Below are 57,671 nucleotides of genomic sequence, written 5' to 3' on the forward strand. Positions count from 1 at the left end.
AAATAATACTGACAGATACAGCTATTGAGAATAGAATATTCAGCTTTTTAAGATGGATAAAAATGCAAATGTCTCATTATCAAAAAAATATATCTACTTAAAAAAAGCTGGGTAGAGTATTCAAAGTCAACAAACCTTTACTACTATTATATGAAAAAAACATTACTCTCGTTGATTTTTATCCTATTAGGGACGATGCTCTCGCAGGCGCAAAAAACCTGTTTTTATAATGGCAAAGTATATACAGTTGATGCCAAAAGCTCAGTTGCAGAAGCGGTAGTGGTCGAAAATGGTAAAATACTATTTGTAGGCTCAACCCCCGAGGCTCGTGCTGTATGGTCAGATAGTCGAACCAAGATGGTGGACTTGAAAGGAAAACTAATGCTTCCTGGGCTTATCGACAATCACACGCATTTTGCTGATGGAGGAATGTATCTGTTGGGAGTAGACTTGAGAGGTGCAAAAACGATAGCGGAATTTAAAGGTATTTTAAAAAAGTATGTGGATAACCACCGTGGAGAGTGGATAACTTCTGGAAATTGGGATCATGAATCTTGGGAAGTGAAAGAATTGCCCACCAAGGAAATGATTGATGATTTTTCGCAAGATACCCCCATTTTTGTTGACCGTTTTGATGGGCACATGGGATTAGCCAATTCAAAGGCCTTAGCGTTGGCTGGGATTACCAAAGATACTCCTTCGCCAGATGGTGGTGAAATTGTCAAAGACCCCAAGACTGGCGAACCCACAGGTGTTTTGAAAGACGCCGCAATGCCTTTGATTTATAAAATTATTCCAGCGGCCAATGCAGCGCAAAAAATCAAATTTGTAGAAAGAGCACTTCAAGAAGCACGAGAAAACGGTATTACTTCGGTTCATGATATTACGTTTCAACCAGATTTGATTGCTTATCAAGACTTGGAAAAGGCGGGTAAACTTACGTGTCGTTTTTATACAAGACTTCCCATTAGTACTTATCAAAACTTGGTAAATACGGGTATTCAAGTAGGATTTGGCTCTGATAAAATCAAATTGGGTTCGTTGAAGGCTTATGCTGATGGCTCTTTAGGGTCGAGTACGGCATTGATGTTTAAGCCTTACACACAAAACCCCAATACCAAGGGTTTGGCTTCGGATATTATTATTAATGGAAGCTTGACCAAATGGGCAGTAGATGCTGACAAAAACCATTTACAGCTTTCTATTCATGCTATTGGGGATTCGGCCAATTATTTGATGTTAAAACTTTTTGAAAAAATCACACAGGAAAATCCCAAATGGGATCGTCGTTTCCGTATCGAGCACGCACAGCATGTGAGATTTGAAGATATTCAAGCTTTTGCCAAATTGGGTGTTATTGCTTCTGTTCAACCTTATCACTGTATCGATGATGGCGTTTGGGCTGCTAAGCGTATCGGAGATCGAGTAAATTATACTCACCCTTACAAATCGTTTTTGGAAGCTGGTGTAAAACTCTGTATGGGCTCGGATTGGTCGGTGGCGCCGCTTAATGCTATTTTGGGGATATATGCTGCTGTAACTCGTCAAACAGTGGATGGCGCTAACCCGATGGGTTGGATACCGAAACAGAAAATATCTGTGCAAGATGCCATCAAAGCTTATACTATCAATAATGCGTATGCGGCTTTTGAGGAAAATGTAAAGGGAAGTATCGAAGTTGGTAAACTGGCTGATATGGTGGTACTTTCAGAGGATATTTTAACAATTCAACCTGAAAAAATAAAAAATGTACAGGTATTAATGACTATTTTTGATGGGAAAATTGTTTTTGAAAGAAAGTAAACCTCGAACATAAAAACTAGAGCATGGATTGAAAATTTCCTAATGAAGTTTTAATCCATACACAACGAAAAATTGTAAAAATAAGTCTAATTTGTCGGGGCTATCGGAATAAATGATCGATAGCAGAAACTGGATTTTAAGTGTTGTGTTGGCTTGTTGTAAAAATTATCCATGGATATAACTCAAATAATAAAATATCTCTCTGATTCAAAAGAGATAATTAATGCAGGTTTGTTTGCCATCACCTTTGTGGTATATGCTGAAAATGGGCTTTTCTTTGCTTTCTTTCTACCGGGCGACTACCTTCTATTTTTGACTGGAATTTTTGTAGGTAGTAAACTATTACTTTACCCTATTACTACTGTGATATTATATTTGTTTTTGGCGGCAGTAATAGGATCTTTAACAGGGTTTTTATTTGGGCGATACTTTGGTACAACTCTTGAAAACAGACCTGATACTTGGTATTTTAAAAGAAAACACCTAGACGCTACGCAGGATTTTTTCGAAAAATATGGAAGCCAAGCGCTAATTATCAGTCGTTTCTTGCCATATATCCGTACCTTTGCACCGATTTTGGCGGGTATAAGTAAAATGAATTATCCTAAATATCTTTTCCTCAATATTGTTGGTGGAGCCGTTTGGGTAGTCTCGTTAGTAGGAGGTGGTTATTGGTTTGGTATCAAGTTTCCTTGGATTATCAACTATGTTCATTATGTAATCCTTTTCTTCTTGGTCATTACGACTTTTACTGTGGTCAAAGGTTATTTTAATATTAGGAATAAGTCGTAAAAGAGTCGTGAGCTTTCTGCTTTCAGGTGTCATTTTTTACTCCTAATATCTTTCAGTTGCTTTTCTAATTTGTTATACGATGCTAAGTGAATTTGGGTATATATTATTGTTTATTATCACTGCGATTGTCTTTACGGCGGTAATTCTTTTTGTTGCCAAACTATTGAGACCCAATCGCCCGAATGTTGAGAAGTTGACCACTTACGAGTCAGGAGAAGAACCCGATGGTAATGCCAACGTCCGTTTTAACATTCGCTTTTATGTAATTGCATTGTTGTTTGTACTATTTGATTTAGAATTAGTTTTCTTGTTTCCATGGGCCACAGTTTTTGGAAATGAAACACTAAACAATTCTACAGACGGCCTTTGGGGATGGTTTTCAATGGCCGAAATGTTTATTTTTGTAGGTATTTTAATTCTCGGATTAGCCTATGCGTGGATAAAGGGACATTTGGATTGGGTGCGCCCAGAGGTGCAAGAACCACAGTTTAAATCGCCAGTACCAGTAAGCAAGTATGAGGCTATCAATAAAAAATATTCTTAGGTCTTAGAGGCAAGTATTTGGTGTAAATTCTTCTATTGGTTTGATTAATGGCTTTACCCAAAATACATATAGGTTTTCATTTGCGACAAGGTTATATATTGTTAACAGTGCCATATCTGCAGGTAGCAGGTATGGCACTGTTTCCTTTTATATTAGTTCAAAAAAGCAATCCCTCGAAAATATTAGTCAATCATGAAAGGATTCACTTACGCCAGCAAATCGAATTGGGAATTGTCTTTTTTTATCTGTGGTATCTGATTAATTATGGTATAAATCGTTTGAAAGGAATGCCTCATAATAAGGCATATCATCAAATCATATTTGAAAGAGAGGCTTACCAAGAAGATGAAAATTTACAATATTTGACAAAAAGAAAATGGCTTGCCTTTTTACGATATTAAGCAAGCCATTTTATTACCACAAATTTTGTGGACAGAGGATTTTATGTCTATTGTTTAGCATAACTCCGATCACAATCTCATGAGAGCCCCTAGAGCGTTGATTGATGTCAGACAACGTGAAGTCATAAGAATAGCCAATATTGAGAAGAGAGCTAATATTAAAACCTACCAAACCTACAAAAGCGTCTTTGTTTCGATAAGAGGCACCAATCCAAAAACGATTGTCATACATAGCTTTTAGATTCACATCATACGTCACAGGTGCCAAATTTACTTTTTTGACTAATACCGAAGGCATTACCGTCCAGTAATCAGTAGCGTCAAATCTATAACCAGCCGAAAGGAAATAGTGAGGATAAACACTACCAACCCACGAATAAGTAGATGAGTTATCGCCTGTGGGTTTGAGGTTATAGTTTTCAAAAAGAAGTTGATTGGCAGATACCCCAATATAATAGTTCATCGAGTAATACCATGCCCCTACATTGATGGTAGGCTGAATTGCTGTAATTTTACCACCTCCCATAATCGCAGGATCTGGATTTACTTTTACCTGCAAATTCGAAAAGTCTAGCGTATATTGCGTCACACCACCCGATGCTCCAATGGCTAATTTTGAATGTCCTGTAACAGGAATATGATAAGCGTAACTTCCCAAAAGGCTTACTTGTGAACTAGGTCCCATGTTATCAGATATGAGCGAAATGCCTACACCCTGATGCCCTGGTACTCGTGGCTTACCACTGTACTGACGCGAAGGGGTAATAGGGCGACGAATCGTTTTGCTAATATAAGGCGTTGGACCCGTACTGGTACGGTCGGGCTTATCTAAGGCAAAGTGTGCCGTTAGGTAGTATGTTGTGGGTGCTCCTTCAAAATTTGTCCACTGATTGCGATAGCCGACTTTTATATCGGTATAATCTTCAATACCTACCACTGCGGGGTTGATTAGATAGGTATTCATCATATATTGACTGTATTGAGGGTTTTGTTGGGCACTTAGGCGATAGCAAAATAAACTTGCTACTAAAAAAAGTATAAATTTTTGCATGACGAGGATTGCGTATGTATTAGCGTAAGGAAAAAACAAGCAAATTTTGTGCCTATTCCTCTTTTGAGGATATCTATTATGCTGTGAGCAGTCGGCTTGAAGAGGGCGGTTTTTCAACAAGTTCTATACAAATATACTTAATATTTGGAGATGAATCAGGACTGAAATAATTCATTTCAAGGTTTTTAGGATGTTATTGGTCGATAATTTGGTGGTGTTCAGAAAAACATCAAACTTTAAAAGAACGAACTCCACTAACCTTGCGTTAGTATGAAGTTAGGTTTTGTTTTCTATCCAAGACAATACTCCATTCAATCAACCATTAGAAGATATTTATAGAAAAGCCCGACGGGGCATCGCTCATTATGCAAGTACATAGACTACCTTTAAGACAAACCAACCAATTTTCAGCGCTCTTTCTTGATTATATGGACCAAGCTTCGGCTTTGACCGAGTATTCTGGTAACTTCCCTAATTTGGAGGGTTTTGCCAAGCAGATAGAACAAAAATCATTTTCTGACGAAAACAGAAAGGTACTTGTAGAGGTACTAAAGCGACAATACCAAAACCTAACAATTCAGCCAGATCTTGATATTCTTGCTCAACCCAATACCTTTACCGTTACCACAGGGCACCAGTTGAATATTTTTACTGGACCATTATATGTGGTTTATAAGATGATTACGGTGATCAATTTGGCTAAATCATTGAGAAAAGCATATCCTGACTACAACTTTGTACCTGTATATTGGATGGCTACCGAGGATCATGATTTTGCAGAAATCAATCATTTTTCTTTGTTTGGTAAAAAATACGAATGGAATACCGAACAAAAGGGAGCCGTAGGAAGAATGAATCCTAAAGAGCTTGAAACGTTAATCAGTGAGTTTGCGGATTGCCCAGAGGTATTTAAAAATGCATATCTCGAAAAAGAAACCTTGAGCGATGCCGTGCGATGTTATATTCATGAGTTATTTGGAGCAGAAGGATTGATTTGTATTGATGCAGATGACCGCCAGTTAAAAACTTTGTTCTTGCCAATTATCAAAGATGATTTATTAAATCATTCGGCTTTTGCCAAAGTACAGGCTACCTCTAGTGCCCTCGAAAATTTGGGATATAAAACCCAAATTGCCCCTCGCGAAATCAACTTCTTCTATTTGTCCAACGGTGTTCGTGAGCGTATCGTAAAAGAAGAAGGTGTCTATAAAGTATTGAATACTGAGCTTCAGTTTTCTGAAGAAGAGATACTTGCCTTACTCGAATCGCAACCAGAACATTTTAGTCCTAACGTGGTATTGCGTCCTGTATATGAAGAGGTTATTTTACCAAATCTAGCCTATATCGGCGGTCCATCTGAAGTGCCATATTGGTTACAACTGAAAGGTGCTTTTGATCATTATGGCGTCACATTTCCAATCTTAATGCCACGCAATTTTGCTTTGGTTGTCAATAAGGCCTCTGCTAAAAAGATGGAAAAACTAGATTTGTCTATCGAAGAGTTATACCATGATGAAGTAACGCTACGTAAAAACTTTGTCGAGAAGCATTCAGAAAACTCTTTGAGTTTGGCAGAAGAAGGAAAAACCTTTTCAGCCATTTTTGAAGAAATACTTGCCAAGGCTATCAAAATCGATAAAACTTTGGAGGGAGCCGTAAAAGGAGAGCAACAGAAACTATTGAATAGTCTTGACCATTTGGAAAAACGCTTGAAAAAAGCGGAGGAGCGCAATCAAGAAACAGAAGTAAATCAATTGTTGGGACTTAAGCACAAACTTTTCCCGAATGGTGGATCACAAGAACGTGTGGAAAACCTAATGAATTTCTCGCTCAACAATACTGAATTTATCTCAACATTGCTCAACACTTTCGATGCCCTCGATTTTAGCTATTATACCATAGTTGAGTAAGTATAAGTGCTGAGTTGTGAGTGATGAGTTTTGAGTGTTAATTTGTCCTTGCGTAAGCAGGCAAAATTAAATCAAGTTTACCTACAATAAGCTGTAATTAAAAACAATGGTAGTGTTTCTTACAGAATTATTATTACATTTTTGCTTAACATCTAAAGCGTATAGTAACAAAAAGCGCGAGCCTTTCTCGAAGGGCTCGCGCTTTTACATGATTGTTATGATGAAGTTTTTCAAGGGATTGGTAATACCTTACTTTCTTTGAAAGTAGAAAGAATAACCATCGTTTGTGTGCCAGCAACTTCTTCAATCTCGTTGATTTTTTCAAGCATCAACTTTTGGTATGAAGAGATATCTTTAGCAATAATTTTCAATAAAAAGTCACCAGAACCTGTAACGTGATGACATTCGATAACCTCTGGAATATCATTGATTTGGTGTACGAATGATTCAGTAACTTGCTTTTTGTGACCAGTCAATGAAACTGTAACAAAAGTTGTAACTCCCAAACCTACTTTATCTCTATTCAATTGAGCATGGTAGCTCTGAATGATACCAGAAGTTTCTAATTTTTTTACACGTTCGAGGGTAGGCGCTGGCGAAAGGCCAATTTCTTTTGAAAGCTGGGCGTTTGTAATCTTTGCGTTCTGTTGAAGAATTTCCAGAACCTTATGGTCTATCTGGTCTAGCTTAATTGCACTCATCTTATTAGGAGTTTAGTATGGATAGATTTTGAATTTTTACTAGATTGTTTGACGACACAATCTAAGTCGTTCAAAATCTTTTACTTCTGACTTGAGTCTGTTTCTTAGTAAGGTTAAGAAATAGAAAGCAAAGTTACAGACTTTCTAGTAAATTTCTAAGAAATTTTACAGAAAAGGAATTTTGTAAAATAAAATTTTTATTAAACGGTATTATCTTATCGAAAAACCTATAATATTTTGCTCAAACGAAATGAGTGTATTTGATATAGAGTCAGTTAAACGCAATCTAGCTCATAAAATTACTTTCTTTTAGAAATTTTGTTCATTGAGATACTTCTTTGTAAATCGCATTTAAAGCGTCCTTTTAAAATTGTACTTTTGATACGATGTTTGGTAGCTCGACCTTGTACTCGCTCTCTCCACATTTTCCAAGAAGAACGTTTCATCTCTTTTCGCATCAATTCTATTACTTCTTGTTCCTTTAGTCCAAATTGTTCCAAAATGGCATCAAAAGGCGTGCGGTCCTCCCATGCCATCTCAATAATACGGTCTATCTCTTGTTCGCTTAATATGACTTTTTTCATGAAATTGATAATGTTAAAAAACGCATAAATGACTTGCCGAAACGCATTGGCGTTTGAGCATATCATTCATAACTTCTTACAGGCAGAATTGTTGGAAGGAATTCATCACTCGACAGGATTATTCGAGGAATGTGATTTTTGTTTCTCCCATTTCATAAAAATGTGTAAATTCGTATTTAATACAAATCTATTCAATGAGATATTTATTCCTTTCAGAATGATTTGTCACTGATTTCAAAAACGGATTCGGTGCGAAAATGTACGTAAACAAAAAACTTACAAAGACAGAGATTGGTAGGTTGTGGATTATTCCCAAATTGTATATTTCCAATCTTACCTATCGCTTGATGCTAGCACGTATAACCATCAACTAAAATTACACGGTATTCTTACTAAAAATAGGTAGTTCTCTGGAGCTATCAACGTTTTGATTATTTGGTATTATGACAGAAGAAAAAGAAAAATCACAAGAGCGAATTCCCGCTAATTTTCTCGAACAAATCGTTGAGGAAGATATTACATCAGGAAAAAATGGTGGTCGTGTACACACTCGTTTCCCTCCCGAGCCTAACGGTTATTTGCACATTGGTCATGCCAAATCTATTTGCTTGAACTTTGGGTTAGCTGACAAATTTGGTGGAAAAACAAACCTTCGCTTTGATGATACCAACCCTGTAACAGAAGATACAGAGTACGTAGAATCTATCAAAGCTGATGTGCGTTGGTTAGGTTTTGATTGGGAAAATGAGCTATATGCTTCTGACTACTTCGACCAGTTATATGAACTTGCAGTACAGCTAATCAAAAAGGGATTGGCGTATGTAGATGACCAAACATCGGAACAAATTGCTACTCAAAAAGGAAACCCTAATATTCCTGGTGAGGAAAGCCCATATCGTTATCGCTCAGTTGAGGAAAATCTCGACTTGTTTGAACGTATGAAAAACGGTGAATTTGAGGATGGTGCAAAAGTGCTTCGTGCCAAGGTAGATATGGCGCATCCTAACATGCACATGCGTGACCCTTTGATGTACCGTATCAAAAAGGCAAAACACCACCGCACTGGCGATAAATGGTGTATATATCCAATGTATGACTTTGCTCATGGGCAGTCGGATTCGATTGAGAAAATTACTCACTCGATTTGTACGTTGGAGTTTGACGTACACCGTCCGTTGTATGATTGGTTTATCGAAAAATTAGATACTTTCCCATCGCATCAATACGAATTTGCTCGTTTGAACCTTACACATACGGTAATGAGTAAAAGACGTTTGTTGCAGTTGGTAAAAGAAAATATTGTATCAGGATGGGATGACCCTCGTATGCCGACTATCTCAGGCTTGCGTCGTCGTGGATTTACACCTGCTTCAATTCGTAACTTCTGTGATAAAATTGGGGTGGCAAAACGCGATAACCTTATCGATGTAGGGGTATTGGAATTCTGTGTGCGCGAGGATTTGAATAAAATTGCGACACGTGTAATGGCAGTACTTGATCCAGTGAAATTAGTGATTACTAATTATCCTGAAGGACAAGTAGAAACTTTAAAAGTAGAAAATAACCCAGAAGATATCAACAGTGGTCATCGTGATGTACCATTTAGTCGTGAGGTATATATCGAGCGTGAAGACTTTATGGAAGTTCCTCCGAAGAAATTCTTCCGTTTGGGACCTGGTTTGATGGTTCGTTTGAAAGGAGCTTACATTGTAAAATGTGAAGATTTTGTTAAAGACGAATTCGGAAACATTACCGAAATCCATTGTACCTATATTCCTGAAAGTCGCTCGGGGTCGGATACCTCTGGTATTCATGTAAAAGGAACCATTCACTGGGTATCTGCACAACATGCAGTACCAGCAGAAGTGCGAGTTTACGACCGTTTGTTGATTTTGGAAGACGCTTCTCAAGTAGGAGACGACTTCAAGAAATTTATCAATCCAGATTCATTAACGATCTTGGATCATGTATTAGTGGAGCCAAGCCTAAAAGAAGCTGTGTTAGGAAAGAACTATCAATTTATCCGTAAAGGGTATTATTGTTTAGACAAAGATTCTACTGGAGATAAATTAGTTTTCAATAGAACTGTTGGTTTGAAAGATGCTTGGGCAAAAGAAAAAAATAAATAATTTTAATTTTGCCAAAGAATAATTTGATAATTATTCACAAAAAAGTGTGGATAAGTGGTGTTAATAACTCACTTATCCACACTTTTTTGTTGTTATTAATAGGCTGCCTGATAGTTAACCACAAAGTTGATTGGCTCGTTTTTTTCTTTTTTTACCTCAAAAGGAAATATGTTTTCCTCTCCATCAAAGATATTTGCCCACAAACCTTTACCCTCTTCACGTACCATTATAGAATACTTTCCTTCGGGTAATGCTAAGCAAAAATTCCCGTTTTTATCTGATAAAATGCTGGTAATCAGCTTGCTTTGGATATTTGAGTAAAAGCCATTTGCCTGTGTTACTTGTTTGAGATTGGTAAGTTCGTAGATTAGTACTTCTCTTTGAATCCCTTTTGGAACACGAGGCGGTCGGTCAGGCGATGGCATCTGATTGCCAGCTACCCAAGTGACTTTTCCACACACCCTGTTCTGATTGTGGATAACTTTTGAAGATGATGTGGATTTATGCGTACAAGCCATTGTTGATAATATGGCAAATAGTCCAAAGAAAAAGGTTTTTATCATAGCTATACAAAGAAAACATCCTAAACAATGACCGTGCATTATTTAGGATGTAAACGTATCGATAATAAAGATATTTTATGCTTTACGCTTGAAAAGTGAGTTCACAAATTCCTTTTTGTTGAAGACTTGTAAGTCTTCAATTTTCTCTCCTACGCCAATATACTTCACTGGAATTTTGAACTGATCTGAGATACCAATTACTACACCACCTTTGGCCGTACCATCCAACTTTGTGATAGCCAAAGCTGTTACATCGGTAGCCTTCGTAAACTCTTGCGCTTGGATAAAGGCATTTTGTCCAGTCGAACCATCCAATACCAAAAGCACTTCATGAGGAGCCTCTGGCAAGAACTTCTGAACAACACGCTTGATTTTAGCCAATTCATTCATCAAGTTTACTTTGTTGTGTAATCGACCTGCTGTATCGATAATTACCACATCGGCTTGCTGTTCAACGGCTTGTTTTACAGCATCAAATGCTACTGAAGCAGGGTCGGTATTCATGCCGTGATCGATTACTGGAATACCTACGCGCTGTCCCCAAAGTTTGAGCTGATCAACCGCAGCAGCACGGAAAGTATCACCTGCACCTAATATAACCTTATTGCCAGCTTTGTGGAATTGAGAAGCAAGTTTACCAATAGTCGTTGTTTTACCTACGCCATTGACACCCACTACCATGATTACATAAGGCTTGATATCAGATTTTTTGAAGGCATCAGTAATATCTTCAGATTTGTTTTGAGCCAATAGCTCTGCGATTTCCTCACGAAGAATTTCGTCAAGTTCGCTTGTGCTTACGAATTTATCACGAGCAACACGCTCTTCGATACGACGAATGATTTTAACAGTAGTTTCGACGCCGACATCCGAAGAGATTAAGATTTCTTCTAATTCATCTAATACCTCATCATCGACTTTTGATTTGCCGACGATAGCACGACTAAGTTTCGAAAAAAGTCCTTCTTTGGTTTTTTCGAGTCCTTTGTCGAGTGATTCTTTCTCTTCAGTATTGAGTGTTTCTTTCTTTTTAAAAAAATCGAATAAACCCATTTGTTGTTATTTTTTTGGTTACTCGTTAAAAGTCTGAAAGTTATCTACAAAAAGACATTCAGAAGACTTTTGAAAACGTAAGGCAAAAGTAAAACAAAAAAAGTCCCGATAAAGGGACTTTTCCTAAAAATCTTAATAAAGGGGCTGAATATTAAGCTTTAAGAGCAGCTTGAACATCTTCTTGAAGAACGATTTCTTCTTTGAAAGAGTAAGCACCAGTAGCTGTTTTAACAGCTTTGATAACTTTAGCGTATTTTACACCACCTTCTTTTTTAAGGGTTGCAACTACCTTCTTTGCCATGTTATTATGATGAGTTAACAGTTATCTGTTACGATAACCGAGTGAATTACTTGATTTCTTTGTGAACAGTTACTTTTTTCAAGAAAGAGTTGTATTTCTTCAACTCAATACGAGCAGTAGTGTTTTTACGGTTTTTTGTAGTGATGTAACGAGACATCCCTGGAACGCCTGAAGCTTTTTGCTCAGTACATTCTAAAATCACTTGGATTCTATTGCCTTTCTTAGCCATTGTGTTATGCTTTATGAATTTTCTGTATCTTACAAATATTTTTTATTCGTTTGATTATCAGAAAATTACAACTTGCTGATAAGTCCGAACGAATATATATTTCCCAAATAGGACTGCAAAGGTAGTAAATGTTTGAGTTTTAGACAAATATGTTTTTGAAAAAACTTATGCTTTCAAGGCGTTTTTTCAGAAAATAAGAGAAAATTTGACGTTTGGGGACTAAATTTGCTTCTCCGCTGTTCTTTATCTAAGATAAAATTTACGAATTTTACGGCATGAAGCAAATCCAATACCAATACGACCCTGAGCATTTTAAGCGTTCAGACCCCAATAAGTATAATTCCTCGAAACTCAAGTCGGAAGAAATGATTTTGTCGCTTGGGCCTCAACACCCTTCGACTCACGGTGTTTTGCGTTTAGAGGTAATCTCTGATGGTGAGCTGATTGTGGATGTAGTTCCTCACTTGGGTTATCTGCACAGATGCTTTGAGAAACATGCTGAATCTTTAGCTTTTGGACAGACTATTCCCTATATCGACCGTTTGGATTATCTGGCAGCGATGAATTCTGAGCATGCCTATGTGATGGGAGTAGAGAAAATGCTTGATTTGGAGGGTAAACTTCCCAAACGTATTGAATATATCCGTGTACTGGTAGCCGAACTCAATCGTTTGGCATCGCATTTTGTTGCCATAGGCACGTATGGCTTAGATATTGGGGCATATACTTCGTTTTTGTGGCTCATGCGCGACCGCGAGCATATTCAGCGTTTACTCGAATGGCTATGTGGTGCTCGTATGCTTTACAACTACATTTGGATTGGAGGTTTGTTTTATGATTTACCTGTTGGTTTTGAAGAGCGTTGTTTGGAGTTTATCAATTACCTCAAGCCCAAAATGGTTGAGATTCGTGAGTTGATTATTGAAAACAAAATCTTTGTGCAACGTACGGCTAATATTGGTATTTTACCTCTGGACTTGGCTATTAACTACGGTTGTACAGGGCCTGTGCTTCGTGGTTCGGGCTTAAAATTTGACCTCCGTCGTGTCGATGGTTATTCTGTTTATCCTGAACTCGATTTTGACATACCAGTAGGGAAGGGGGAAATGGGTACTGTGGGAGACTGCTGGGATAGAAATTTTGTGAGAGTATTAGAATGTGATGAATCAATCAAGATTATCGAGCAATGCCTTGTACAGTTGATGGGCGATCACAAACGTACTCGTGATTTTAATCCACAAGCGATGCTTCCTAAAAAAGTACGCCCTCAAGCAATGGATTTATATTTTAGAGCCGAAAATCCAAAAGGTGAATTAGGCTTTTTCTTCAGAACAGACGGTCGTTCGGATGTGCCATTGCGAGTAAAAGCAAGAGCGTGTTCGTTTCATAATTTATCGGTAGTACCCGAAATTAGTCGTGGCGCTATGCTAGCAGACTTAGTGGCTATTGTTGGTTCTGTAGATTTGGTGATGGGTGAAGTCGACCGATAGTTTTGATAATTTCTCAACAAATATTTAATATTTCTGCCAAGGCAGAGAACAAACATCAATGTTTAAATTAGATCCTAATAAAGAATATCCTAAAAAGTTGCATTCGAAATCACTTATCCGTTTTCAAGATTGTGATCCATTGAAGCATCTTAACAATGCTAAATATTTCGATTATTTCTTCAACGCTCGTGAGGACCATGTCGCTGAGGTGTATAATTTTGATTACAATGACTATTTCGAAAATAATCATACTTCTTGGGTCGTTTACAATCACCAAATAGGCTATGTTTCGTCGGCTAGAGTGAGTGAATGGGTAACGATTATTTCATCGACTATCTATTTCAATGAAGATACTTTAGTGACAGAATATGTCATGACAGATGAACACTTGCAAGTATTGAAGGCTGTTTTGTGGACAACTTCAAAATATATTGATGTACGTACTGGCAAGAAAACGCCTCATCCACCAGAGGTGATGGAGTTTTTTGATAAAGTATGTCTTGATGGAATAGATTTTGAACACACGTCATTCAATGCACGCATTAAGGTGATTAAACAAGAGCTGAAGGAAGGGAAGTTTGTGTAGTTAAAGCATGATTTGTGCATTAAACTTTTACAGAAAATTCAAAAGTGTTGTTGCCTTTCTAGATTGCTGAAATAATACCAATTAAAATAATTCCTTTTGCTAAAAAACGCTTAATTGAATTATGAAAAAAATCGCTTTCTTATTTATTGCATTGTTGACTTTTGTGGTGAAAGGTATCGCCCAAGACCGCTTGAAATCGCTCACTGAAGAGCGACAGGTTTTGTATAGTAAATTCAAGGAGTCAGAAAGTCAATCTTCAGGGATTTTTGGGAATCGTACCAAAGATGATATGCAAAGCTCAATCGAGGCTTTGAAGGAGATTATGGCGAAGGACAATGAGATTTTAGACGAGCTGAATAATCTTAGCGAAAAATCAAAATCAGATTTTACAGAACAATATAATGATTTGATTCAGCAGAATAATGAGCTTCGTGAAAAAAATCGGGAGCTCAGCGAACTGTCTGAACGTCACAAAGGATGGTCAAAAGAAAACCATACTATTTTGGAATCAGTAGAAGAGGAAAAGACTTTTACCCTGTCGATATCGGTAGTTGTAGCTTTTTTGTTGATTGTTTATGTGATTAAATTTTACACACTAAAGTCGAAATACAACGAATTGAAGAAACAACAGCGTTTAGAATAGTTTTTTCCAACCATAGCGAATTGCCAATAGCAGTACAATAAATCCGACTATGATATACTGAAATGGAACGTAGGTAATGGCATAAATTCGTAGTCGGTCTACAAACCATAATATTCCTATCATAGCGGTGAGTATAGTCATAAAGCCTGATAATCTACCAAGCTCAGGAACCGCCTCAAAAGGAATTTTCCACTTGATGAGCATCAGCGTGATAGCCATAGAAACAATGGGTAAAATCTGAATAATGAGGTTCATTTGCCAAATGCTTTGACGTTCGAACAAAAAGAGATAAACATCTAAAGTCAAGGCAAATATCCCTGGGATACCAATCATATAAGCCAATACCATATAGCTATATCGAACCAGAACCGAAGATTCGTTGACTGGATTCGTTTGCCACAATCCTATCAAAAAAGTGACAGCAGGAACAAGTAGTAAATAATACAAAAGCGAATAAGGATTTTGACTAATACTGTCAAATAGTTGTTGTAAGGTCATGGGTTTATTGGTAAAGGGAAAAGAAAAACTATACTGATAAATTTCCTTCTGAATCTACTCTAATTTGCTGATTTTCTATCATTTCTCGTACAATTGCTTTAAAAAAATCAGCATTGTTGGGCTGCATGATTTTGAGCAACAACTCAGGCGACATGCTGCCATTGCTCAACAAGGCTTTCACCTTTTCCTGTGTTTGAAACTTGTATTGAAGCTCTTGCTGATAAGTCCCTTCTTCTCGTTTTTTCTTAATACAAAAATCACAAACACCGCAAGTTTCATTGGTATGCTCGTCGAAATATTCCAAAAGCAGTTGCGTTCTACAGCGTTTTGGGTGCTCGATATAATGTTTTACAGCTAGGGCTTTTTGCACATCATACACACGTCGTTGTTCAATATCCTGAACTTGCAAAGGCAATTGTTGTGCATCATATCGACCTGTCAAAAATGTGAGTTGAGGTTTATCCTTATGTTTGTCGTACTGAATAATTTCAAACTTTTCAAGATTAGATAAAAGTAATTCTACCTCAGCTTGAGGAGCCGAAAACACTTTTGAAATGGTTGCCTCCGATATATTAAGATAACCTGTAAAAAGCTCTCCTCCGTACATTCGTAAGAGTAATTTTACAAAAGTATCATATTTCGGATTCCGTAATTGAAAATCATATAATTGACGATTATCTACCGAAAAAGTAATACGAGAAGGATGGGGAACCGCTTCAGAGAGCGTAATAAATCCTTGGTTTTCTAAAATTTTTAGGGCAAAATAAGTGTCAGGTGAAGGCAAATCAAATCGTTGTTGGAAGGTCGATAAGTCCAAATCGTAGCAAGCAAATTCGCCAGCGCCTACTGCCAATTGAAAGTAATTACCCAAACATTGATATACCCTTCTTATCAACGGGATAGGAGGATATTTCTGCGCAGTATTTACTTCTAAATTTTGAATATCTACTTGATCATACAACACCGTCGCAAAGGCTTTTTGACCATCTCGTCCCGCACGACCAGCTTCCTGATAATAGGCTTCGAGTGTTTCGGGTAAGTCTAAATGAACTACCAATCGTACATCTGGTTTGTCAATTCCCATGCCGAAGGCATTGGTCGCCACCATCACACGAACCTGATTTTTAATCCATTGTTCTTGCCTTTGACTACGTTCTTGCGCATTGATTCCTGCATGATAAAAGGTTGCAGATATATCAGATTTTTGAAGAAATTGAGCTACCTCTTGCGTTTTCCGACGATTACGGACATATACGATGGCCGTTCCTGCCACTTTTTGGAGCATAGCTACCAGACGTGCTATTTTGTTTTCTTCATAAAGCGTAGAATAGGACAAATTAGCTCTGGCAAAACTCTGCTGAAACACCTGAGGGTTTTGCATGGCGAGTTTCGCCAAAATATCGGTTTTGACTTCTTTTGTTGCCGTGGCAGTCAAGGCAATCGTACGAAGTGTAGGGAATAACTGTCGAAATTCCGCTATTTTCATATAAGGAGGTCTAAAATCATAGCCCCATTGCGAAATACAGTGCGCTTCGTCAATAGCTAATAAGCATAACTTCATGGCTTTTACTCTTTCGAGAAAAAGCGAAGTCTGAAGCCTTTCAGGGGAAATATACAAAAACTTTACATCGCCATAAATACAGTTATCCAGAGCAATATCTATTTGATTTCGGTGCATCCCAGCATATATCGCCACCGCCGAAATACCTCTTCGGCGCAATTGCGCTACTTGGTCTTGCATCAAAGCAATCAATGGCGTTATGACCAAACATACGCCTTCCATCGCCATGGCAGGAACCTGAAAGCAAATAGATTTTCCGCCTCCTGTAGGCAACAATGCCAAGGTATCACTACCGTTCAAGACTGACTGAATAATGTCTTCTTGTAAAGGACGAAAAGAGCTATAGCCCCAATATTGTTGTAATATTTGATGTATCGGATATTGCATTCGTAAAAGCAGGTGTCAGATGTTGATAGTGGATAACTTCAGCAAAAGTATAGTTACCGTAGCCAAATGTCAAGTTTCGGTCGTATATCCAAGACTGTGGCAAAGACAGAAAGAAGTATCTGTTTTTTTCTTATATTTAAACTTTCTAAAAAGTGTTATTAACCAATCGTATTTCTGATATCGGAGGATATTAAATTCGAAAATTTTTGTCTCCATTTTATTTTAACAACAAACAATGAAAAAACGCTCAATAGTAGGATTTGTGATAGGATGTGTCGTTAGCTTGACAGCATGTCAGACTAGCAAGTTGAGTAGCAAAAAGTTAGGAAAGTTATTATCCGAGTCTAGTACATTTTCACAAAATCATACAGGTTTTGTTTTATATGATTTGTCTGAGCAAAAAGAGGTTTTTAATTATCAAGGAAACCGTTATTTTCAACCTGCTTCTAATACCAAAATCTTAACCTATTATGTAAGTCAGCGCACTTTGGGCGATTCGTTACCTGCTTTAAAATACGTTACCAATGCCGATTCTTTGATTATTTGGGGCATGGGAGATCCTAGCTTTTTGAGTCCAAGTATGCCAACTTCTAAAGTTTTAGATTTCTTGAAAAGTAGTCCGCAAAAAATCTATTTTTCAGCCAATAACTTTACAGGGAAACACTATGGTCCGGGTTGGGCATGGGATGACTATAATGATGATTATGCTTCTGAAATTACGCCATTACCAATTCATGGCAATGTAGTGGGCTTTAAGGCAAATGGGAATAGTTTGATAGCAAATCCTGCCTATTTTCAGGATAAAATTGTAAGCGTCAAAAGTCCTAATAATTTTAGTGTAACTCGTGTAGAATCGAATAACACTTTTGAAATACCTCAAGGAAAAGCTCCCAAGGCTAATTTTGAACAGGAAGTACCCTTCAAAACATCGAATAAACTAACGACAGAACTATTAGCCAGTGTTGTAGGAAAACCCGTAACACTGATTGATGCCCCGCTACGTTCCAGTGCCAAAACGCTTATGAGCTTGCCTGTAGATACGGTTTTTGCCAGAATGCTTCATGTAAGTGATAATATGATGGCAGAGCATTTGATGCTGATGTGTGGACAAATTTTGGCAGGAGAATTAAATGTGAAAAAAGGGATAGAAAAAGCTAAAACTAATTATTTGAATACACTGCCCGATGCCATTACATGGGTAGATGGCTCAGGACTTTCGAGATATAATATGATTACGCCAAGAGATTTGGTGATGGTTTTGCGCCAGATATATCAGGAAGTGCCGCAGGAAAAATTGTTTAAAGTTCTTCCAGCCGTAGGACAATCTGGCACGCTTAAATCGCTGATGCCTAAAACAGATAAACCTTTTATTTTCGCCAAATCGGGCTCTTTTAGCAATAATTATAACCTGAGCGGATATTTGGTTACCAAGCAAGGAAAGGTATTATGCTTTTCTTTGATGAATAACAATTTTGTAAAACCAATGTCGGAGATTCGTAAAGAAGTGGTGAAAATTTTAACAGAAATTTACCAATATTAAAGCTATTCATGACTCGTATATTTACCTTACTTAAAATGAAGAACTTGTTTAAACTTTCTCGTCATGGTTGAATAAATTCACCCGCTAAGTGGAATCGTTGGATAAGAACTGGTCATATTTGAGGTAAGACTTGCATAGGTATTCAAAATAAGTTTTTTTCTCAAAATCATAAAGTTTAAATAGTTGTAATCTAAGCCAATAACGGGTACACTGTTAACAAATAACTTCTTTTACCTACTGCTCTAATAACTGATATACTATTTATAGGAAACTTTCTAAAGACTAACTACTATGAAAAAATGGTTTATTGTTTTTCTTGTTATAGGTTTGAGCCAAAAGCTGTTCGCTCAGGAGACGCTTTATTTCAATCCGATTTATGTACCTTACGCCGATACAACCTTAGTGTTTACGCCAAAGGAATATACTCGAAATGCCACAAAGCGTTTTCCTATGGTATATCTTTTACATGAGCAAGGAGGGAACTTTAAACAATGGAGTAATTTTCTGAATGTACAAAAATATGCCGACGCCTATGGGTTTGTCATTGTTTGTCCCGACGGCTTGAATGATTCGTGGTATATCAATAGCCCTCGGAAAGCGACTAGTAAGTTTGAAGATTTTTTCTTCAAAGACTTACATACAACCATGATGGAAAAATACCGAATAGATACTGATCAAGTGTTTATCACTGGCGTAGGTATGGGTGGTTTTGGCGCAATGTATTTATTTTTGAAAAAACCAGATATATTCCGTTCTGTAGGGAGTTGTGCAGGTATTTTGGATATGCAAAATGAGGTAGACAATGCTCGTTTGAGAACGTTATTGGGCAATACGGATTTTGAAACCTTACGTAACCTATCGATTATGAGCAATATTGGTAAGTTTGTAAGTACTCAAAAAGAAATCATTTTTGACTGTGGAATAGACGATCCTCAGTATGAAAATACCAATTTTTTCAAAAAACGTTGCGATGAATTACGTATCCGAGCAACCTATGTATCTCAACCCGGCAAACACGATAGAAGCTATTTCCAAAAAGCCATCCGTTGGCATTTTGATTTCTTCAAAAGACTCGCAAAAGACAACTAGTTGAGTGATGAGTTTTGAGTTTTGAGTGAGGAGTTAGGAGTTAGGGAGGATTGGGGGTTTCGGATGTTGGATTGCGGAAGTGTAATCTACTTTCTTCTAGATATTTTGCAATATTTCCGAAAGCAGCAATCCCAAATCCGAAATTGTTTGACAATCAAGTACTTTTTTGTCTAAAACTCAGGGCAACCTATTTTAGGCAAGGACAACTCCGCACTCAAAACTCAAAACTCATCACTCCTAAGAGGCTTGTCCTCCGTTTACGCCTAATACTTGACCATTTACGAAGCTGGCTTCTTCTGAAGCTAAATATAGATAGGCATAAGCAATATCCTTTGGATCGCCCATACGTTTGAGTGGGATTTGACTAATCATGGCTTTTTGAACTTCTTCGGGCATAGCTTCTGTCATTTCTGTTCTGATAAAACCTGGCGCTACGGCATTGGAGGTGATACCATGCTTCGCCAATTCTTTTGCCCACGTTTTTACCATACCTATCAACCCCGCTTTGGCTGCAACATAATTGGTTTGACCAAAATTGCCATGTACTCCCACGATTGAGGAGGTACAAATAATTCTTCCATATTGTTTTTCGACCATGTAAGGCGCTACGGCTTTGGTACAATTAAAAACTCCTGTAAGATTCACATCAATGACCTGTTGCCATTCATCGTGTGACATTTTTAGCAGTGTTTTGTCGCGTGTAATACCAGCATTATTGATGAGAATATCAATTTTTCCAAAACGTTCAAAAACCTCCTTTGTTGCGGATTCAATACCACTAACATCCGTTGTGCTTACTTTCATAAACTCACAATCATAACCTTGAGCACGTAGATTTGAAGCAGTTTCCTCCCCTAAGTCTAATAAGTCCCAAATAATTACGGTGGCACCTTCTCGACAGAATACCTCTGCTGCGGCTTTTCCGATACCTCTAGCGGCACCCGTTATAATAGCAACACGATTTTGTAATCTCATAGTAAAATAGTTTTAAGTACCTTCTTAAATTCATAGTTGATAGACAAAGTAGTTAATTTTTTTTACGAAAAAAAGCCCCTTGTTTTACAAAACAAGAGGCCTAGCCAAATATAAAGAGAATTGCGGATTGAGAAATTTAAAGAGGTTTGAAAGAGAAGTTTGAAAGAGTTTTTATCAAAGTATGGATTATAATTCAGAAAGCTAGGTATTTAGTTTTTGCCAAAGCTAAAGCTAACATATACTTGAGCAGAGGTGTTTTTGATGGTGAGATAGTCAGATAAATTATTGTTACTATCTATTTGGAAATCTTTGTTAACATTGGTCAAGCCCAATACATAACGTCCTCCTAAAGCAACTTTATCAGAAACTTTGTATTCCAAGCCACCAGCAAGTCCTAAGTCAATGTCTTTGAAAAGACCGTTGTAGTTGACTGAGAAAAAACCGTTTCCAATACCAATTTTGGTATTAGTTAAATAGCTTATTTGTGGACCAGCCAACAAAGAAAGTTCTTCGGTAACAGGGAATTTCAATAAAATAGGCAAAGAAAGATAGTGCATACCAATCGAGCCTACACTACCAATCTTGAAGCCTTGTTGTAAATAAATAAGTTCGGGTTGAATTCCTATTTTGTCAGAAAGCATTAAATCTTGCAATACAATACCTGCATGAAAACCCGCTTTACCATCGATTATATCAACAGGTTCTGGTGACATGATAGCATCAGAATAAGTGAACCCGCCTTTGAAGGCAATTTTTTGAGCATTAGCAAACGATACTACACTTAATACGATAGCTAGGGAAGCAAGTAATTTTTTCATATTAGAAAAGTTAAATTTCTTGAAAGATGCGTTTTATAAATATGTACTTATAACGGCAAAGTGTTCCGAAGGTCTCATAACAAAATGTTAATACTTGTTAAGGTTTTGTTAATGCTCCGAAAAGAGCAACAAAAAAGGTCTTAGCAAGTAATGCTAAGACCTTCATAATCATTTTGATACCGTTTAGAGGCCTAAAATTTTATTTTTTTCAAAAAAAAATAAAAAAAATCTGTCCGTATGTCGTTTATTCTTCTTTACGTCCTTGTTTTTCATTAATCTTCATTTGGAGAAAATATGATAACAAAAGTCCAATTCCACCAAATACAAAAATCATAGAGAAATACGCTACCTCGTCGTCGAAGCCCAAATTTGCTTCAAGGAAATGTCCAATTAATAAGCCTAGACCAACACCAATAGCCACTAAACCCCAACGTAGAGAATTGGCAGGATTAATATTGATAGACTTGCTTGGAGGCATCATTCCTTTGGCAATCATTGCCATTTTTTCGTCGTTGTCGAATTTTCTTAAAAATACAATCATCGTAAATAAGCCTACTGTACTCACGATTGGGATTAAGAGCGCAACCAATCCTTCTGAAACCATGTCTTTATAAATGTTTAAGTTGTTAAAATCTGTTTACATTTCAGTCACCTTCATTGCTAGCGTCTATGTCGGTGTTTGCTGAATATTTGACTATAGGATGAAGGTTTCAGAAGAAAGGTTACAGGGGGGAGGAATTTTTTTTGAATTTTAAAGAGCAAATAGGGGAGTTTTGAGTGCGGAGTTCGGGAAGATTTGGGATTGGGGATGTTGGATTTCGGAATTACAAACTCCTTTCTTGTTTCATATTGGACAATATTTCCGAAATCAGAAATCCCAAATCCGAAATTGTTTGACACTATCAAGAACTTTTTTGTCTAAAACTAAGGACAACTCATCACTCTCCCCTCTTCCCTTGTGCCTGATCCCTTTTAAAATAAAATTTAATCTACAAATAATATTGTTTTTTCTGAGAAAATTCTAAATTTGAGGTATATGAAAAAATGGTACTATATATGCATTTGGTTGGGACTTTGCTCGCTTTGTAGTTGCGAGATAAACGACTATGTAGAACCACAAGCATTGCCAGACGCGACACACGAGGGTTTACAAACTTTTGGCACTAAAATTAATGGAAGTTTGTGGGTACCTTTTCAAAAATATCGTTCTAATCCCAATATCAAGCCAGCTCCTGTGGTTTGGGGAAAATTACAACAACAGACTTTACGCATTGCCGTTACCAATCAGCAAACACTGGAGTCTATTAGCTTGATGATTAATGGGGTCAATGGAGTTGGTACATATCGCTTTATGAGTTTTTTCCCGAAAAATGCTTTGGAGTTTACTCCCTATGCTAGTTTGTATCAGCGTTGCGCCAACGGCGATTGTGCACAATATGTAGTTTGTAATACCTGCGAAAACAAAGTGAATATTACTTATTACGACACTACAAGAAAGATTTTTTCAGGAACATTTGAGGTAACATTCCAAAAAAAGGATAGCCCTTCAGAGAGAGTTACCCTTTCTGATGGTCGTTTTGATATAAGAGATTAAGCTATTTTTTTCATCTTTCTAAATCCCCAGTATCCTAACCCTCCTAAAATCAAAAGCATCCAGAATCTGGTAAAGAATAGGATTAGGTCTTGAAATAAATACCAGCCTTGATTTATGCTTTCGATTAAACTAACTCCAAAATTTGGTCTTTTAAAAGCTTCACTTTCAAGATTAGCAATCACTTCCCTATGTACTTGTGCAGGCTGATAGATGTGTACATTGATGGTGCTGTAGGCAACTTGATCTTTTAAGGCAAGTGTTTCAATCTGACGTGTATCCGCTTGCGATTGTATATGATAGAGGCTTTCTGTCGCATGAGCCGTATCTTTTAGGTTTGTTCCCTTCTTGATTTCTTGGTTATATTTCTTTTCAAAACTGCTAAATCGACTTTTCCTTACTTGACTCGCCAGTAATTCAAGACTAACATCATTAGCACCGATAGATTGACTTTCCATGAACAATACATAAGGTTGTAATGCTATCAAAGCATCATCAAAATATACTGTAGGTATGCGTAAGGTAATTTGATTAGAAAGTTCGAAGGTCTCATTTCTCATCAAGGAATCTTGACTGATTGCTACATCTTGACTACTAATCACATTTGAACTCATAGTAGAGTTTGTCATAAAACCACCCCATTTTTTGGTCAGTTCTGTAATATCGTTGGTTGTTTTTTGAACATCTTTTACTCTAAAATTAAGCTGGGCAGTTCTGACAAATTGGCGTTTGGTAGGCAAAGAAATGTCCCCTTCCATAGTAACCGAGGCAGAGTCTAAAGCCGCCGTTTCATACGATTCTGCTCCCGATTCTGATTTGTGCTCGGCACATGAAACTAAGCCTAGAGCAAGGCTTATAGCGCTAATAATGATGTACTTTTTCATAGTTGTGGAAATGGTTGTTTGGAAAAGGTGAACTGGTAGAAATATGTTAGAAACTTGATTTATTCACTTAACGTGGAGTGAGATTCTATTATTTTGAATAATTAAAAAACAATTAAAAAAATATAAATTTCTTTTTAATTATTGAGTTGATTAGATTTAAGTTTTGTGTTTTAGGCACAAGGCAACAGGCACTAGGCAAAGAGTTGTACTTGCCTAATGCCTACAGCCTAAAGCACAAAATTATTTTCAATATTCCAAGACTTCCAGATTTTATCAAAGCCGAAATAGGAGAGTATTAGAGATATACCTTAACTTGCGGATGAAAGTGTGAGAGGGAGAGGTGAATTTCATTCAAAACTATTTTTACATAACAAAACAAAAATGGCACTTATTAAACCAGTAAAAGGTGTTTCGCCAGTATGGGGCGAAAATTGTTGGATTGCAGAAAATGCAACGGTTGTAGGAGATGTAAAAATGGGCGACAACTGTACGATTTGGTTCAATGCGGTAGTGAGAGGCGATGTCAATGCGATTGAAATTGGTCATAATACCAATATTCAGGATGGGGCAGTAATACATTGTACTTACCAAAAAACTAGGACAATTATTGGCAATTATGTTTCGATAGCACATAATGCTGTAGTCCATGGTTGTGTAATTGAAGACCAAGTATTAATTGGGATGGGAGCAATTGTCATGGATGGTGCCGTCATAGAATCGGGTTCGATTATTGCTGCGGGTGCAATCGTTACACAAAATACTCGCGTACCAGCAGGGTCGATTTATGCAGGAAATCCTGCTAAACTATTAAAAGAAGTATCACCTGCAGCGGCGGAGGTATTTATGCGCACGGCAAATAATTACTTGATGTATGCCAAATGGTTTAAAGAGTAAAAAAGTTTACTCATCCTGATATATAGAGGATAGGTAGATTGAAAACAGATAAGAAGTCGTGTAAAATTAGATTTGAGTTTTTTGTTTTAGGTACAAGGCAAAGAGTGTTAAATGTTTTTTTAGTAACGATAGCTATGTTTTTGCCGAATGCCCAAAGCTGAAAGCCGTAAGCTCAAAAAATAAATTTCATTTTGCGTGCTAACTTATTATTCCCTGATTCCTAATAACCAAGAACAATTATAGAAATGGCAACTATTTTCACAAAGATTATTAATGGCGAGATTCCTTGCCACAAAATTGCAGAGGACGAAAACTATCTAGCATTTTTGGACATTATGCCTTTGGCAGAAGGACATACTTTGGTAATTCCGAAAAGAGAAATTGATTATATTTTCGATATTGAAGACGAACTACTATCAGGCTTGATGCTATTTGCCAAAAAAATTGCACCTGCTTTATCTCAAGCGTGTCCAAGTAGACGTATTGGCGTGTCGGTAATTGGTTTGGAAGTACCTCATGCACACGTGCATTTGATTCCTTTGAATACCATGAATGATATTAACTTCACTCGTGAAAAGCTTAAGCCAACACAAGAAGAATTAACAGCTACGGCAGAAAGAATAAAATCATTTTTGAAATAGCACTTTGCTTTCTTGCCTTTGTTGGAATTATTTCCAACAACTTGGCGTCAGCAACATTCCAGCTTAATACTGTCCTGTAAACTTGGCTAGTTGCTGAGGCTTGTCTAGTTGGATAAAACTCCAACTAGTGTAAAAAAAGCGGTCGGAAAACATTTTCCGACCGCTTTTTTTGATGCTAGATACAACTCAGTTTTAGACGTAAAGTATTACGTCTCTACATCAAGAATATAAATCTTTAAAAAAAAACAATCAACCACTCAATCACAAATCACTCAATTTAAGAATCTACTTCAAGAATGTTCTCAAAGTCATAATCTCGTTGGCAGGGATAGCTTTTTCGTATAAAATATTGTAAACGGCATCGATGATAGGCATCGACACATCGTATTGTTTGTTGACTTGATGAATACTTTTTACTGCATAATAGCCTTCAGCTACCATGTTCATTTCAATTTGCGCTGATTTGACAGAATAGCCACGTCCAATCATATTACCGAAAGTACGGTTACGTGAAAATTGCGAGTAGGCAGTTACTAGCAAGTCACCCAAATACCCAGAGCTATGAAGGTCACGATACGGGTCAGGGTAAACGATGTCTAGGAAACGTTTGATTTCTTGCATCGCATTAGATACCATTACTGCTTGGAAGTTATCGCCGTAGCCTAGTCCGTGGGTAATACCACAAGCCATGGCAATAATATTTTTGATAACAGCACAGTATTCTACACCATACAAATCACCAATAGGATTGGCCTGAATGTAGCGACAACTCATAAGGTTGGCATAATCTTGAGCCACATGAAGGTTAGGAGATGCAATCGTCAAATAAGATTGTTTTTCGAGGGCAACTTCTTCGGCGTGACAAGGACCTGCAATCGCAGCAAGCATATTTTGAGGAACCCCAAATACCTTTTCCATCCAGTCTGTAACTAACATATTTTCCTCAGGAATCATCCCTTTGATGGCAGAAACAATCTTTTTCCCAGCAAAGTGATTACGGTTAAGGTTTTTGAGTGCATCAGGAATAAATGCCGCAGGTACAGCCAAAATAACGTATTCTACGCCATTAAGGGCATCATGCATCTTGTGATATGCACGCACCTTACGAGGATTCAACGGAGCATCGGTTAGGTAACTAGGATTATGATTGTATTTTTTGATAAAATCCACATCCGATTTGCGACGCAACCACCACTTGATTTTTACGTTGTTTTCCGACAAAATCTTAATAATTGCTGTAGCCCAACTGCCACCACCCAATACTGCGATTTGAGTAGGCAAATTTTTCTTAAAAGCTGGAATTTCTGTCATGGGAGTAAAGTTACATACTTCTGGGAATTTTGGAGTTATGTGATTCCGAGGTTTTTTTGCTAATTTGTTATGCGTATTGGCAAATGTACCTGCCACACCACATTTATCTCAACAATAAACGCTTCATCTTACATGAAAAAAATCTATTTCTTCATTTTTGCTTACCTCTGTTGTTCGATGACTTTTGCCCAAAAACTAAGCATCGAAAGTATCATGCAAGACCCCAAGAATAGTATCGGAAGTTTACCTTCTAATATTTTCTGGTCGGAAGATAACAAAACTATTTATTTTAACTGGAATCCTGATAAAAATAAGGCCGACTCTCTTTATGGTTTATTAGTTTCTGACAAAAAAATCTTCAAAGTATCGCCTAGCGTGCGCCGTGGGTTGCCTTCTGCTTTTGGCGTATATAGCAAAGACCGTTCTAAGAAAGTATTTACTCGTAACGGAGATATTTTTTTGATGGATACCCAAACACAAGCAGTACGACAGATTACCAATACTTTGGAATATGAATCTGATGCGGAGTTTTCGGGAAAAGAAGATAAAATCATTTTTACAAAAGCCAATAACCTGTTTAGCTTCAATCTTTCCAATGGCGAATTGGTTCAGCTAAGTAATTTTATTGCAGGCGCAAAAAGACCAGAAGCTAAACAAAGTGAACAAGATAAATGGTTGAAACAAGATCAATTATCGATGTTTGAAATTTTGAAAGAACGTGCGGATAAAAAGAAAGAAGGCGAAAAAATTAGTAAAGCCGATTCTCCAAAACGTCCCAAAGAATTTTACCTAGACGAAAAGCGTGTCGACAACCTCGTGTTGAGCCCAGATGGCAACTATATTACTTTTCGCTTAGTAAAAGCTGCTACAGGAAGCAAGTCTACGATTGTGCCAAATTATGTTACAGAGTCAGGCTTTACGGAAGATATCCCTGCTCGTACCAAAGTGGGTGCACCAGCAGCGAGCTATGAGTATTTTGTGTATCAAATTGCAAAGGACACAATTGTCTCTATCCCAACCAAAGGTATCGAAGGAATTTATGACCAACCTGCCTATTTGAAAGACTATGCAGTAAAAAAAGACACCACTAAAGCTAAAAAGCCCGAAGCAAGAATGGTGCTCATGAGCGGTCCAGTATGGTCTGAAGATAGTAAATATGCAGTTATGGTAGCTCGTAGTACTGATAACAAAGACCGTTGGATTTTGAAGTTTGACCCTATTACCCTCAAACTCGAAACTATCGATCGCCAACATGACGAAGCATGGATTGGTGGACCCAATATCGGTTTTGGTACAGGAAGCTTAGGGTTTTTAGCTGATCAAAAAACCTTGTATTTTCAGTCGGAAGCTGATGGTTACTCGCATATTTACACTGTGGATTTGTCAAATAATCAAAAGAAACAATTGACTAAAGGAAAGTTTGAAGTCCAAAGTTTACAACTCTCAAAAGACAAAAACTTCTTTTATATCACTACGAACGAAGTACACCCAGGCGAACAGCATTTTTACAAAATGTCAGTTACTGGAGGCGAGCGTACTCGCTTGACCAAACTAGCAGGTTCTAATCAAGTAGTATTATCGCCAGATGAAACCAAGTTAGCTTATTTGCACTCAGAGAGTACAAAACCTTGGGAATTGTATTTGCAAGACAATTCACCGACAGCCCCTGCAACGCAATTGACTCAATCAACCAGCGAACATTTTAAGGCATACAAATGGCGTGATCCACAAGTATTGACCATCAAAGCCAGAGACGGTGAGGATATTTATGCTCGTTATTATGAAGGAAAAGGCGCAAAGGGTAAAAAGCCAGCAGTAATTTTTGTACATGGGGCAGGATATTTACAAAATGCACATAAATGGTGGAGTCAGTATTTTAGAGAGTATATGTTTCATAATTTCTTGGTGGATAATGGCTATGATGTATTGGATATTGACTATCGTGGTTCGGCAGGTTATGGTCGTGATTGGCGTACAGGAATTTACCGTTTTATGGGAGGAAAAGACCTTACCGACCACGTAGATGCTGCTAAATGGTTGGTAGAAAAACATGGAGTAGATGCCAAGAAAATCGGTATTTATGGCGGTTCTTATGGTGGATTTATGACCTTGATGGCTTTATTTACTTCTCCAGATACTTTCAAGGCAGGTGCTGCATTGCGCCCTGTGACTGATTGGGCTGCTTATAACCATCCTTACACAGCTAATATTTTGAATGAACCACAAAAAGATTCAATTGCTTACCGCCGTAGCTCGCCAATTTATCATGCAGCAGGTTTGAAAAATCGCTTATTGATTTGCCATGGTATGGTCGATGTAAACGTTCACTTCCAAGATGTTGTTCGTCTTTCACAAAGACTAATTGAGTTGAAAAAAGAAAATTGGGAGTTAGCAGCCTATCCAATGGAAGATCACGGTTTTGTAGAACCAACTTCATGGATGGACGAATACAAGCGCATTTTTAAACTATTTGAAGAAGAATTGAAAAAGTAATATATATAAAAGGGAACAGGCAACAGGCACAAGGCAAAGAGTGTTAAAATGTTTTTATTAACCACAGCCATGCTTTTTTACAAAGCCCACCGCCGAAAGCTGATACCTGAATGCCTTGGGCACAAAAATTAAATTCTATTTTGCCCACTAACTTATCCTTGACACAATCTTAATTTAATCATGTTGGTACTTGAGAAATTAGCTGCTTTACAAAACCCTGAAAGGGCAAAATTGATGGCTCGTTATTTTAAAACGGGTAAAGGTCAATATGCCGAAGGGGACACTTTCTGGGGATTATCGAATCCTCAGGTTAGGAATGTAGTAAAGGAGTTTTACAAACAAGTATCTATTGAGGAGGTTACGACGCTGGTTGAGCATTCGACACACGAAGTCCGTGCCTGTGGCTTACTGATGTGGGTAGAACAATTCAAGAAAGGTTCAACGATACAGCGTTCTCGTATCGTTGAACTTTATCTGAGTCATTTGGACTATATCAACAATTGGGATTTGGTTGACCTTACGGCACATTTTATTCTAGGCCCTTGGTTGCTAGACAAAGACCGTGATATTTTGTACGAATTAGCCCAGCGCAATCATTTGTGGTCACAGCGAGTGGCTATTATCACTTGCTTTGCTTTTATTCGAAAAGGGCAATTTGCCGATGCTCTTAGCCTGTGTGAAGGTTTTCTGACACATCGTCATGACCTTATTCACAAAGCAACAGGATGGATGCTTCGAGAAATAGGCAAGCGAGATGAGTTGGTCTTAAAAGAATTTTTGGATGAACACGTTTTAACTATGCCTCGCACCATGTTGCGCTATGCCATCGAAAAGCTTCCTCCAGCCGAGCGAAAAGCTTATCTTCTTGCCAAATAATGGCGGAGTTAGATACATTCATGGTAGTATTAAAAACATAAGTCATCCCGAATTTTAACATTTGGGTTATTGTCCAAAGTCTATCAAAAAAGGCGGTCGAAATTAGTTTTTCGACCGCCTTTTTGCATACTACTTTTCAATATAATATGACACCTCTTAAGACGCAATGCATTGCGTCTATACAGATGGAATACAAATTTTAGAATAATCACTCATGCACTCAATCATCACTCACTAAATCCCCGACTGCTAGAAATTAAATTGTGCTTGTAATCTCAACAAATTACCGATTTGATGATTGTCAGGAAGGTTAGCGTCTTCGTAAGTTCTGTTTGAAATAGTATAAGTAGCTGTAAATTCAAAATAGTTTTTTAATTGCCATTCGGCACCAATTTCCAAGTCTTTTACCAAGTAGCTACGAGCATCAATTTCATGTTTTTTACCTCCATTGTAGTACTGATATTTGATAAAAGGCGTAACAAAATTATCGTTCACCTTTTGTCGCCACATCACCTGCGCATAGCCCCCATGTAGATTTCTTACTTCAGTCGTCATCGTTTCTGGGTTGAATTGCGGTCCTTGCCCAACATTATATTCAGCTTGAAAACCTAAAGGTTGTGGGTACACTACCACCGTTGCGCCAACACGGCGATCTATAAAGTCTGAGACCGTAGCCTTATTTTTTGTGTTTTTTTCAATCACATATTTCCCTGTATATGCTTGCAAACTTGTTTCTATAATTTGTCCGTTCTTCAACTGAAAAGGATAGGTTACTCTCGAAACTACGTGTGGCTCGTTATTAGCTTCGGTTCTGTTGGAGTTTTGACCATTATAAAAACCCAAAGCAAATACCCCATAATCGCCACTACCTTTAAGTCCTGAAGAAACCAAATAAGCAAAACGCTCACGGATCTTGGCTGGTGCCCAATAGAAAAATACACCCAAATCTCGCTCGTTAGAGACAGGGCTGTTGGTCGGGTCAGCACGGTCGAGTGAAAGACGGTTTTGTGAAGATTGCATATTTTCGAAACCGTAAGGTACTTTGCTTTGTCCAAAGCGCAAGCGATATTCTTTTTTAGCATCGAGAGCCAAATCAAAATACGCATCACGGATTTGTAAGGCATGTTGAAAACTTCCACTGACATTAGAAGCAAAATCAGGCTGTACATAGATATACAATCTTTCGGATACGTCGCCCGAAATAATCACACGTCCACGGCGAATAAAGAAACCTCCATTTTCTCCCCAAGATCTATCACATTGCTCGCATTTGAGCTTTTCATTGGTTTCTAATAAACGATTGTAACGTACTTGTGCATAACCTCTAATCGAGATTTTTTCATACCATTTCTTTGGTGCTACTGTTTTCTCTGTGCTCTGAGCTAAAGAGAAATATACAGGACATAAAATAATAAGGTAAACAAGGGCTTTTAACGTTTTCATAAAACTTGAAGATTCAACCTGTAACGACATAGTAATATCATAGAATTGAACGCCAGTTTTCAATAAAAACAGGGGTTAATTCGCAAAGATTACTGATTCGATATAAGATTACTCATCATAAAGACAATAAGAAATCATACACGAAAATAGATTTCGATACGGGAAGAGAATAAAATTAATTGTATGTGATTTGTGGTAAAGGAGTTATAGGTTTAGGTAACAGGCTGATAACTAAACGATATTATCTCTATTGCCGTACCTATAGCTTATATAATTCAATTGCTTACTTTTTACTAAATAATTGCTCAAAATTGCTAATAGCTAAATTGAGTTGAAGAATATTATTAATCTCAACATTGTCTTTGTTCGCATTATTGAAACGGAAAATAGTTTGTTGCATATAACCTGCTTCAAGTGCTAAAAACTTGTTGAATTTGTATCCTAGTCCAACTAATAAACGGTTCTGGTCCAGTAGATTAGTGTTTGAAACTTTCTCTCCCATATTCACAAATAATTCATCATAAGTCTGCGCATAAAGGGTATTATCATCCATCTTAGCATGGTTGATAGGAAGTGTCATTTTTACTTGGTAACGGAAACGTTCTCTGAAGGTTGCATTAGAGAAGTCTCCTCCATATAGGAAGCTCTTATCGTCGATGCTTTGGTTTTGTCCTAACCAACGGAATTCATAGCGAAAACGGTTGTCGATACGTAAACGGCCGATGTTTTGAGTCAAGATAACCTGTGGTGATATACGATATTCTGAAAAGAAAGCGGAAGGAGCGCCATTGCTGAAGCGATTGGAACCAATCCAGCCAAATGGCATCAATGAAAATCTTACGTTAGGATTAAGCTGAAAATGCACCCAAGGACGAAAAACGTGCTGATTAAGATTGTGGTAAGGGTTTCCAGTAGTAGTACTTTCGTTGTAATCCCCTTGCATGTCTTGGCGACGTTGCTGGTTTTCTAGTTGCCAAGTGAATTTTCCTGCAATTTTTCCCGAAATGTTTAAGTCTGTCCAACCATTTGAGATATGATAATAGTTTCGTGGACTTTGGGAAAAAGACAAAGCAGTAGCCAATAACGGCAAAATTGCCGTCATGATAAACTTTTTCATAAATTTGGATTTTCTATATTGGTAGTATATGTTGAAATTCAATCTTGTACTAAAAGAGTCTCATGGTTTTCAACGACCATGAGACTCTTTTTAAAATGATGGATTAACCAATAATCCAACGGAAGAAAACAAACAATGTAGCAGATAAAAGAATCGTAACTGGAAGTGTCAATACCCAAGCCATTACGATGTTTTTCACTGTACCACCTTGTAAGTTTTTGATACCTTTTGAAGCTACCATCGAACCAGCGATACCCGATGAAAGAACGTGAGTGGTAGATACTGGCCATTTGTAAGCCGTTGCCAAACCGATTGTGATAGAAGCAACCAACTCAGCCGAAGCACCTTGAGCGTAAGAAAGGTGTTGCTTACCGATTTTCTCACCGATTGTTACTACAATTCTTTTCCAACCAATCATAGTACCTAAACCTAATGATAAAGCAATCATCCACATTACCCAAGCTGGAGCGAAGTCTGTTAATGACGAAAGACCTTTGTTTGAGTTACCGAATGAGAAGAAAGGAGCTTTTTCGCCAGCAGTAGCTTTTTTCAATTCGTTTTTGTCGTCAGCGCTTAAGCTTACTGCATCGCTTTCAGACAATTTTTTTGTATGCTTATTAATAGCTAAAACATCTTTACGAATCTCTAGTTTTTTCTCAGTAGACAAATGATTAATTAATGATTTGTCTGTCAAAATTGTATTCAAAGCTACAGTAGCTTTCATTACTTTCGTATAACTTTCTTTTTCAGTAGAAGAAAGTTTGTTTGTATCGATTTTAGCAATGATTGTCTGAACTTTTACTACTGCACCTTGCAATTTGAATGGATCAACATCGGTATTGATCGCAAAATAACTTGGTAAGAAAGCAATCAAAATCATCATTACAAGACCGATACCTTTTTGACCGTCGTTACGTCCGTGGAAGAAACTTACCAATGTACAAGTCAAAAACAAAATACCACGAATCCACATTGGAGGAGGAGTATCTTTTTTCGGCTCTTTAAAAATTTCTTTATTAGGAACAGATTTTTTCAAAATGTACATAAATACAATTGCCACAGCAAAACCAAACAATGGAGACAACAAAAGTGCCTGACCAATTTCGGTAGCTTTATCCCAGTTTACTGTTGATAAACCAGCTTTATTTTCTGGCAAAAGAGCGTATCCAACACCGATACCAATGATTGAACCAATCAATGTGTGAGAAGAAGACGCTGGAATACCAAAATACCATGTTCCTAAGTTCCAAATAATAGCGGCACCTAACATGGATAAAGCCGTGGCCATGGAGTGATAGACGTTGGGGTCTATGAGTAGCTCCGTGGGTAATAATCCAATGATTGACATCGTTACACCAACACCACCAGTCAACAAACCAATAAAGTTCATAAAACCAGACCATACAACGGCTTGAGTAGGCTTCAATGAGTTTGTGTAGATAACAGTCGCTACCGCGTTAGCTGTATCGTGGAAACCATTAACAAATTCGAAAGCACAGGCTAAGAATAAGCAAAGGAAAAGTAAAATGAACAAGGACGTATCTAATCCGAACATAGTTTTTGTGAATTAATTATATGATATAAGAACGAACGCGTAAAAAGGAATTTTTGAATTAGTGAATCAGGTATTTTATCGTTTTTCTTATATCTCAAGTATTATTAAGACTTTTCATATTGGTATTTATCGCACAAAAGTAAAAATACTTATTTACGTCAATGTTAAGGAATTGTTAAATTTGGTAACATTGGGATAATTGCTTGATATTTAAGAATTTGTTATAATTTTTCCGAGTTAAGATATTACTTTGCTGATAAATACAAACTAAATACCTGTATCACCACCACAAACCCACATGAACAAACCAGTTGGATTGCTATGTCTTCTTTTGTATGTATTACTGTTGTTTGACACCTCAGTATTTGGGCAAAATGCCTCAAAAATTACGATCAGTGGCTACATCAAAGAAGCTGGAAGCGCCGAGCTGCTGCCAGGGGTACATGTTATGCTGAAGGGTACCCGCATTGGGACTCAAAGCAATAATTACGGTTTTTATTCCTTGAGTGTTCTGGCTCAGGATAGTATTGAGGTGGTTTATAGTTTTGTAGGCTATCAAGTCTTTTCTCAAAAAATAGACGCAAAATCAAAATCGCTTACTATCAATGTTGATTTAAAACCTAGTAATCAAGATCTGGAGGAGGTGAAAGTTATAGCCAATAGCGTTGAGCAACAAAAACTTTCGGAGCAAGTGCAAATGTCGCAGATTTCCATTCCGATTCAACAAATCAAAGAGATTCCAGCCTTCATGGGTGAAAAAGATGTATTGAAAGTCCTCCAACTAATGCCTGGCGTGCAAAAAGGAGCAGAAGGGAATGCTGGAATTTATGTGCGTGGTGGTGGCCCCGACCAAAATCTCCTGATTCTGGACGATGCCCCAGTATATAATGCCTATCACTTGTTTGGATTTTTCTCGGTATTTAATGGCGACGCACTCAAAAGCGTTGAACTAACCAAGGGCGGATTTCCTGCCCGTTTTGGTGGTCGACTTTCATCGGTAATAGAAATGCAAATGAAAGAAGGCAATAAAGAAGATTACCATGTAGAAGGAGGAATTGGTCTGATTGGGGCAAGAGTAGTAGCCGAAGGGCCTATTGATAAGCAAAAACGTTCATCATTTTTAGTATCTGCCAGACGCACTTATTTGGATATTTTGACCCAACCTCTTATTCCCAAAGAACAAAAAGGAAGTCGCTACTATTTTTATGATTTCAATGCCAAATTGAATTACGATTTTGGACAAAAAAATCGACTATTCCTAAGTGGATATTTCGGGCAAGATCGACTCTATGTAAGAGATATGCAGTTGCAATCTAAATTGGAATCGTCGATTGAATGGGGAAACCAAACCGCTACCATACGCTGGAATCACCTTTATAGCGATAATCTTTTCAGTAATCTGTCTTTGATTTATAGTAAATACGATTTTATGACATCAAGTTTACAGTCTAATCTTGATGCAGTAGGTATCAATAATTTTAGTTTGTATTATTCTTCTGGTATCAGAGACCTTGGTGCCAAGTTTGATATTGATTTTTTACCTAATCCCATTCATACTCTCAAAGCAGGAGCGCTAGCCACCATGCACCGTTTTACGCCATCTGCCATTGAGTTACAGGACGATGTGGCGTCTCGCTACAAAGATGCGGTCGAAAATATCGATGCGCTTGAATTAGGTATTTATCTGGAAGATAATTACAAGCCTCTCCCCAATTTACGATTCAACATAGGTTTACGCTATTCTAGTTTTAGTACTTCCGAAAAAGGATATCATAACTGGGAACCTCGCGGGGCTATGGCATGGACCTTACCCAAAGACTGGGCTTTGAAAGCATCGTATGCCGTAATGAATCAATATATTCATTTGGTGTCAAACTCAGGAGCAAGTTTGCCTACGGATTTATGGGTACCTTCTACTGACTTAATAAAACCGCAGCGCTCGCAGCAAGTAGCTTTGGGTTTTGCCAAAGATTTCCCCGAGCGACAGTTTAGTATTACGTTAGAAGGCTTCTATAAAACTATGAATCAAATCGTGGCGTTGAAGGAGGGAAGCTCTTTTATCTTAAACGGTAGCCTTCAGCGATTTACACAAGCCAAATCTCAAGAATCTCCATGGGAAAGTAACATGACTGCGGGCAAAGGGCGTTCGTATGGAGCTGAGTTTTTGTTACAGAAAAAAACAGGTAAGTTTTCGGGCTGGATAGGCTATACTTTATCTTGGATTTTCCACCAGTTTGATGAATTGAATTTTGGGAACGAGTTTTATCCCAAATACGACCGTCGTCATGATTTGTCCTTGGTAGGTATTTACCATTTAAAACCAAATGTTACGTTATCAGCTACGTGGGTATATGGAACTGGTAATGTGTTTACGATTCCCATTTCGACTTATGAAGTCTACAGTCATATTCCTGGCTTGAATCAAACTGGTGTGAATCAATACTACAACAGTGCCCGTGAAATACCTGATTATCGAGAAAGGAATAATTTTCGTGCTCCGCCTTACCATCGCTTAGATGTGGGAGTGCAGTTCCATAAAAAAATGAAGAAAGGACATACTCGTACTTGGGAGTTTGGGGTTTATAATCTTTACAACCGTAAGAATGCTTACTTCTATTCCTTTAAAAGCGTATATAATACCACAACCGACCAGACTACTAAATCCTTGGCACAGTATGCCTTGTTTGGGATTATTCCTTCAGCAACTTATAGTTTTAAATTTTAATCTAGCAGACCATGAAATCATTTCAATTTTGGCAAAAAATAGCAGTGGTAATAATGGCTCTGTTATCACTGAGTTCTTGTGAAACATTGGTCAATAATATTGCCCTTCCGTATGAAGAAAAACTGGTATTGCAGAGTTTTATTTGTCCGCAGGATACCATGATAGAAATCTCTTTAACCACCAACCAACCTGTGATTGGTGTTATCAACGAAGGTGAAGACCGATATCCAGTATTAAAAGATGCCGTAATTACGCTTTCGGATGGCACAAGAACTGTTACAGCCAAATACCAACAAATTACCTATCTTGATTATATCGAAGTAGACAGTACGGGACATTACAAAGAAAATTTTTTGACGAAAGATCGATATGTCATTTCGACCAAAGATATTCCTATTGTAGCAGGTGCAACGTACACCATGATCGCTAAAGCCAGAGGGAAAGAAGTAAAAGCAAAATGTACCGTACCAACCCAGCGAGTACAGCGAACAGCGATAAATCCATCATTGACAACAGGTTATGACCGAAATAATAAAGCTTACCCAGCTCTTATCGTACGGGTATTAGATTTTGCCAGTACAGTCAATTACTATGCTGTGGGGGCATTTTATTATGAAAACATGAGGGTACTAGATGCTCAAAATCGCTTTGTGGTGGTTCGCCGTTTTGTCAATAGTCGCCAAGAATATATGACCGATGCTGGACAAGATGGAATGACCTTGGCGACTCAGCCTATGCTACTTAACGCTACGAACGATTTGAATGTAGTTAGTCGAAATGCTGAAATTTATGTTGCTGTAACAGATTATCCATATTATCAGTTTAATATCTCGGTCGACAAAGTTCGTCGCAGTGGTCGAAATCCATTTTCTGAACCTGTACTTACCTATACCAATGTGGAAAATGGTTTGGGCGTTTTTGCTTCTTACCAACAAATTAGAACCGCAGTCACAGTGATAAAATAAAAGAGAGAATGGTGTTTGAATGATTAATTGAAATGTAGTTGTGAGGCATAGAACTCAAATACTACATTTTATCCAAAGAAATTTTAAAAAACACATAATCTCTTAGGTACAAATCACTCATTCCTTACCTTTGTGGCACTAAAACTTATGAATGTAGGTTTTTTCAATAAACGCTAGTACAAAAAACGCTGGCTTGATATTATGCTAAGAAGACCAAGAAGAAATCGTCAGTCTTCGGCTATCCGTGCAATGGTCGAAGAAACAACCGTATCTGTCAATGATTTGATTTATCCTATGTTTGTGATGGAAGGTCAAAATCTGATAACAGAAGTAAAATCTATGCCGGGTATTTTCCGCTACTCACTAGATAAATTACTTGATGAATTAGCGGTTATTCAAGATTTAGGTATCCGTTCTATTGCCTTATTCCCTCAGATTCCCGAAGCAAAAAAAGATAAATATGCTACCGAAAGCCACCGCCAAGGTAATATTTATCTCGAATCAATCAACGCCATCAAAAATGCTTTTCCAGAAATCTGCATCATGTCAGACGTAGCCATGGATCCGTACAGTGCGGATGGTCATGATGGTATCGTCGAAAACGGACAGATTCTCAACGATGAGTCATTGGAAGTATTGGCAAAAATGGCCGTAGCACAAGCCGAAGCTGGAGCCGATATTGTTGGTCCATCGGATATGATGGACGGGCGTATTGGATATATCCGCGAAGCATTAGATGACAAAGGCTTTATCAATGTAGGAATCATGGCATATTCAGCGAAATATGCTTCTGCTTTTTATGGTCCATTCCGTGATGCATTGGATTCAGCACCTAAGTTTGGAGATAAAAAGACCTACCAAATGAATCCTGCCAACATACGAGAAGCATTGGTTGAGGCTGAATTAGATTATTTGGAAGGAGCAGATTACTTGATGGTAAAACCAGGTTTGGCATATCTTGATGTAATCAAAACCTTGAATGATAATTTCAATATCCCAATTGCAGCTTATAACGTATCAGGCGAATATGCGATGGTAAAAGCAGCGGCTCAAAACGGCTGGTTGGATGGTACTCGTACGATGGTTGAATGTTTGACATCATTGAAGCGTGCTGGTTCAAAAGTGATTTTGACCTATTTTGCCAAAGAGTATGCAGAGTTGGTGAAATAATAGTGGGCTTTCGGCATTAAGCTCTGTGCAATAGGCTAAATGTTTATAAATCATAAACATATTTTGCCAAGCGCCCAGAGCTGATTGCCGAAAACCTAATAAGGCGTTATTATCAAATACAAAGCCTCTCACCATAGGTAGGAGGCTTTAGTCATTAACCTTTTCTATTATTTGATAATTTTAATTTTTAATAATTTCTCAGGTTAAAGCTTAAGCTTGTCTAAGAGATTGTTTTTTTTGAACAGAAGAAAATTGCAAAGCGTACCTTGCTGATAAATTTATGTAATAGTAAAAATTTAAGTAATCGTTCAGGATTATATGTGTTTAGGCAATAGGCACAAGGCAAAGAGTGTTAAAATGTTTTTATTACCCATAGCCATGCTTTTTTCCAAATCCCACCGCCGAAAGCTCAAAAATTAAATTCTATTTTGCAATCGAGATATTACACTCAAAACCCATACTTATGCTTTTCTCAAAATGCGTTTTGTTTTCTCTTTCAATTAGAGATTTTTCAAAAGAATAAAATCATTTTGTTCTTCAGAGCCTAATACGAAACTATGCACCCCTACTTTTTCGAAGCCCCACTTAGTATAAAAAGCGATGGCTTTCGGATTGTTTTCCCAAACTCCCAAGCCAATTTTCTTGAAACCTTGCTGTTTCGCATAATCAATACAAGCTTGCATCATTACCGAGCCTAGTCCTTTGCTATGATAACTTTGATCAACGTAAATACGCTGTATCTCGGCAGCCTCCGAATCTTCCAGAATTGTATCTATTGTTCGAATTTTGGCAAAAGCAATCATCGTATTGTCTTCAAACCCCACCAGATAAGTACTCCCTTTTTCGGATAGTTCGCCTGCCATTATTGCTGGCGTAAAATTAGTGTCCAGATATAATTGCAGATTTTCGGGCGTATTATAAATGGCATAGGTATCTACGAAAGTGCGACGGGCTAGTGCAAGGAGTGCTTCTACATGAGAAGAATTAGCTATTTGTACTTGCATGACGTTGACTAATGTTTTGATAGTACAAAGAAAATCTTTTGAACTTATAAGAAAAAATACTTATTTTATATCAAATAATGCTTTTTTGTTATAAGTATGGATATTCGACAACTAGAATATTTTTTGGGTGTAGCCTCCGAGTTGCACTTTTCGAAGGCTGCTGAAAAGCTATATGTAGCACAGCCAGCTTTGAGCCGACAAATTCAACAATTAGAAAATGAATTGGATGTAGTGCTTTTTGAACGAGATAAACGAAACGTAAAACTGACTCCTGCAGGCGAATATCTTCAAAATGAGGCATCAAGAATACTTTCACAGCTAGAATATGTGCGTCTCAGAACACAATTGATACATAGAGGCGAGGAGGGTGATTTGAGAATTGCACACCCGGGGTCGGCTGTATTCTCAGTTTTGCCAACTTTGCTATCGGCATTAAAATTATACTTCCCCAAGATTCGAGCGGTATTGTCTGAGGTACTAGAAAATAAATTATTTGAGTCTTTACAAAATTATCAGGTGGATGTTGGCTTTGTAAGAGAACCAATTCCAGATAAATATTTGAATTCGAGGCTCATTTTTGAGGAATGTTTTTCGCTAGTCGTTCCTCCAAATCATCCTTTGACTAAGGAAAACTTTACGGGACTGAGACAAGTACAAAACGAATCGTTTATCTTACCTCCAAGGCATGCAGGCTCGACCTACCATGATATTTTGTTGAGAATGTGTGAGCGTGAAGGATTTTTACCCAATATTATTCATGAGTCAAATTTTGGGACTACGATTTTAAAATTGGTTGAGCATAATTTAGGTGTAAGCTTGTTGCCATCTTCCTACCGCATTAGTTCGCCAGTTAATGTGCGATTCATTGATTTAGACCAATTGCCAGAAAGAACGCAGTTGTCAATGGTTTGGAGGAAAGACGATACCAATCCGATTTTGCATAACTTTTTGGATACCGCCAGCTCGGTAGATTTTAGATATGATTGATGACTGGGTAAAAAAATAGGCATAAAGGAGCAGAATACACCTTTATGCCTGTTTATGTTGATATCACCAAAAGTGATTATGCCGCTGTGCGGTAATAATTTGTCGGGTTTCTTTGTTTACGATATATACCACATAAGCTTGGAGTGTCGCCAGAGCTTAGATCCATAATTTGAATTTCAAATACAGCGCTAATTTTTTCTAAATGTTTGGAGGCGTTCAATAAGCTATTCCAATCTGCATTGACAACAAGGCGTAACTTACGGTATCGTGAGACTTCTTCACGGTTGCTTAATTCAATAAATTGGACTTCTTCAAAATATTTTTGAAGCGTGTTCATCAGTAAATGAACAGTGAAATCGTTGTCCTGAAAGCCGAGTGTGAGAAGGTAAGTTTCCATAAGCTTATAATTGTTTATGATTACATAATTACTAACGCTTATAATCGATTTTACGATTTTGGTTTTAGCATTAAATTTTATCAAATTTATAAAATAAAGAACTATAGTCCAATATTTATAATTATATTAGATTATGATTCTTTTATGTTGAATATTTGTGGATTATTTTTATTATAAAGGTGGTGATTTAATCTCAAAAAAGATTTTTATTCTATGGCTTCGTTAGATAATACAGATTTAAGGATATTAAAATTGTTGCAAGAGGATGCTTTGATGACCAATAAAGAGATTGCCGCAAAGCTTAATTTGACAACAACGCCCGTTCATGAGCGTATCAAACGTCTTGAGCAAGATGGAATAATCGAGAAATACACGGCTATTCTCAATAAGTCTAAATTGGGAAAAGGACTGGTGGTGTTAGTCGATGTGACACTAAAAGAGCATGCCGCAGAATATTTGGCACAGTTTGAGCGCGATGTACTGTTGCTACCAGAGGTAGTAGAATGTTATTGTATTTCGGGAGGAGCGGATTTTTTACTGAAGGTATTGGTAAAAGATATGGACGAATATCGTCAGTTTATCTTACATAAATTGGCAACATTGGCCAATATCGGAAATGCGCAAAGTAGGTTTGTCGTAAACGAAATCAAAAGCCAAACGCCCGTTCCGATACAAGTCTAATAAGTGATGAATTGTGAGTTTTGAGTGCAAAGTATTATAAAAACAATTTCGAATATTGGATTTGGGATTTCGGAAGTATAAGCTTCTATATTTTGTAAAAAACAAAGGTATTTTTCTTTATTTCCGAAATCCTAAATCTGTAATAGTTTAAAATTCTTAGAACATTCCGTACTCAAAACTCACTACTCATCACTACTTCACCGCTGGTGGAGGTGTTTTTTTGCCAAAAACTGAAATGTTAACATAGCGTTTTGGTGCCAAGCGGAAGTCAATGAGGAGTTTATCCAAATCAACCATAGTTTTGTTGAGATTGGTATATAACGAGTCATCTTTCAATATTTTTCCAAGACTTCCTTGACCTGCCTGAATACCTGCCATTACTTTTTGCAAATCATCCAAAGACTTTTGTGTACTAGCCAACGCTTGATTGATTTTGAGTGCGTTTAGTGAGTCAGCCATTTTGTTGAACTTCCCTAAAAGAGGCTTAAACTGCTTTTCTGTTTCTACTAAATTTCCTGAAAGTGTTTTCAAGTTTCCAGTGATGCCATTAAGATTCGAACGATTTTCGGCAATAGTGCTATTCATAGAAGTGCCAAGCGTCGTAATGGTAGAATTAGAGTTTTTGAGTAATATATTTAACGCTGCTGAAGTAGATTGGAAGCCTGCTACTACAGTTTTGAGGGTAATCAATAAAGAGTCTACGTGCGAAAGTGCAGGTAATGCTTTTTCCTTGAGGACGTCCGTCAGACCTGTTTCCAAAGTACCTTTTAGTTGGCCTCCATCAGCAATAGCAGAACCTTTTCCCATTTCTAAGCGAATGAGCTTTCCGCCCAATAAACCATCGGAGGCTAAAATAGCTTTAGTACCTTGTGGTAAGATTAGATCTTTGCGGATACTTAATATTACTTGGATTGAATGTTGAGCATTATCTTGTAGTATTACGTCTTTTACAATCCCAACCTTAAGACCGCTCAAAGCCACTTGGCTAGAAGGAACTAGGCCTTGTACGTCGTTGAATGTAACATAATATGTTTTTTCTGAAGAGAAAAATGAAGAACCCTTCAGAAAATTAAAACCAAGATAGAGCGCTGTAAATGAGATTACAGCTAAAATACCGACTTTCGCTTCTTTTGATATATTCATTGATGTAAGAAATGGTAAAGAGCGTGATTTTATGAAAACCACTATTTACTAAATAAGAGCTTAGACCAAACTCTTTAATGTGAGTATTATAAAGCAATGACAATGGAAAAGCGTTTTTCCACCAGCTTAGTTTTCAATTTCTTCTTTGTAAGACTTAAAAGCTCTGAAAATAGATTTAGCTACCTCATCCTGACCGTCAGAAGAAGAGAGATAATCTTCCTCGTTGGGGTTTGTTAAGAAACCGACTTCCACCAATACACTTGGCATAGCCGTTTCCCACAAAACTAAAAAACCTGCTTGTTTTACGCCATAACTTGTGCGGTCGCTATATCTTTTGAACTGACGTTCGATTTTTTGAGCAAATTTAAGACTATTATTCATAAAGGCACTTTGATAATTTGCCATCATGATATGAGCCAATGGAGAGTTAGGGTCAAAACCATTATAGGTCTTTCTATAATCCTTTTCTTGCAAAATTACTGAGTTTTCCCTTTTGGCGACATCTAGGTTTTCTCCTGTTTTATGTAACCCCATCGTATATGTTTCAGTTCCTTTGAATTTTTTGGAAGGATGTGAATTACAATGAACAGAGATAAAAAGGTTAGCCCTATTACGATTAGCAATGGCTGAGCGCTCGTGCAAATTTACAAATACATCGGTCTGACGGGTGTAATATACTTTAATGTTGGGGTATTCTTCTTTGATTTTTTTGCCAAGAGCCAATACGATTTTTAAAGCTATATTTTTTTCTCGTACACCCGATGGCCCCGAACAGCCAGGGTCTTTGCCGCCGTGACCTGCATCTAGTACAATGGTACGAATATTGGTACTAGCCGATGTAACTGCAATAGAGTCAGGCATAGACTCTATTTGTGGCAAACTGAAGCCAGTTAAACCACCGATCATTAGTATTAGAGAGAAACCTTTAAGAAAGTTTAACATTATTTTCAGGCTGGTTCGTAAACAAGAACGTTATATAAAGTAATTTTGTATTTTAAATCTTTTTTGAATTGATAAAATTGGAAGGCATTAAAGTTAAGAATGCTTTATTTTCCAATAATTTACTAGAACTCGTCCTATACAATGGATAATTCCTATAGAACAGGCAAATATAATTTTTTAAGTCTTTCAAAAAAAGTCCTACTCTTAATCGGTACGATGTTCGTACTAGGTTTTGCGTATTCGGCAAATGCACAAAGACTTCTCAAAGGCAAAGACAACAGCAAATCTACCAAAACCACTGCAACTTCTACCAAAGTTTTGCCAGTGGATACTTTGCGTAAAAACAATCTTGATTCTTTAGGAAAGAAAGGTGCAAAAACTGTTCCTGATTCGCTCAAAAAGCAAGATGAACTAGAAACGACTGTACAGTACACAGCACAAGATTCGACCATTATGGATACCGAAAAACAAATCGTGTATCTTTATGGGGATGCCAAAGTAACGTATGGGAATATTTCCTTGCAAGCAGACTTTATCAAACTTAATTGGGCCATTAATCAAGTAGACGCTAACGGAACGATGGATTCTACTACCAAAAAAGTGAAAGGTAAGCCTGTATTTAAGCAGGGAAATGACGAATACAATGCCGATGAAATCAAGTATAATTTTAAGTCAAGAAAAGCCCTAATTCAAGGGATTGTTACTCAGCAAGGAGAAGGCTATGTACAAGGGAAAAAGGTAAAAAAGGATGATGAGGATAACCTATATATCCGAAATGCCATTTATACAACCTGTAATTTGGCACAACCACACTTCCACATCAATGCCTCTAAAATTAAAATTGTAGGGAAAAAAGAAATTGTAGCAGGTCCTTTCCATCTTGAGCTAAACAATATTCCTTTACCAATAGGTTTACCTTTTGGATTTTTTCCGTATCGCCCGCCACAGGAGTCAGGTACTTCGGGGATTTTGATGCCTACTTATGGCGAAGAACCCTCAGGTCGTGGTTTTTACTTGCGTGATGGTGGGTATTATTTTGCGCTTAGTCCCAATATTGGTGTAAGAGCTACAGGTGAAATTTATGGTAATGGTAGTTGGGGACTTGGAGCCAATTCTCAATATGTGAAAAGATACCGTTATAGTGGTAATTTTAACGTACAATACCGTAAAGGAATTAGTTCTGACGAATCGACCCTTGACCCTACAGTTCGTAATGACTTTTCTATTCAATGGTCGCACTCGCCACAAAGTAGAGGTAATTCGAGTTTCTCTGCATCGGTCAATGTTGTGAGTAATAGCTATAACCAATACAATAGCTTTGTTACCTCTAACTATACCTCCAATGCGACTAACTCATCGGTACAATACTCTAAAAGTTTTGGACAGACGATTCGTACAGGGGCAAGTATGAACATCTCGCAGAATACCACAACCAAAGAGATTACTTCTGCCATTAATTACAACTTTGGTCTAAATCAAATACAACCATTTAAAAAGAAAAAGGCTGTAACAGAAAGATTTATGGATCAATTCCGTTTTGGCTTAGATTTTACAGGCTCTACAAGTATTACCAACAAAGTGGCACTAGACAACCGTTCGTATTTGTCGCTTCCTTATACTGTATATCGTAGGGTTGACCCTACAGATACAGATCTTAATAAACCTGTACCTATTACTAATTCCACTTCAACAAATTTGGAAAGAGATGGGGTTATTGGTTTCAATTTTGACAATTTAGGTACTATCTTGAGTAAGGGGCAAACGAAAATGCAGTATTCCATCCCTATTTCTTTGCCGAATATCAAACTTGGTCGCTATATCAACCTTACACCTGGGATGAGCCTATCAGGAAATGTTTATACTCGAAAGTATAGTTACAAATTCTTGAATTTTAACAACTTTGCTACCTCAGATTCATTAAGAAGACTTGGAGCTGTGAAAATAGATACGACAAATGGGTCATTTATAGACTACCAATACGCATTTACCATGAGTATGAACACTCGTTTGTACGGAACAATAAACTTCAAAAACTTTGGACGTTTGGCTGGTATTCGTCACGTAATGACACCATCGGTTAGTGTGAGCTACACTCCAGATTTCACTGACACAAAGTATGGGTTTTATCAAGACGTAGTGTTAACAAATAGTAGTACTGGGAAAAAAGATACACTCAGAATATCTGCATTTAATCCAACATTAACAAATGTCGGAAGTAGATCGGGAGGTATTAACTTTAGTTTAAACAATACGATAGAAGCAAAAGTAAAAGCAAAGTCTGACACGGCTGCGAAAGAGTTTGAAAAAATTACTATTATCGATAACCTTTCGTTATCCACCAACTATAACTTTTTTGCTACCAAGTACAAATTAGCTCCAGTATCTTTTGGGGCAACTTCGAGAGTCAAAAAATTTGATATTAATATCGGCGGTACGCTCGACCCTTATGTATATCAAGTCAATTCCAACTATGGCTCAGTCGGTGAGCAGTTGGATGAATATATGTTTTCTAGAGGAAAAGGGCTAGCCAATCTTTCCGCCTTTAATATGTCGATAGGTAAAAGCTTTAAGCCTGGAGGGAATAAGCCTAAAACCAGCACTAGTGGTACAGAGGGACAAATGAAGCAAATCAATCGCAATATCGATTCTTATGTAGACTGGAGTGTGCCTTGGGAGTTTCAGTTTAGTTATCAATACAACTATGCTAAACGCGGTTTAGCACCTGCCGTAACAGTTAGCGCAGTCACCTTCTCTGGTAGTGTGAAGATGACCGAAAAATGGGATTTTAAAGTTCAGTCAGGTTATGACTTTATTAATAAAGGAGTATCATTGACCAATATCAGTATCCATCGCGATTTACACTGTTGGGAAATGCAGTTTAACTGGACACCAGCCGCCAGTCCGTTGTATGGTCGTGCTAGTAGCTACTCATTCGACTTACGTGTGAAATCGTCCTTATTACAAGAACTCAAGCTCTCTCGTCGTCGTTCGTTCTACGATAGTGGAGGTTTCTAAAATACACATAAAGCCGTTGCATGCAACGGCTTCTTTTTCTTATGATACGTGTTCCTTCTTTCATACATGCAGGAGAGTTTCAGTCCTTAAAAATTAAGGATATGACTTTTGTTGCCTATCGGAATCAGGATCCGCCTCTTAGAAATGAGGTGTTTTTTGAGGAGCACGCCTTGATATTTGTGCTTGAGGGTGAAAAGAAGTTTGTTACGCCCGAACAAGATATTCGTGTCAAAAAAGGCAATGTGGTATTCATTCCTCGTGGTTATTATACCATGCAGGAAGCTATCAATAAGCAATATCGAAGTTTGGTTTTCTTCTTTAACGAAAAGCTACTCAAAGAATTTGTCGCAGGACACTTGAGCCTTTTTCAAGAAAATTCTCTAGTCGAACCAGATCCCAATCAAGGTTTATTGGTGTTTGGTATTAATGAAAGTTTGGAGAAATATATCGACTCAATTTTCCCTTATTTTCATCTCGAAACACAATATCTGAATCACTTTCTGAACCTAAAGCTTCAAGAGTTACTATTGCATTTGCTCGAGATAGACCCTACTGGCAAGCTCAAGTCGATTGTTTACAATATTTACAAAGGAGAAAAAGCCGATTTGGAGTTTTTGATGGATAGCTATTATCTCAAACCTTTGTCGATGGAGGAACTTTCGAGACTTTCAGGAAGAAGCTTATCGGCATTTAAGAGAGATTTTCAGAAGCAATTTCAAACTTCACCAGCACTTTGGCTTAAAAACAAAAGGTTGGAACATGCCCGACTTTTGCTAGAAAATACGGGCATGAACGTTTCTGAAATTAGTATGGAAATTGGCTACGAGAGTGTTTCTCATTTTATCAAAGCCTTCAAAGAGAAATACCACGTTACGCCAAGTCATTATAAAGAAGTAGAAAGAAACTAACTAACTAACTAACCTACGAAATTCGTTGGCTTTCTTTCTGGTGCTTCCATAGTTCTTGGAAAATAGGGCTATTTTCAAGTAGATACTCAAAACTTCCTTCTCCTACAATATGTCCTTTTTCGAGGATATATACATAATCAAACTGGCTCAACAGATGCAGGCGATGCAAAGTTGATAGCACAGCTTTTCCTTCAAACTCTTTGAATAACTGCTGATAAATCAAAACTTCCGTTTTAGGGTCAACGCTACTTGTTGGTTCGTCGAGGAGTATGATTTGCGAACTACGAGCTGCCAATACCCCTCGTGCTAATGCCAGGCGCTGTTTTTGTCCACCCGAAAGGTTTACACCCTTTTCTTGAATATTGGACTGTAAGCCATTGGGCAATTGCTTGATCACGTCGGTAAACTGGGCTACATCGCAAACTTGCAAAATATCTGACTCTTCAAATGGCAAGCCCAAAGTGATATTGTATTCGATGGTATTCTCAAAAATTTCTGGTTCTTGTGGAAATAGCGTAACCGTTTCGGCCAAGATACCAATATCATCTTTTGTCTTACCGTCTAAGTCTATTTGAACACCTTTTTCGGGTTCATACAGTCCACGAAGCAAAGCCAAAAGCGTACTTTTTCCAGAGCCACTTTCTCCAATAAAAGCAATACGTTTTCCTTTGTTGATTTGAATTTTGAGTTGATGTAGTGCCTGAGATGTATTTTCCAGACTATAATTTTCTTGATGTGAAAAATTTAGGTTAGAAATAGTCAGGGCAGACCAGTTTGCTGGAAGGCTTTCTTCCTCTTCAGGACGATGATGTTTGCGATATGCCTGCGAAATAGTACGAGCTGTTTGCACATCAGTATTATGCTGAATAATTTGGGTATAAAGCCAAGCCACATCATGAAAGACACTCGTAAAGTTGTTGACATATCCTAATAATGTTACTAAACCTCCTACCATAAACACTTTACCAACTTCCCAATTTTGATAAACATAACCTACCGTAATTACAACATAAATCAATCCCACAAGCATATCTGCCACAAACCATTTCCATTCGTTGATGACCACCTGCTTACGGAAGGGCGCAAAAACATGTTTGATTTTGTCGCTTAAACTTTGCTCCATTTGTTTTTCCAAACGAAGTGTAATGACAGTAATAATATTTGAAAGACTATCAAAAAGCGTGGAGGATACTACGTGCTCACGCTCATTGGTTTCGTCAAGTGCTTTAATAAAAGGTTTATCAAACTGTGCAATGACCCAAATGGTAAAAATGCCCAAAAGCACTCCAATGGCACCAAACAAAGGCGAAAAGTAAAGCATCGCAATGAATGAAAAGAAGAATTTGGAAAAGGCATGCAAATACATAAAGCCATCCTGAAAAAAAGTCTTTAGGGCTTCATATGCTTTACGAATACGGTTGATCGTCGCACCGCTATGATTATCTTGGTGCCACTTTACAGGCAAATGTAGCGTTTGATGATAAAGCTCATGCAGAAAGTTACGGCTAAGATTAAAAGCCAAACTGCGTTCCATTACGCGTGCTGTACCATGAAAAGTCCATTCTACAAAGCGCAATAGCAAAAAGCCTATCCCATAAATCCATGTGTCTTTTAGCACATCCACACCTTTGAGCTGGATTTTGTCGATAAACCAACCGTACCAGATAGGATTGAGAGAAAAAATAATGTTTGCGACAATAAAGAGCGCATATACCAACAAGAAGCGTTTTTTTTCTTGTCGAGCATATTGCCATGCAATTTTTAAAAGAGAAATATAAGGATTGTTTGCCATAATGATAGAGGAAGGAAATCTAAAGTGATAAGTGCTTTGGTTTTCGCTCCTTTATTTTTGAAATCTTAATAAAATACAATTTTTATTGAAAAAGTAAAGTTTCAAAAAAAGAATGAATTCTGAATAAGTTTGAGATAATAAAAAAGTTAAGAATCGAAAAAAAATCTTATTTTTACATAAAGAATAGTTTTTAATAATAATCTTTTTAGAATTTTATTCTAAAAAGATAGCCAATATGGCATGTATAATAGGATTTTATTCTTTAAAATAATTGAAAATCCAATCTTTTTTATCCTTCCTTACAAACCAGATTTTTGTATAGTCAATAATTTTACATAGCTTTGATATATGGAAAATAATAGCACAAATAAATCTTTTATCATCATTAAGCTCCTCGCTGATTAGTGAGACAAGGTTCTTTTGTGCAAATCGAAGCCTTTTCTCACAACCAACTGAGGAAAGGTTTTTTTATACCCATTGCAACGACTATTTTGTAACCAAGAAACAACATTTAACAAATCATCAATCCCTTTAAAAAGTCATGAGTCAAAGAATTCAAATATTCGACACAACATTGCGTGATGGCGAGCAAGTTCCGGGCTGTCAATTGAACACAGAAGAAAAATTGCAGGTTGCTGAACAATTAGAATTACTTGGGGTAGATATTATTGAAGCTGGTTTTCCAATTTCATCTCCAGGTGATTTCCGTTCTGTAGAGGAAATCGCGAAACTCGTGAAGAATGCCACAGTTTGTGGTTTGACTCGTGCTAAAAAAGAGGATATTGATGCTGCTGCGGCTGCTTTGAAACATGCCAAAAGACCACGTATCCACACGGGTATCGGTTCTTCGGATGTACACATTCAGTATAAATTTAATTCAACTCGTGAAAAAATCATCGAACAAGGTGTTTGGGCAGTAAAATATGCTAAAAGCTTTGTTGAAGATGTAGAGTTTTTTGCAGAAGATGCGGGTCGTGCAGATTTAGCATTTTTGGCTCAATTGACAGAAGCTGTTATTGCCGCAGGTGCTACAGTAGTAAACTTGCCAGATACAACGGGTTATTTGTTGCCAAACCAAATGCATGAGCGTATTAGCTACTTATTCGAAAATGTTTCGAATATTCACCAAGCTACGATCTCGATGCACAACCACAACGACTTGGGTTTAGCTACTGCTAATACCATTGCAGGTATCCAAGCAGGTGCTCGTCAGGTAGAGGTTACCATCAACGGTATCGGTGAAAGAGCTGGTAATACTTCATTGGAAGAAGTTGCTATGATTTTGAACGTACATAAAGGTTTAGGTTTCGAAACAGGTATCAACCCTAAATTTTTGTACCCAACTTCATTGATGGTTTCTAACTTGATGGGTATGCCAGTACAGGCAAACAAAGCAGTAGTTGGTGCTAATGCTTTTGCTCACTCGTCGGGTATTCACCAAGATGGTTTCTTGAAGCATGCACAAAACTACGAAATCATGAATCCTGAAGATGTAGGTGTGCCTTCTTCAGCCATCGTTTTGACTTCTCGTTCGGGTCGTGCTGCTTTGCGTCACCGTTTGCAATTATTAGGTTTTGCTTTCGAAAAACCAGAACTTGACAAATTGTACACACGTTTCTTGTTGATGGCCGATGAGCGTAAGCAATTAAACGACGAAGATTTGAAAGAATTGGTAGGCTAAAACAACCTACTTTAAGATACGGGAAAAAGGTCTTTGTGATAAACATTTTGTTTGTCATAAAGACCTTTTTTCTTTATTGACCATTAGATAATTTTTAAGTGAAAACATAGAATAATTGAGTGTTCACTCAATTTCTTGACGTATATTCAAAGCATAAATGATAAGCCTCAAAAAATACTTCTTAAACTCAAAACTCGATCCCAATCATTAAATCAAATTTGAAGATTATGTCAAAGTCACTATCTTATCTGTTTACCATTTTATTGAGCTTGATGCTTATTGACGTGCCAGCTCAGGATATTAGTAAATATAAGTTTTTAGCTTATGGCGCATTACCAGCTTGGACTGGCGTAGCTGTAGACTGGCATACCTCCCCCAAGGTGTATATCTATGACCCCAAAGAAACCCGTGGGCATGCCGAGTTTGTCAATAAAAAGCTTGGTCGAGCCATTGATTTTAAACAGTTTAAAACATTGGCTTCAACCTCAAAAAACCGCCAATATCTTCCTTTTTTTGTGTATGACCTCAGTGCGAAACCCTATGCAGTAGGGGCACAGAAATATACTTATGCTGTAAGAGTTGAAGATTATTCTTATGACGATACTCCTGCCGTAATGGCAAATGATATCATAAAGCTTACCCAACTAATATCAGCTACTTACAAGCAGTTTAAGGGAAAGCCTTTGGTGATAGTCAATACCAAAGAAAAGCATATTTTGAGTCAGCAGGTATTAGAGCCTTTTCTCAAAAAACACCAGTTCAATACCGCTGTGCCGATGAATCTTATCAAGCATTTTGATGGATTTAAAATCGAGGTGCTCAATGAGGTTGTAGCAGTGGGACGGTTAGTGCATGTCAAAAATGAGAAAGAAATGGTAAAGCTGACTCCACAAGATATTGCAATTTTTGAACATATTCCAGAAAGAGTGCCACCATTAGCGGGTATTATTACGCTCGAACCCCAAACGCCACTTTCGCATGTAAACCTTTTAGCCAAAAACCGCAAAACGCTTAATATTTCATTGACAAGCCTTTCGGCTTGGCCAGAGTTAAAGGCAAAAATTGGTCAAATAGTAGAAATAAATCCAAAATTCCAGAAGCTGATTATCAAAACTGTTACGTCAGATTATGCGGCAAAATTTTGGAAAAATAATCAACCTCAAAAAGTAAATATTCCCAATCCTGAATTAACGTTTGAGTCTACCATTCCGCTCAATAAACATTTTAAGCAATATCAGAAAGTCAACTTAATTGGTGCCAAAGCCAATAATTATGCTTTGATTCATGAGTTATTAGGCGAAGAATATGTTTTGCCTGCTTATGCGATTGGTTTTAAGCCGTATATGGATTTATTAACACAAGGAGCTGATAAAGAAATTAACTTTTTTCTGAGTAAAAAAAGCACTTTAAATAAGTCTGAAAAACAAAAAGCGCTTGCTCGAATTCGCAATGTGATTATCAAAAGTACACCAAGTGCGGCCATGCTCGAATCTCTGCGCGGGGTATTGAATAAGTATTTTGCAGGAAAAAAAGTAAAACTACGTAGTTCTACCAATTGTGAAGATTTACCCCAATTCAATGGCGCTGGGTTATATACTTCCAAAGGGTTTAATGTAGCTGATAACGATAAAGTTTTAGCCGAAAAAATCACAAAGGTCTATGCTTCTTTGTGGAATGATGAAGCATTTGAGGAGCGCGAATATTTTGGAATAGATCATAAGAAAGTGGCAATGGCTATTTTGGTAAGTCCAGCCTTTGTTGATGAATTTGCCAATGGGGTGATTTTAGTAACGCCACACGAAAAGAGTGGAAATGTAGATGTATTAGTCAATACCCAGCCCGGAGAAAATGAAGTAGCAAATCCAAAGAAAAATGATAAACCAGAGGCTTTCCTAGTAGGACAAAATGGTGTGGTGAGCTCAATAAAAAGCCATTCAAATATCGGCAAGGTATTTATTGGAAACGAACAAGCTTCTTTACTGCTAAAAGTCTTGAGAATTAATGCTATAAAAGTACACCAAGCCTTAATGAATCGTCAGAAAGAATCAGGCGATAAGCAGCTTTACAGTACTGATATTGAATTTAAAGTGGTTAAAAATACCGATGGGCAATACTTCTTGTATTTCAAACAGGCTCGATTATTACGTAATCATATTTTGCCTGAGTAAAGTATTGGTATAAATAACAAAAACGGCAAAGAGCTATTCTTTGCCGTTTTTGTTTATTTCAAGAAATCAAAACTATACAATAGTTTTGATTTTTAATTCATCCAATTGTTTTGCATCAATTGTAGATGGAGAGTCAATCATTACATCGCGTCCTGAGTTGTTTTTCGGGAAGGCGATAAAGTCACGAATTGAGTCTGAACCACCAAACAATGAGCAAAGACGGTCGAAACCAAAGGCCAAACCACCGTGAGGAGGAGCACCGTATTCGAAGGCATCCATCAAGAAACCAAACTGGTGTTTTGCTTCCTCGTCAGAGAATCCAAGTGTTTCAAACATTTTAGCTTGAAGGTCTTTTTGGAAAATACGAATAGAACCACCACCAACTTCAACACCGTTGATAACCATATCGTAAGCATTGGCACGAATTTTACCTAAATCACCTGATTTCAAGAAGTCGATATCTTCTGGCTTAGGAGACGTGAATGGGTGGTGCATGGCAAACCAACGATTTTCTTCTTCGCTATGCTCCAACAATGGGAAGTCTACAACCCAGTGTACAGAGTATTCGTTAGGATTACGCAAGCCCAAACGGTTACCCATTTCCAAACGCAATTCGTTTAATTGCTTTCTTGGTTTGTCGCCATCGCCACACAAAATCAACAATAAATCGCCTGGTTGTGCATTGGCTGCTTCAATCCATTTTTTCAAATCCTCTTCCGAATAGAATTTATCTACCGAAGATTTGATTGAACCGTCAGCATTGTAACGTACATAAATCAAGCCTTTAGCGCCGATTTGAGGACGTTTTACAAAATCAGTTAATTCGTCTACTTGCTTACGAGTGTATTCAGCGCAACCTTTTGCATTGATACCTACAACTACTGATGCAGCATCGAATACTGGGAAGTTTTTATCAGAAGTTAAATCAACTTCTTCGCTTTTCAACTCATAAAACTCCATACCAAAACGAATATCTGGTTTGTCAGAACCATAATATTTCATGGCATGAGCATACGTCATACGAGGAATTTCGTTGATTTCAAGCCCTTTCAAGTTTTGGAATAATTGACGAATCAAACCTTCGAACATTTGAAGAATATCTTCTTGCTCGATAAATGACATTTCGCAGTCGATTTGAGTAAACTCAGGCTGACGGTCTGCACGTAAGTCTTCGTCACGGAAACATTTTACGATTTGGAAGTAACGGTCAAAACCCGAAACCATCAAAAGCTGCTTAAATGTTTGTGGCGACTGAGGCAAAGCATAAAATTCGCCTGGGTTCATACGTGATGGAACTACAAAGTCACGTGCACCTTCTGGCGTAGATTTAATCAAAACAGGCGTTTCTACTTCGATAAATCCTTGCTTGTCGAGGTACGAGCGTACTTCTTGAGCCATTTTATGACGCAAAATCAAGTTCTGGCGAACAGGATTACGACGTAAATCTAGGTAACGATATTTCATACGAATATCATCGCCACCATCTGTTTCATCTTCAATTAAGAATGGAGGAAGTTTAGCAGGGTTCAAAATGCTTAACTCTGTTACCTTTACTTCAATATCTCCAGTAGGTAATTTATCATTTTTCGAAAGACGCTCAACTACAGTTCCTGTCACCGAAATCACAAATTCACGTCCAAGTGAACGAGCAGTTTCGATGGCTTCTTTTGGCGTTTTACCCTCTTCTAACATCAATTGGGTAATACCATAGCGGTCACGGAGGTCAATCCAAATCATACCACCTTTGTCACGAGTACGTTGTACCCATCCACAAAGCGTTACGATTTCGTTTACGTTAGCGATACGAAGTTCGCCGTTGTTATGAGTTCTTAACATAAGTTTTTGATACGGACGGTATTGTCCGTCTATGTAATCTCTTATTTATGAAAAAATATGGACATACCTGTCCGAGCTAAATAATTCGCAAAATTACAGAATTTGTGGGGTGTCACCCAAAAGAATTTAAAATCTATTTGAGTGGAATCTGTAACTTTCTTTAGGATTTGTAAAAAAATGCCAAGAAAGAAGAGCCTTCTCGCAAGTATTTGTAGGTTCCGCCGTATTGTCTTTTTATTTTTTATGAAAAAAAATCATATTTAAGAAAAATACTACAGACGTATAATGCTCAAACATTCCCTCCAATCTGTAGTTTCATAAGAGGATTGAAATAGATATTTGAAGAGAAAATCCTAACAAAAAAAGAATGAAAAAAGTCGCAATTATAGGAGCAGGTATAGCAGGAATCGCTTCGGCTATTCGATTGGCACACAAAGGATATGCCGTAGAAGTGTTTGAAGCGAACGAATATGCAGGCGGAAAACTCAGTAGTTTTGAGCAAAATGGCTACCGATTTGATGCAGGACCCTCTTTGTTTACCTTGCCACATTTGGTGGAAGAACTATTCCAGTTAGTAGGGCAAAAAGCGTCTGATTTTTTTGAATATGAGCGACTATCTACGATTTGTCACTATTTCTGGGAAGATGGAACTCGACTAAATGCATACGCTGAACCTCCCAAATTTGCACAAGAAGTGGAAAAGGTTCTGGGTATTTCGGCAACGAAAGTAGAAGAGTTTTTAAAAGATAGTGCATTCAAATATGAAGTCTTGGACGGGTTGTTCCTGCAAGATTCTTTACACAAGTTATCCACATGGACTTCGAAAAAGGCCTTACGAGGATACTTAAACCTTCCTAAACTTGGCATTTTTGGAACGATGAATCATGCCAACGAAAGGTATTTTCAACATCCCAAATTGGTGCAACTTTTTAATAGATACGCCACTTACAATGGTTCAGACCCCTATCAAACCCCTGCGACATTGAATATTATTCCACATTTGGAATATAATGTGGGTGCTTTTTTTCCCAAAAAAGGAATGGTCGATATTACCAATGTACTTGTCGATTTGGCAAAATCAATCGGAGTAAAATTCCATTTTCAATACCGCGTAAAGGAAATTCTTACTCAAAATCAGCAAATAATAGGTATTCGAGTTGTATCTCAGGATAGGGGAGAGCAAGAGCTCTTCTTCGATAAGGTGGTTTCTAATATGGATGTTACCCATACCTATCGCAAATTATTACCCCAATCTCCTCATCCTGATAAACTCTTAAATCAACCCAAATCTAGCTCAGGTGTAATTTTTTATTGGGGAGTAAAGAAGGCTTTTCCCGAATTAGGGCTTCATAATATCCTATTTAGTGATGATTATCGGGAGGAGTTTCGAGTGATGTTTGAGGATAAAAAGATTTTCAAGGACCCAACAGTATATATCAACATTAGTTCCAAACACAAGCCAGACGATGCACCAGAAGGTTGCGAAAACTGGTTTGTACTTATCAATGCACCAGCCAACGAAGGACAAGATTGGGATAAATTGATTCAAGACCTGCGCCAGCAAGTCATCGATAAAGTATCTAGAATATTATCTTGTGACTTAGCATCTTTAATTGAAACGGAGTCTATCCTAGATCCAAGGAGTATTGAGCTGAAAACATCATCGGCACAGGGAGCTTTGTATGGAAATTCTTCTAACAATAAATATGCGGCGTTTTTGAGGCATGCGAATTTTTCAAAAAACATCAAAGAATTATATTTTGTAGGCGGAAGCGTACACCCTGGCGGAGGAATTCCTCTGGCC

Annotated in this window: 49 protein-coding genes (1 of these 49 running past the window's edge); 26 read left to right on the forward strand and 23 right to left on the reverse strand. The window is 37.6% G+C overall.

Going from position 1 to position 57,671, the window contains the following annotated elements; translation table 11 throughout:
- Window positions 1-150 precede the first annotated feature (150 nt).
- The 4 genes from QM524_RS22515 (at window position 151) to QM524_RS22530 (ending at window position 3,540) form a co-directional block, all read left to right on the forward strand.
- Window positions 151-1,803, forward strand: a complete 1,653-nt coding sequence (locus QM524_RS22515; protein ID WP_283346346.1) for an amidohydrolase — start codon at window positions 151-153, stop codon at window positions 1,801-1,803.
- Between the two features lie 171 nt (window positions 1,804-1,974).
- Window positions 1,975-2,595 (forward strand): DedA family protein, encoded by a 621-nt coding sequence (locus QM524_RS22520; protein ID WP_283346347.1) that lies wholly within the window; start codon window positions 1,975-1,977, stop codon window positions 2,593-2,595.
- Window positions 2,596-2,674: 79 nt separating this feature from the next.
- Window positions 2,675-3,139, forward strand: a complete 465-nt coding sequence (locus tag QM524_RS22525; RefSeq protein WP_166549846.1) for an NADH-quinone oxidoreductase subunit A — start codon at window positions 2,675-2,677, stop codon at window positions 3,137-3,139.
- 47 nt (window positions 3,140-3,186) lie between these two features.
- Window positions 3,187-3,540, forward strand: coding sequence for a hypothetical protein (locus tag QM524_RS22530; protein WP_310586463.1), 354 nt, complete (start codon window positions 3,187-3,189; stop codon window positions 3,538-3,540).
- Between the two features lie 13 nt (window positions 3,541-3,553).
- On the opposite strand, the gene QM524_RS22535 is transcribed toward QM524_RS22530, so the two are convergent.
- Window positions 3,554-4,591, reverse strand: a complete 1,038-nt coding sequence (locus QM524_RS22535; protein WP_095161192.1) for a PorP/SprF family type IX secretion system membrane protein — start codon at window positions 4,589-4,591, stop codon at window positions 3,554-3,556.
- 365 nt (window positions 4,592-4,956) lie between these two features.
- Between QM524_RS22535 and bshC the strand changes: the two genes are divergently transcribed.
- Window positions 4,957-6,501, forward strand: coding sequence for a bacillithiol biosynthesis cysteine-adding enzyme BshC (gene bshC, locus QM524_RS22540; RefSeq protein ID WP_283346348.1), 1,545 nt, complete (start codon window positions 4,957-4,959; stop codon window positions 6,499-6,501).
- A 230-nt stretch (window positions 6,502-6,731) separates the two neighbouring features.
- On the opposite strand, the gene QM524_RS22545 is transcribed toward bshC, so the two are convergent.
- Both QM524_RS22545 and QM524_RS22550 read right to left on the reverse strand, forming a co-directional pair.
- Window positions 6,732-7,202 (reverse strand): Lrp/AsnC family transcriptional regulator, encoded by a 471-nt coding sequence (locus tag QM524_RS22545; protein ID WP_095161194.1) that lies wholly within the window; start codon window positions 7,200-7,202, stop codon window positions 6,732-6,734.
- Window positions 7,203-7,501: 299 nt separating this feature from the next.
- A complete protein-coding gene (locus QM524_RS22550) occupies window positions 7,502-7,786 on the reverse strand; it encodes a TIGR03643 family protein (protein WP_283346349.1) in 285 nt (94 codons plus the stop codon).
- A gap of 443 nt (window positions 7,787-8,229) precedes the next feature.
- On the opposite strand from QM524_RS22550, the gene QM524_RS22555 reads away from it, so the two are divergent.
- A complete protein-coding gene (locus QM524_RS22555) occupies window positions 8,230-9,915 on the forward strand; it encodes a glutamine--tRNA ligase/YqeY domain fusion protein (protein ID WP_283346350.1) in 1,686 nt (561 codons plus the stop codon).
- A gap of 95 nt (window positions 9,916-10,010) precedes the next feature.
- On the opposite strand, the gene QM524_RS22560 is transcribed toward QM524_RS22555, so the two are convergent.
- The 4 genes from QM524_RS22560 to rpmG form a co-directional block, all read right to left on the reverse strand.
- Window positions 10,011-10,478 (reverse strand): hypothetical protein, encoded by a 468-nt coding sequence (locus tag QM524_RS22560; protein WP_283346351.1) that lies wholly within the window; start codon window positions 10,476-10,478, stop codon window positions 10,011-10,013.
- Window positions 10,479-10,553: 75 nt separating this feature from the next.
- Window positions 10,554-11,531, reverse strand: coding sequence for a signal recognition particle-docking protein FtsY (gene ftsY, locus QM524_RS22565; RefSeq protein ID WP_095161198.1), 978 nt, complete (start codon window positions 11,529-11,531; stop codon window positions 10,554-10,556).
- Window positions 11,532-11,682: 151 nt separating this feature from the next.
- Window positions 11,683-11,832 carry a DUF4295 family protein gene (locus tag QM524_RS22570; protein ID WP_095161199.1) on the reverse strand — a complete coding sequence of 50 codons (150 nt, stop codon included), beginning with the start codon at window positions 11,830-11,832 and terminating at the stop codon, window positions 11,683-11,685.
- Between the two features lie 46 nt (window positions 11,833-11,878).
- The gene (gene rpmG, locus QM524_RS22575) at window positions 11,879-12,061 is read right to left on the reverse strand and encodes a 50S ribosomal protein L33 (protein WP_095161200.1); all 183 of its coding nucleotides are present in this window, start codon (window positions 12,059-12,061) and stop codon (window positions 11,879-11,881) included.
- Between the two features lie 275 nt (window positions 12,062-12,336).
- Between rpmG and QM524_RS22580 the strand changes: the two genes are divergently transcribed.
- The 3 genes from QM524_RS22580 (at window position 12,337) to QM524_RS22590 (ending at window position 14,780) form a co-directional block, all read left to right on the forward strand.
- Window positions 12,337-13,551 carry an NADH-quinone oxidoreductase subunit D gene (locus tag QM524_RS22580; RefSeq protein ID WP_283346352.1) on the forward strand — a complete coding sequence of 405 codons (1,215 nt, stop codon included), beginning with the start codon at window positions 12,337-12,339 and terminating at the stop codon, window positions 13,549-13,551.
- A gap of 58 nt (window positions 13,552-13,609) precedes the next feature.
- Window positions 13,610-14,137, forward strand: coding sequence for an acyl-CoA thioesterase (locus tag QM524_RS22585; RefSeq protein WP_283346353.1), 528 nt, complete (start codon window positions 13,610-13,612; stop codon window positions 14,135-14,137).
- Window positions 14,138-14,258: 121 nt separating this feature from the next.
- The gene (locus QM524_RS22590; RefSeq protein ID WP_283346354.1) at window positions 14,259-14,780 is read left to right on the forward strand and encodes a hypothetical protein; all 522 of its coding nucleotides are present in this window, start codon (window positions 14,259-14,261) and stop codon (window positions 14,778-14,780) included.
- On the opposite strand, the gene QM524_RS22595 is transcribed toward QM524_RS22590, so the two are convergent.
- Both QM524_RS22595 and QM524_RS22600 read right to left on the reverse strand, forming a co-directional pair.
- Window positions 14,772-15,278 (reverse strand): hypothetical protein, encoded by a 507-nt coding sequence (locus QM524_RS22595; protein WP_283346355.1) that lies wholly within the window; start codon window positions 15,276-15,278, stop codon window positions 14,772-14,774. The two genes, QM524_RS22590 and QM524_RS22595, sit on opposite strands and share 9 nt — an antisense overlap.
- Before the next feature lie 28 nt (window positions 15,279-15,306).
- The gene (locus tag QM524_RS22600) at window positions 15,307-17,226 is read right to left on the reverse strand and encodes a RecQ family ATP-dependent DNA helicase (protein ID WP_283346356.1); all 1,920 of its coding nucleotides are present in this window, start codon (window positions 17,224-17,226) and stop codon (window positions 15,307-15,309) included.
- 235 nt (window positions 17,227-17,461) lie between these two features.
- Here QM524_RS22600 and dacB point away from each other — a divergent pair, with 235 nt between their 5' ends.
- Together dacB and QM524_RS22610 are read left to right on the forward strand one after the other, a co-directional pair.
- Window positions 17,462-18,766: a D-alanyl-D-alanine carboxypeptidase/D-alanyl-D-alanine endopeptidase gene (gene dacB, locus QM524_RS22605; RefSeq protein ID WP_283346357.1), complete on the forward strand. Its 1,305-nt coding sequence runs from the start codon at window positions 17,462-17,464 to the stop codon at window positions 18,764-18,766.
- A gap of 291 nt (window positions 18,767-19,057) precedes the next feature.
- On the forward strand, window positions 19,058-19,855 hold the full coding sequence (locus QM524_RS22610) for an alpha/beta hydrolase (protein ID WP_166577302.1): 798 nt from the start codon (window positions 19,058-19,060) through the stop codon (window positions 19,853-19,855).
- 237 nt (window positions 19,856-20,092) lie between these two features.
- Here QM524_RS22610 and fabG read toward each other — a convergent pair whose 3' ends face one another.
- The 3 genes from fabG to QM524_RS22625 all read right to left on the reverse strand — a co-directional run bounded on the left by fabG (window position 20,093) and on the right by QM524_RS22625 (window position 22,252).
- Window positions 20,093-20,830, reverse strand: coding sequence for a 3-oxoacyl-ACP reductase FabG (gene fabG, locus QM524_RS22615; RefSeq protein ID WP_166577303.1), 738 nt, complete (start codon window positions 20,828-20,830; stop codon window positions 20,093-20,095).
- Between the two features lie 209 nt (window positions 20,831-21,039).
- Window positions 21,040-21,648 (reverse strand): porin family protein, encoded by a 609-nt coding sequence (locus QM524_RS22620; protein WP_283346358.1) that lies wholly within the window; start codon window positions 21,646-21,648, stop codon window positions 21,040-21,042.
- A gap of 244 nt (window positions 21,649-21,892) precedes the next feature.
- Complete coding sequence (locus tag QM524_RS22625; protein WP_141234697.1) at window positions 21,893-22,252, reverse strand: DUF6249 domain-containing protein; 360 nt, start codon at window positions 22,250-22,252, stop codon at window positions 21,893-21,895.
- A 432-nt stretch (window positions 22,253-22,684) separates the two neighbouring features.
- On the opposite strand from QM524_RS22625, the gene QM524_RS22630 reads away from it, so the two are divergent.
- Complete coding sequence (locus QM524_RS22630; protein WP_095161211.1) at window positions 22,685-23,242, forward strand: DUF5025 domain-containing protein; 558 nt, start codon at window positions 22,685-22,687, stop codon at window positions 23,240-23,242.
- On the opposite strand, the gene QM524_RS22635 is transcribed toward QM524_RS22630, so the two are convergent.
- Complete coding sequence (locus QM524_RS22635; RefSeq protein WP_283346359.1) at window positions 23,239-24,123, reverse strand: DUF4349 domain-containing protein; 885 nt, start codon at window positions 24,121-24,123, stop codon at window positions 23,239-23,241. The two genes, QM524_RS22630 and QM524_RS22635, sit on opposite strands and share 4 nt — an antisense overlap.
- Before the next feature lie 381 nt (window positions 24,124-24,504).
- On the opposite strand from QM524_RS22635, the gene QM524_RS22640 reads away from it, so the two are divergent.
- Window positions 24,505-25,017, forward strand: coding sequence for a gamma carbonic anhydrase family protein (locus QM524_RS22640; protein ID WP_283346360.1), 513 nt, complete (start codon window positions 24,505-24,507; stop codon window positions 25,015-25,017).
- A gap of 245 nt (window positions 25,018-25,262) precedes the next feature.
- A complete protein-coding gene (locus QM524_RS22645) occupies window positions 25,263-25,658 on the forward strand; it encodes an HIT family protein (RefSeq protein WP_095161214.1) in 396 nt (131 codons plus the stop codon).
- 285 nt (window positions 25,659-25,943) lie between these two features.
- On the opposite strand, the gene QM524_RS22650 is transcribed toward QM524_RS22645, so the two are convergent.
- Window positions 25,944-26,969, reverse strand: a complete 1,026-nt coding sequence (locus tag QM524_RS22650) for an NAD(P)H-dependent glycerol-3-phosphate dehydrogenase (protein ID WP_283346361.1) — start codon at window positions 26,967-26,969, stop codon at window positions 25,944-25,946.
- Window positions 26,970-27,101: 132 nt separating this feature from the next.
- Between QM524_RS22650 and QM524_RS22655 the strand changes: the two genes are divergently transcribed.
- Both QM524_RS22655 and QM524_RS22660 read left to right on the forward strand, forming a co-directional pair.
- A complete protein-coding gene (locus tag QM524_RS22655) occupies window positions 27,102-29,462 on the forward strand; it encodes a S9 family peptidase (RefSeq protein ID WP_283346362.1) in 2,361 nt (786 codons plus the stop codon).
- Between the two features lie 180 nt (window positions 29,463-29,642).
- Window positions 29,643-30,338, forward strand: coding sequence for a DNA alkylation repair protein (locus tag QM524_RS22660; protein ID WP_283346363.1), 696 nt, complete (start codon window positions 29,643-29,645; stop codon window positions 30,336-30,338).
- Window positions 30,339-30,587: 249 nt separating this feature from the next.
- Here QM524_RS22660 and QM524_RS22665 read toward each other — a convergent pair whose 3' ends face one another.
- The 3 genes from QM524_RS22665 to QM524_RS22675 all read right to left on the reverse strand — a co-directional run bounded on the left by QM524_RS22665 (window position 30,588) and on the right by QM524_RS22675 (window position 34,453).
- A complete protein-coding gene (locus QM524_RS22665; RefSeq protein WP_283346364.1) occupies window positions 30,588-31,781 on the reverse strand; it encodes a porin in 1,194 nt (397 codons plus the stop codon).
- 283 nt (window positions 31,782-32,064) lie between these two features.
- Window positions 32,065-32,898: a DUF2490 domain-containing protein gene (locus QM524_RS22670; RefSeq protein WP_283346365.1), complete on the reverse strand. Its 834-nt coding sequence runs from the start codon at window positions 32,896-32,898 to the stop codon at window positions 32,065-32,067.
- 103 nt (window positions 32,899-33,001) lie between these two features.
- The gene (locus QM524_RS22675) at window positions 33,002-34,453 is read right to left on the reverse strand and encodes an inorganic phosphate transporter (protein WP_283346366.1); all 1,452 of its coding nucleotides are present in this window, start codon (window positions 34,451-34,453) and stop codon (window positions 33,002-33,004) included.
- A gap of 298 nt (window positions 34,454-34,751) precedes the next feature.
- Here QM524_RS22675 and QM524_RS22680 point away from each other — a divergent pair, with 298 nt between their 5' ends.
- From QM524_RS22680 to hemB, 3 genes are all read left to right on the forward strand, one after another.
- Window positions 34,752-37,178 (forward strand): TonB-dependent receptor, encoded by a 2,427-nt coding sequence (locus QM524_RS22680; RefSeq protein WP_283346367.1) that lies wholly within the window; start codon window positions 34,752-34,754, stop codon window positions 37,176-37,178.
- An 11-nt stretch (window positions 37,179-37,189) separates the two neighbouring features.
- Window positions 37,190-38,143 carry a DUF4249 family protein gene (locus QM524_RS22685; RefSeq protein WP_283346368.1) on the forward strand — a complete coding sequence of 318 codons (954 nt, stop codon included), beginning with the start codon at window positions 37,190-37,192 and terminating at the stop codon, window positions 38,141-38,143.
- Between the two features lie 201 nt (window positions 38,144-38,344).
- A complete protein-coding gene (gene hemB, locus QM524_RS22690) occupies window positions 38,345-39,313 on the forward strand; it encodes a porphobilinogen synthase (protein ID WP_283346369.1) in 969 nt (322 codons plus the stop codon).
- Between the two features lie 500 nt (window positions 39,314-39,813).
- Here the strand turns inward: hemB and QM524_RS22695 are convergent, their stop codons facing one another.
- Complete coding sequence (locus tag QM524_RS22695) at window positions 39,814-40,317, reverse strand: GNAT family N-acetyltransferase (protein ID WP_283346370.1); 504 nt, start codon at window positions 40,315-40,317, stop codon at window positions 39,814-39,816.
- A gap of 96 nt (window positions 40,318-40,413) precedes the next feature.
- Between QM524_RS22695 and QM524_RS22700 the strand changes: the two genes are divergently transcribed.
- Window positions 40,414-41,304 carry a LysR substrate-binding domain-containing protein gene (locus QM524_RS22700; protein WP_095161224.1) on the forward strand — a complete coding sequence of 297 codons (891 nt, stop codon included), beginning with the start codon at window positions 40,414-40,416 and terminating at the stop codon, window positions 41,302-41,304.
- Window positions 41,305-41,380: 76 nt separating this feature from the next.
- On the opposite strand, the gene QM524_RS22705 is transcribed toward QM524_RS22700, so the two are convergent.
- Window positions 41,381-41,701 (reverse strand): hypothetical protein, encoded by a 321-nt coding sequence (locus QM524_RS22705; RefSeq protein ID WP_095161225.1) that lies wholly within the window; start codon window positions 41,699-41,701, stop codon window positions 41,381-41,383.
- A gap of 213 nt (window positions 41,702-41,914) precedes the next feature.
- Between QM524_RS22705 and QM524_RS22710 the strand changes: the two genes are divergently transcribed.
- Window positions 41,915-42,382, forward strand: coding sequence for an Lrp/AsnC family transcriptional regulator (locus QM524_RS22710; RefSeq protein WP_095161226.1), 468 nt, complete (start codon window positions 41,915-41,917; stop codon window positions 42,380-42,382).
- Between the two features lie 192 nt (window positions 42,383-42,574).
- On the opposite strand, the gene QM524_RS22715 is transcribed toward QM524_RS22710, so the two are convergent.
- Both QM524_RS22715 and QM524_RS22720 read right to left on the reverse strand, forming a co-directional pair.
- The gene (locus QM524_RS22715) at window positions 42,575-43,525 is read right to left on the reverse strand and encodes an MlaD family protein (protein ID WP_283346371.1); all 951 of its coding nucleotides are present in this window, start codon (window positions 43,523-43,525) and stop codon (window positions 42,575-42,577) included.
- Between the two features lie 126 nt (window positions 43,526-43,651).
- Window positions 43,652-44,467 carry an N-acetylmuramoyl-L-alanine amidase family protein gene (locus QM524_RS22720; protein WP_095161228.1) on the reverse strand — a complete coding sequence of 272 codons (816 nt, stop codon included), beginning with the start codon at window positions 44,465-44,467 and terminating at the stop codon, window positions 43,652-43,654.
- A gap of 141 nt (window positions 44,468-44,608) precedes the next feature.
- Between QM524_RS22720 and QM524_RS22725 the strand changes: the two genes are divergently transcribed.
- Both QM524_RS22725 and QM524_RS22730 read left to right on the forward strand, forming a co-directional pair.
- Window positions 44,609-47,482 carry a putative LPS assembly protein LptD gene (locus QM524_RS22725; protein WP_283346372.1) on the forward strand — a complete coding sequence of 958 codons (2,874 nt, stop codon included), beginning with the start codon at window positions 44,609-44,611 and terminating at the stop codon, window positions 47,480-47,482.
- Window positions 47,483-47,523: 41 nt separating this feature from the next.
- On the forward strand, window positions 47,524-48,390 hold the full coding sequence (locus QM524_RS22730) for an AraC family transcriptional regulator (RefSeq protein ID WP_283346373.1): 867 nt from the start codon (window positions 47,524-47,526) through the stop codon (window positions 48,388-48,390).
- Window positions 48,391-48,403: 13 nt separating this feature from the next.
- On the opposite strand, the gene QM524_RS22735 is transcribed toward QM524_RS22730, so the two are convergent.
- Window positions 48,404-50,182, reverse strand: coding sequence for an ABC transporter ATP-binding protein (locus tag QM524_RS22735; protein ID WP_283346374.1), 1,779 nt, complete (start codon window positions 50,180-50,182; stop codon window positions 48,404-48,406).
- Between the two features lie 541 nt (window positions 50,183-50,723).
- On the opposite strand from QM524_RS22735, the gene QM524_RS22740 reads away from it, so the two are divergent.
- Window positions 50,724-51,863, forward strand: a complete 1,140-nt coding sequence (locus tag QM524_RS22740; RefSeq protein ID WP_095161231.1) for a 2-isopropylmalate synthase — start codon at window positions 50,724-50,726, stop codon at window positions 51,861-51,863.
- Between the two features lie 227 nt (window positions 51,864-52,090).
- Window positions 52,091-54,031 carry a PEP/pyruvate-binding domain-containing protein gene (locus tag QM524_RS22745; RefSeq protein ID WP_283346375.1) on the forward strand — a complete coding sequence of 647 codons (1,941 nt, stop codon included), beginning with the start codon at window positions 52,091-52,093 and terminating at the stop codon, window positions 54,029-54,031.
- 72 nt (window positions 54,032-54,103) lie between these two features.
- Here QM524_RS22745 and aspS read toward each other — a convergent pair whose 3' ends face one another.
- On the reverse strand, window positions 54,104-55,867 hold the full coding sequence (gene aspS / locus QM524_RS22750) for an aspartate--tRNA ligase (protein ID WP_283346376.1): 1,764 nt from the start codon (window positions 55,865-55,867) through the stop codon (window positions 54,104-54,106).
- Between the two features lie 367 nt (window positions 55,868-56,234).
- Here aspS and crtD point away from each other — a divergent pair, with 367 nt between their 5' ends.
- Window positions 56,235-57,671 carry the 5' portion of a 1-hydroxycarotenoid 3,4-desaturase CrtD gene (gene crtD / locus QM524_RS22755; protein ID WP_283346377.1) on the forward strand. Its footprint extends 36 nt past the window's final position, so 1,437 of the gene's 1,473 nt are visible here — the first part of the coding sequence; the start codon lies at window positions 56,235-56,237; its stop codon lies off the right edge, out of view.

Source organism: Flectobacillus roseus (assembly GCF_030056595.1).
In the GTDB taxonomy this organism is placed as follows: Bacteria; Bacteroidota; Bacteroidia; order Cytophagales; family Spirosomataceae; genus Flectobacillus; species Flectobacillus roseus.

Excerpts from the sequence above, each read along its gene's own strand:
- QM524_RS22515 (WP_283346346.1), top strand. The coding sequence starts at position 151 with ATGAAAAAAACATTACTCTCGTTGATTTTTATCCTATTAGGGACGATG.
- QM524_RS22520 (WP_283346347.1), top strand. The coding sequence starts at position 1,975 with ATGGATATAACTCAAATAATAAAATATCTCTCTGATTCAAAAGAGATA.
- QM524_RS22525 (WP_166549846.1), top strand. The coding sequence starts at position 2,675 with ATGCTAAGTGAATTTGGGTATATATTATTGTTTATTATCACTGCGATT.
- QM524_RS22530 (WP_310586463.1), top strand. The coding sequence starts at position 3,187 with ATGGCTTTACCCAAAATACATATAGGTTTTCATTTGCGACAAGGTTAT.
- QM524_RS22535 (WP_095161192.1), bottom strand. The coding sequence starts at position 4,591 with ATGCAAAAATTTATACTTTTTTTAGTAGCAAGTTTATTTTGCTATCGC.
- bshC (WP_283346348.1), top strand. The coding sequence starts at position 4,957 with ATGCAAGTACATAGACTACCTTTAAGACAAACCAACCAATTTTCAGCG.
- QM524_RS22545 (WP_095161194.1), bottom strand. The coding sequence starts at position 7,202 with ATGAGTGCAATTAAGCTAGACCAGATAGACCATAAGGTTCTGGAAATT.
- QM524_RS22550 (WP_283346349.1), bottom strand. The coding sequence starts at position 7,786 with ATGAAAAAAGTCATATTAAGCGAACAAGAGATAGACCGTATTATTGAG.
- QM524_RS22555 (WP_283346350.1), top strand. The coding sequence starts at position 8,230 with ATGACAGAAGAAAAAGAAAAATCACAAGAGCGAATTCCCGCTAATTTT.
- QM524_RS22560 (WP_283346351.1), bottom strand. The coding sequence starts at position 10,478 with ATGATAAAAACCTTTTTCTTTGGACTATTTGCCATATTATCAACAATG.
- ftsY (WP_095161198.1), bottom strand. The coding sequence starts at position 11,531 with ATGGGTTTATTCGATTTTTTTAAAAAGAAAGAAACACTCAATACTGAA.
- QM524_RS22570 (WP_095161199.1), bottom strand. The coding sequence starts at position 11,832 with ATGGCAAAGAAGGTAGTTGCAACCCTTAAAAAAGAAGGTGGTGTAAAA.
- rpmG (WP_095161200.1), bottom strand. The coding sequence starts at position 12,061 with ATGGCTAAGAAAGGCAATAGAATCCAAGTGATTTTAGAATGTACTGAG.
- QM524_RS22580 (WP_283346352.1), top strand. The coding sequence starts at position 12,337 with ATGAAGCAAATCCAATACCAATACGACCCTGAGCATTTTAAGCGTTCA.
- QM524_RS22585 (WP_283346353.1), top strand. The coding sequence starts at position 13,610 with ATGTTTAAATTAGATCCTAATAAAGAATATCCTAAAAAGTTGCATTCG.
- QM524_RS22590 (WP_283346354.1), top strand. The coding sequence starts at position 14,259 with ATGAAAAAAATCGCTTTCTTATTTATTGCATTGTTGACTTTTGTGGTG.
- QM524_RS22595 (WP_283346355.1), bottom strand. The coding sequence starts at position 15,278 with ATGACCTTACAACAACTATTTGACAGTATTAGTCAAAATCCTTATTCG.
- QM524_RS22600 (WP_283346356.1), bottom strand. The coding sequence starts at position 17,226 with ATGCAATATCCGATACATCAAATATTACAACAATATTGGGGCTATAGC.
- dacB (WP_283346357.1), top strand. The coding sequence starts at position 17,462 with ATGAAAAAACGCTCAATAGTAGGATTTGTGATAGGATGTGTCGTTAGC.
- QM524_RS22610 (WP_166577302.1), top strand. The coding sequence starts at position 19,058 with ATGAAAAAATGGTTTATTGTTTTTCTTGTTATAGGTTTGAGCCAAAAG.
- fabG (WP_166577303.1), bottom strand. The coding sequence starts at position 20,830 with ATGAGATTACAAAATCGTGTTGCTATTATAACGGGTGCCGCTAGAGGT.
- QM524_RS22620 (WP_283346358.1), bottom strand. The coding sequence starts at position 21,648 with ATGAAAAAATTACTTGCTTCCCTAGCTATCGTATTAAGTGTAGTATCG.
- QM524_RS22625 (WP_141234697.1), bottom strand. The coding sequence starts at position 22,252 with ATGGTTTCAGAAGGATTGGTTGCGCTCTTAATCCCAATCGTGAGTACA.
- QM524_RS22630 (WP_095161211.1), top strand. The coding sequence starts at position 22,685 with ATGAAAAAATGGTACTATATATGCATTTGGTTGGGACTTTGCTCGCTT.
- QM524_RS22635 (WP_283346359.1), bottom strand. The coding sequence starts at position 24,123 with ATGAAAAAGTACATCATTATTAGCGCTATAAGCCTTGCTCTAGGCTTA.
- QM524_RS22640 (WP_283346360.1), top strand. The coding sequence starts at position 24,505 with ATGGCACTTATTAAACCAGTAAAAGGTGTTTCGCCAGTATGGGGCGAA.
- QM524_RS22645 (WP_095161214.1), top strand. The coding sequence starts at position 25,263 with ATGGCAACTATTTTCACAAAGATTATTAATGGCGAGATTCCTTGCCAC.
- QM524_RS22650 (WP_283346361.1), bottom strand. The coding sequence starts at position 26,969 with ATGACAGAAATTCCAGCTTTTAAGAAAAATTTGCCTACTCAAATCGCA.
- QM524_RS22655 (WP_283346362.1), top strand. The coding sequence starts at position 27,102 with ATGAAAAAAATCTATTTCTTCATTTTTGCTTACCTCTGTTGTTCGATG.
- QM524_RS22660 (WP_283346363.1), top strand. The coding sequence starts at position 29,643 with ATGTTGGTACTTGAGAAATTAGCTGCTTTACAAAACCCTGAAAGGGCA.
- QM524_RS22665 (WP_283346364.1), bottom strand. The coding sequence starts at position 31,781 with ATGAAAACGTTAAAAGCCCTTGTTTACCTTATTATTTTATGTCCTGTA.
- QM524_RS22670 (WP_283346365.1), bottom strand. The coding sequence starts at position 32,898 with ATGAAAAAGTTTATCATGACGGCAATTTTGCCGTTATTGGCTACTGCT.
- QM524_RS22675 (WP_283346366.1), bottom strand. The coding sequence starts at position 34,453 with ATGTTCGGATTAGATACGTCCTTGTTCATTTTACTTTTCCTTTGCTTA.
- QM524_RS22680 (WP_283346367.1), top strand. The coding sequence starts at position 34,752 with ATGAACAAACCAGTTGGATTGCTATGTCTTCTTTTGTATGTATTACTG.
- QM524_RS22685 (WP_283346368.1), top strand. The coding sequence starts at position 37,190 with ATGAAATCATTTCAATTTTGGCAAAAAATAGCAGTGGTAATAATGGCT.
- hemB (WP_283346369.1), top strand. The coding sequence starts at position 38,345 with ATGCTAAGAAGACCAAGAAGAAATCGTCAGTCTTCGGCTATCCGTGCA.
- QM524_RS22695 (WP_283346370.1), bottom strand. The coding sequence starts at position 40,317 with ATGCAAGTACAAATAGCTAATTCTTCTCATGTAGAAGCACTCCTTGCA.
- QM524_RS22700 (WP_095161224.1), top strand. The coding sequence starts at position 40,414 with ATGGATATTCGACAACTAGAATATTTTTTGGGTGTAGCCTCCGAGTTG.
- QM524_RS22705 (WP_095161225.1), bottom strand. The coding sequence starts at position 41,701 with ATGGAAACTTACCTTCTCACACTCGGCTTTCAGGACAACGATTTCACT.
- QM524_RS22710 (WP_095161226.1), top strand. The coding sequence starts at position 41,915 with ATGGCTTCGTTAGATAATACAGATTTAAGGATATTAAAATTGTTGCAA.
- QM524_RS22715 (WP_283346371.1), bottom strand. The coding sequence starts at position 43,525 with ATGAATATATCAAAAGAAGCGAAAGTCGGTATTTTAGCTGTAATCTCA.
- QM524_RS22720 (WP_095161228.1), bottom strand. The coding sequence starts at position 44,467 with ATGTTAAACTTTCTTAAAGGTTTCTCTCTAATACTAATGATCGGTGGT.
- QM524_RS22725 (WP_283346372.1), top strand. The coding sequence starts at position 44,609 with ATGGATAATTCCTATAGAACAGGCAAATATAATTTTTTAAGTCTTTCA.
- QM524_RS22730 (WP_283346373.1), top strand. The coding sequence starts at position 47,524 with ATGATACGTGTTCCTTCTTTCATACATGCAGGAGAGTTTCAGTCCTTA.
- QM524_RS22735 (WP_283346374.1), bottom strand. The coding sequence starts at position 50,182 with ATGGCAAACAATCCTTATATTTCTCTTTTAAAAATTGCATGGCAATAT.
- QM524_RS22740 (WP_095161231.1), top strand. The coding sequence starts at position 50,724 with ATGAGTCAAAGAATTCAAATATTCGACACAACATTGCGTGATGGCGAG.
- QM524_RS22745 (WP_283346375.1), top strand. The coding sequence starts at position 52,091 with ATGTCAAAGTCACTATCTTATCTGTTTACCATTTTATTGAGCTTGATG.
- aspS (WP_283346376.1), bottom strand. The coding sequence starts at position 55,867 with ATGTTAAGAACTCATAACAACGGCGAACTTCGTATCGCTAACGTAAAC.